This is a genomic window from Carboxylicivirga sp. (assembly GCF_982718395.1).
Genome location: NZ_CEXQWX010000025.1, coordinates 1 through 51,303, shown reverse-complemented (window position 1 = coordinate 51,303; position 51,303 = coordinate 1). Strand labels below are relative to the sequence as shown.

33 protein-coding genes are annotated in these 51,303 nt (G+C 38.1%); 25 read left to right on the top strand and 8 right to left on the bottom strand.

The window, feature by feature from the left end:
* The first annotated feature begins 329 nt into the window (after window positions 1-329).
* From lacZ to AC4MRQ_RS07100, 3 genes are all read left to right on the top strand, one after another.
* Window positions 330-3,449, top strand: coding sequence for a beta-galactosidase, LacZ type (gene lacZ, locus AC4MRQ_RS07110; protein WP_491196967.1), 3,120 nt, complete (start codon window positions 330-332; stop codon window positions 3,447-3,449).
* A gap of 327 nt (window positions 3,450-3,776) precedes the next feature.
* Complete coding sequence (locus AC4MRQ_RS07105) at window positions 3,777-4,289, top strand: hypothetical protein (protein WP_491196966.1); 513 nt, start codon at window positions 3,777-3,779, stop codon at window positions 4,287-4,289.
* Between the two features lie 162 nt (window positions 4,290-4,451).
* Window positions 4,452-5,747 carry a glycoside hydrolase 5 family protein gene (locus tag AC4MRQ_RS07100; RefSeq protein ID WP_491196965.1) on the top strand — a complete coding sequence of 432 codons (1,296 nt, stop codon included), beginning with the start codon at window positions 4,452-4,454 and terminating at the stop codon, window positions 5,745-5,747.
* 368 nt (window positions 5,748-6,115) lie between these two features.
* Here the strand turns inward: AC4MRQ_RS07100 and AC4MRQ_RS07095 are convergent, their stop codons facing one another.
* Window positions 6,116-6,976 carry an AraC family transcriptional regulator gene (locus AC4MRQ_RS07095; RefSeq protein WP_491196964.1) on the bottom strand — a complete coding sequence of 287 codons (861 nt, stop codon included), beginning with the start codon at window positions 6,974-6,976 and terminating at the stop codon, window positions 6,116-6,118.
* A 320-nt stretch (window positions 6,977-7,296) separates the two neighbouring features.
* On the opposite strand from AC4MRQ_RS07095, the gene AC4MRQ_RS07090 reads away from it, so the two are divergent.
* From AC4MRQ_RS07090 to AC4MRQ_RS07040, 11 genes are all read left to right on the top strand, one after another.
* Window positions 7,297-10,389 (top strand): SusC/RagA family TonB-linked outer membrane protein, encoded by a 3,093-nt coding sequence (locus AC4MRQ_RS07090; RefSeq protein ID WP_491196963.1) that lies wholly within the window; start codon window positions 7,297-7,299, stop codon window positions 10,387-10,389.
* A 14-nt stretch (window positions 10,390-10,403) separates the two neighbouring features.
* Window positions 10,404-11,906, top strand: a complete 1,503-nt coding sequence (locus AC4MRQ_RS07085; RefSeq protein ID WP_491196962.1) for a RagB/SusD family nutrient uptake outer membrane protein — start codon at window positions 10,404-10,406, stop codon at window positions 11,904-11,906.
* 9 nt (window positions 11,907-11,915) lie between these two features.
* On the top strand, window positions 11,916-13,619 hold the full coding sequence (locus tag AC4MRQ_RS07080; protein WP_491196961.1) for a hypothetical protein: 1,704 nt from the start codon (window positions 11,916-11,918) through the stop codon (window positions 13,617-13,619).
* A gap of 56 nt (window positions 13,620-13,675) precedes the next feature.
* Window positions 13,676-15,199 carry a hypothetical protein gene (locus tag AC4MRQ_RS07075; RefSeq protein ID WP_491196960.1) on the top strand — a complete coding sequence of 508 codons (1,524 nt, stop codon included), beginning with the start codon at window positions 13,676-13,678 and terminating at the stop codon, window positions 15,197-15,199.
* A gap of 117 nt (window positions 15,200-15,316) precedes the next feature.
* A complete protein-coding gene (locus AC4MRQ_RS07070; protein ID WP_491196959.1) occupies window positions 15,317-16,330 on the top strand; it encodes a glycoside hydrolase family 130 protein in 1,014 nt (337 codons plus the stop codon).
* 47 nt (window positions 16,331-16,377) lie between these two features.
* Window positions 16,378-17,220, top strand: coding sequence for a sialate O-acetylesterase (locus AC4MRQ_RS07065; RefSeq protein ID WP_491196958.1), 843 nt, complete (start codon window positions 16,378-16,380; stop codon window positions 17,218-17,220).
* 51 nt (window positions 17,221-17,271) lie between these two features.
* Window positions 17,272-18,762, top strand: coding sequence for a cellulase family glycosylhydrolase (locus AC4MRQ_RS07060; RefSeq protein ID WP_491196957.1), 1,491 nt, complete (start codon window positions 17,272-17,274; stop codon window positions 18,760-18,762).
* Between the two features lie 126 nt (window positions 18,763-18,888).
* A complete protein-coding gene (locus tag AC4MRQ_RS07055; protein WP_491196956.1) occupies window positions 18,889-20,523 on the top strand; it encodes a sodium:solute symporter in 1,635 nt (544 codons plus the stop codon).
* Between the two features lie 8 nt (window positions 20,524-20,531).
* Window positions 20,532-21,374 carry a sialate O-acetylesterase gene (locus AC4MRQ_RS07050; protein ID WP_491196955.1) on the top strand — a complete coding sequence of 281 codons (843 nt, stop codon included), beginning with the start codon at window positions 20,532-20,534 and terminating at the stop codon, window positions 21,372-21,374.
* A gap of 276 nt (window positions 21,375-21,650) precedes the next feature.
* Window positions 21,651-22,826, top strand: coding sequence for a T9SS type A sorting domain-containing protein (locus AC4MRQ_RS07045; protein ID WP_491196954.1), 1,176 nt, complete (start codon window positions 21,651-21,653; stop codon window positions 22,824-22,826).
* A gap of 144 nt (window positions 22,827-22,970) precedes the next feature.
* Complete coding sequence (locus AC4MRQ_RS07040; RefSeq protein WP_491196953.1) at window positions 22,971-24,782, top strand: glycosyl hydrolase; 1,812 nt, start codon at window positions 22,971-22,973, stop codon at window positions 24,780-24,782.
* Window positions 24,783-24,939: 157 nt separating this feature from the next.
* Here AC4MRQ_RS07040 and AC4MRQ_RS07035 read toward each other — a convergent pair whose 3' ends face one another.
* On the bottom strand, window positions 24,940-26,214 hold the full coding sequence (locus AC4MRQ_RS07035; protein ID WP_491196952.1) for a cyclic nucleotide-gated ion channel: 1,275 nt from the start codon (window positions 26,212-26,214) through the stop codon (window positions 24,940-24,942).
* Between the two features lie 121 nt (window positions 26,215-26,335).
* The gene (asnA, locus tag AC4MRQ_RS07030) at window positions 26,336-27,373 is read right to left on the bottom strand and encodes an aspartate--ammonia ligase (RefSeq protein ID WP_491196951.1); all 1,038 of its coding nucleotides are present in this window, start codon (window positions 27,371-27,373) and stop codon (window positions 26,336-26,338) included.
* A 299-nt stretch (window positions 27,374-27,672) separates the two neighbouring features.
* Between asnA and AC4MRQ_RS07025 the strand changes: the two genes are divergently transcribed.
* Entirely contained in the window at window positions 27,673-28,260 is a 588-nt protein-coding gene (locus AC4MRQ_RS07025) for a Crp/Fnr family transcriptional regulator (RefSeq protein ID WP_491196950.1), read from the top strand.
* Between the two features lie 4 nt (window positions 28,261-28,264).
* On the opposite strand, the gene AC4MRQ_RS07020 is transcribed toward AC4MRQ_RS07025, so the two are convergent.
* Window positions 28,265-29,236 carry an NAD(P)-dependent alcohol dehydrogenase gene (locus AC4MRQ_RS07020; RefSeq protein ID WP_491196949.1) on the bottom strand — a complete coding sequence of 324 codons (972 nt, stop codon included), beginning with the start codon at window positions 29,234-29,236 and terminating at the stop codon, window positions 28,265-28,267.
* 317 nt (window positions 29,237-29,553) lie between these two features.
* On the opposite strand from AC4MRQ_RS07020, the gene AC4MRQ_RS07015 reads away from it, so the two are divergent.
* Window positions 29,554-31,710, top strand: a complete 2,157-nt coding sequence (locus AC4MRQ_RS07015; protein WP_491196948.1) for a tetratricopeptide repeat-containing sensor histidine kinase — start codon at window positions 29,554-29,556, stop codon at window positions 31,708-31,710.
* On the opposite strand, the gene AC4MRQ_RS07010 is transcribed toward AC4MRQ_RS07015, so the two are convergent.
* Window positions 31,707-32,615, bottom strand: a complete 909-nt coding sequence (locus AC4MRQ_RS07010) for a helix-turn-helix domain-containing protein (RefSeq protein ID WP_491196947.1) — start codon at window positions 32,613-32,615, stop codon at window positions 31,707-31,709. The genes AC4MRQ_RS07015 and AC4MRQ_RS07010 overlap by 4 nt on opposite strands.
* A 65-nt stretch (window positions 32,616-32,680) precedes the next feature.
* Window positions 32,681-33,346 carry an NAD-dependent epimerase/dehydratase family protein gene (locus tag AC4MRQ_RS07005; protein ID WP_491196946.1) on the bottom strand — a complete coding sequence of 222 codons (666 nt, stop codon included), beginning with the start codon at window positions 33,344-33,346 and terminating at the stop codon, window positions 32,681-32,683.
* 306 nt (window positions 33,347-33,652) lie between these two features.
* Here AC4MRQ_RS07005 and AC4MRQ_RS07000 point away from each other — a divergent pair, with 306 nt between their 5' ends.
* From AC4MRQ_RS07000 to AC4MRQ_RS06960, 9 genes are all read left to right on the top strand, one after another.
* On the top strand, window positions 33,653-34,198 hold the full coding sequence (locus AC4MRQ_RS07000) for an RNA polymerase sigma factor (protein WP_491196945.1): 546 nt from the start codon (window positions 33,653-33,655) through the stop codon (window positions 34,196-34,198).
* Window positions 34,199-34,451: 253 nt separating this feature from the next.
* Window positions 34,452-35,636, top strand: coding sequence for a FecR family protein (locus AC4MRQ_RS06995; RefSeq protein WP_491196944.1), 1,185 nt, complete (start codon window positions 34,452-34,454; stop codon window positions 35,634-35,636).
* A 21-nt stretch (window positions 35,637-35,657) separates the two neighbouring features.
* Window positions 35,658-39,188, top strand: coding sequence for a SusC/RagA family TonB-linked outer membrane protein (locus tag AC4MRQ_RS06990; RefSeq protein ID WP_491196943.1), 3,531 nt, complete (start codon window positions 35,658-35,660; stop codon window positions 39,186-39,188).
* An 11-nt stretch (window positions 39,189-39,199) separates the two neighbouring features.
* Window positions 39,200-40,720 (top strand): RagB/SusD family nutrient uptake outer membrane protein, encoded by a 1,521-nt coding sequence (locus AC4MRQ_RS06985; protein WP_491196942.1) that lies wholly within the window; start codon window positions 39,200-39,202, stop codon window positions 40,718-40,720.
* A gap of 10 nt (window positions 40,721-40,730) precedes the next feature.
* Entirely contained in the window at window positions 40,731-42,008 is a 1,278-nt protein-coding gene (locus AC4MRQ_RS06980; RefSeq protein ID WP_491196941.1) for a zinc metalloprotease, read from the top strand.
* A gap of 119 nt (window positions 42,009-42,127) precedes the next feature.
* Window positions 42,128-44,248 carry a T9SS type A sorting domain-containing protein gene (locus AC4MRQ_RS06975; protein WP_491196940.1) on the top strand — a complete coding sequence of 707 codons (2,121 nt, stop codon included), beginning with the start codon at window positions 42,128-42,130 and terminating at the stop codon, window positions 44,246-44,248.
* 178 nt (window positions 44,249-44,426) lie between these two features.
* On the top strand, window positions 44,427-45,542 hold the full coding sequence (locus AC4MRQ_RS06970) for a thioredoxin family protein (protein ID WP_491196939.1): 1,116 nt from the start codon (window positions 44,427-44,429) through the stop codon (window positions 45,540-45,542).
* Window positions 45,543-45,549: 7 nt separating this feature from the next.
* A complete protein-coding gene (locus tag AC4MRQ_RS06965) occupies window positions 45,550-46,446 on the top strand; it encodes a S1 family peptidase (RefSeq protein ID WP_491196938.1) in 897 nt (298 codons plus the stop codon).
* A 512-nt stretch (window positions 46,447-46,958) separates the two neighbouring features.
* Window positions 46,959-48,572: a sulfatase family protein gene (locus AC4MRQ_RS06960; protein ID WP_491196937.1), complete on the top strand. Its 1,614-nt coding sequence runs from the start codon at window positions 46,959-46,961 to the stop codon at window positions 48,570-48,572.
* A 180-nt stretch (window positions 48,573-48,752) separates the two neighbouring features.
* On the opposite strand, the gene AC4MRQ_RS06955 is transcribed toward AC4MRQ_RS06960, so the two are convergent.
* Window positions 48,753-50,540: a methyl-accepting chemotaxis protein gene (locus AC4MRQ_RS06955; protein ID WP_491196936.1), complete on the bottom strand. Its 1,788-nt coding sequence runs from the start codon at window positions 50,538-50,540 to the stop codon at window positions 48,753-48,755.
* Window positions 50,541-50,703: 163 nt separating this feature from the next.
* Window positions 50,704-51,303 (bottom strand): M64 family metallopeptidase (locus AC4MRQ_RS06950; RefSeq protein ID WP_491196935.1); only part of this gene is annotated, 600 nt, incomplete at its 5' end.

Sequence of the window (51,303 nt, the reverse complement as noted above, 5' to 3'; positions counted from 1 at the left end):
GGCACAGAAGATGGTGGAAAGCGCTAATGGACTGGCTTACACACAAGAACCCATTCGTGAAAATTACCATCCATTAACCAAAGAAGGATTGAATGCCAAACACTTTAGCTGGAGTGCAGCACATATACTAATGCTGTTTTAACGCATCACTCGTCGTCAGACTAATTACATGATATTTAAATATTAGACAATTTATGAGTTGTTAGTTTGTTGAATATTAGAGTCTTGCTTGAAGCATGTTTTCGCATCTTGTGAATCATCTTATGTCTTACGTCTTGCATCTTGATACTACATTTAAACTGACACTAAATACAATAAAGCTCATCAAAATGATACGATTTCTATCAATAATAACCTTGCTTGGCATAACCCAAATTAATTTGGGACAAAAGCTCGAAGATTGGGAAGATTCCAATGTATTTGCCATCAATATGCTGGAACCGCATGCCATCTTTTATGTATTTGATCAGCCAGAGGAGGCAATGAAGAATGACTGGCGACAGTCCGACTGTTATCAGTCACTCAACGGAGCCTGGAAGTTTAACTGGTCAGTGGCCCCACCCAAACGTCCAAAGAATTTCTATCAACCCGATTATGATGTGAGTGGATGGGATGAGATTAAGGTACCATCCAACATTGAACTTCAAGGCTATTCGGCACCGATCTATACCGATGTACCGTACCCTTTCGATCCCAATCCGCCTTTTGTACCCATTGATCACAACCCGATAGGCTCTTATAAAAGGAAGTTTACTGTTCCTGCCAATTGGAAAGGTAAGCAGGTGAACATTCACTTTGGGGCAGTTAATTCGGCCATGTATCTGTGGGTTAATGGGCAGAAAGTAGGTTATGGCGAAGGATCAAAAACACCAATGGAATTTGACATTACCAAATATCTGCAGGAAGGCGAGAATGATCTGGCAGTTGAGTTGTATCGTTTCTGCAGCGGTTCTTACCTCGAAGATCAGGATATGTGGAAGATGAGTGGAATAGAGCGTGATGTCTACCTGGTGGCACGTACGCCCGACCATATACGTGATTTCTTTGTACACGCCTCATTAACTAATAACTACACCGATGGAGTATTAAATGTGGATGTGGAACTCAATCGTAATACAAAAGAAAAGCTAAATGTTGGCATCGAACTGTTTGATGGCAGTGAGGTAATTGCCCGTACCAAACAAATGGCAAATGGAACGCAAAAAGAGCTGAACCTCGCTTTGGAACAGCCTATTACTGATGTAAAGAAATGGACTGCTGAAACTCCCAACCTTTACAATTTACGCATCACCCTTTACGATGCGCAGATGAATGTGTTAGAATCTACTATTCGAAGTATCGGATTCAGAACATCAGAGATTAAAAACCGTCAGTTGCTCATCAATGGACAACCAGTGACCATTCGCGGTGTTAATCGTCACGAACATTCGGCTATTAATGGTAATATCCTGAGCGAGGAAGATATGATCAGGGATATCCGCTTGATGCAGGAGCATAATATCAATGCTGTACGTGCTTCGCATTATCCGAATATGGCACGTTGGTACGAGTTATGCGATCAATACGGGATGTATGTGGTGGATGAAGCCAATATCGAATCGCATGGTATGGGCTATGGCGAAGCGTCGTTGGCTAAAGATACAGCCTGGCTGGCAACACATCTCAATCGCACACAACGCATGTTGGAGCGCACAAAAAATCATCCGAGTATCATCACATGGTCGCTGGGCAATGAAGCGGGTGATGGCATTAACTTCGAAAAGACCTATGAGTGGATTAAGTCAAGGGATACATCGCGTCCGGTGCAATATGAGCAAGCCCGTTCGCGCGATCATACTGATGTTACGGCTCCCATGTATGCCACCATCGATTGGATGCGTGAATATATAGAGAGTGATTATACCAAACCTTATATCTTATGTGAGTATGCCCACGCCATGGGTAATTCGGTTGGTAACCTGCAGGGGTATTGGGACCTGATTGATAGTGAACCAAGTCTTCAGGGTGGTTTTATCTGGGACTGGGCCGATCAGACTTTTACCCGTGAAGATCATGAAGGAAAACCATACTATGCTTACGGTGGTGATCTGGGTTATGTTGGAATCAGCAATGATTCATCATTTTGTGCCAACGGTTTGGTAACCAGCGATCGTAAACACAATCCTCATATTTACGAGGTGAAAAAGGTTTATCAGCCGCTTAAAATATTAGAGGTTGATGCAGCTAAGGGACAGTTTAAATTGTGGAACCGTTTCAACTTTATAGGTACTGACGATTATGATTTAAGTTATTCAATTTCATATTACGATGAAGTGTTACAGGTGAAATCCATTGATATGCCTGATGTGGCGCCGCAGGATACGGTTGCTTTTACGGTTGATTATGGTGAACTGCAACAGCAGGTTGGGGGTGAGTACTTGGTGACATTTGCTATTCGACAAAAGCAAGCAAGCGCCTTGGTAGATAAAGGCCATGAAATGGGGTGGGATCAGTTTGTGATCAGATCATTCGATAAAGCATATGCACCCAACTCCAAATCTGTTTTAAAGGTTAAAGAGACAAGTAATCAGGTGGCTGTGTACAATAAGCAGTTTAAGGCTGTATTCAGCAAACAATCGGGCGAAATGATCAGTTGGATTCTGAATGGTAAAGAGTTACTGGAAATGCCTTTGCAGCCCAACTTCTGGCGGGCACCCACCGAAAATGATCTGGCATGGGGTATGAATATAAAATGCGGATCATGGAAATCAGTTAACTGGAAAGCACTTGATACAAAAATCAATAAACTGACCGACAGAGTTGAGGTGATAATAAAGCAAGCTTTGAGTCAGGATAGTTCATACGTCACAAGCACTTATCAGCTATTCAATAATGGCGACATTAATGTAAAGACAGATTATGATATTGATGAAGCATTGCCGGAATTGCCGCGTGTTGGTTTGACTTTCAGAATATCGGCTGAATACGATAAACTGCAATGGTATGGTCGTGGTCCGCTGGAAAGTTACGTCGATCGTAAATCAGGTATGAAAAAGGGTGTTTACAGTGGTAAAGTGTGGGAGCAGTATTACCCTTATGTGCGTCCGCAGGAAACAGGTCTGAAACAGGATGTCCAATGGTTTGCTTTAACCAATCAAGGGGGAGAAGGCGTATTAATCGTTGCCGATCAGCCTTTGGCGTTTAATGCGCAGCAGTTTGATTTTGCAGATCTGGAGCATCAAGGACAACGGCAGATGGCGCATGGTACCGATATTCAACCCGGCGGGTTTATTACCGTTTGTGTCGACCACAAACATTTAGGTGTTGGTGGTGATACCACTTGGGGATGGCGTGCACAGGCTCATCCGCAATACCGTGTACAGGCTGGTCAGTATTCCTTTAGTTTTCGCCTAAGCCCCTTAAATTCTGAAGATGTGAAGAACAAAATTAATTACACTTATAGCCAATAATGTAAAGCTAGTAGCGTACTAAACAGCTTTTGAGCAAATCAGCTGAAGCTTAGACCTTTTTTACTTCCTTTTTTGTGTCATGACAAAAAAGGAAGTCGGGTTTGGGCGAAGCGCCAAATATGATATAAATACTTGGGACAGGATTTATACAGAGTAATTAATGCCTTAATGGAAGCATAACTTTGTGCCATGTGAATCATCTTGAGTCTTATATCTTAAATCTTGAGTCTTGTTGATGCTTCATTAATTGTGTTGATGAAAACTTAAGCTTTGCTTAATAATATCTTAATAGTCTGATTTTAACTTGATAAAACAAGTTTGTTAGCTATGAAACTGCTTGTACACATATGGTTAGCAAAAGCTGTTGTGTTGGTTTTATTCGTTGCCTGCACAACTGTTCACGATGATTTTGATTCTAAAGATGCCCTGCTTGAACTTTTAACCCGGAACGAATGGCGTCTTGATTTATATAATGAGGCAGACGAAAAGGTATTAGGACCATCAGGATATAATCTATTATTTAAAAAACTATCTGGAGAACTACATATTTCTGATATAAAAACTATTGGAAGATGGTCTCTTTTTTATGCCGATGAGGTGGTTTGGTACGATGATATTGATGGGCCAGCCCCTGATATGTCTGATGAATTGTATTTTGAAGATCTGGAAGAAGAGGAGCTGTTTTTATCGATTTACATTAATCATCCGGCAATTGGCAGGATTAATAATACCTGGGAGGTAGTTGTATTTTCATCATCAAGTATTAAGATGCAATATCGGAATGGAGAATTAATATTGATCCTGAAAGAGGTGTCTAATGATCAGGGAAATAGCCAATAAAAAATGCCAATTGTCTTGATACTTTATTAACGACTAAATTCTAATGACCTATTAATCTTTTAATATTCATGATATGACAAGGATTTAGTAGGAAATGTTAATTCTGATAGTTTGTTTATACCCAATTTTGCAATGTTATTGTGAATACAAACTATTGATATTATGATTGGATATAGACTTCTATTTGTGCTTCTGATTGTTGCAAGTTTTTATTCTTGTAAAACTAATCAAGAAGCGTCAGTAAAATATGTGACTGTTAAGGATGGTCAGTTCTACATTAACAATGAACGCTATACATTTGCCGGAGCCAATTACTGGCAAGGTATGCACCTGGGATCTACCCAATACGGAAACCGTGAGCAACTAAGGCGAGAGCTTGATCAACTTAAAAAGTACGGCATCACAAATCTGCGTATTATGGCCTCTTGCGAAGCTGATTCGACTTCTGAGTATTGTATGCAGCCACCATTGATGAAGGCGCCGGGTATTTATGATGATAACCTTTGGGAAGGACTTGATTTTCTTTTGGATGAAATGGGCAAGCGAGATATGAAAGCTGTTATGGTGTTGAGTAACTTCTGGACCTGGAGTGGAGGATTTTCGCAATACCTTAAATGGGATGGTGCCGGTGATATTCCTTATCCACAAGAGCCGGAATACAGTTGGTGGGATTACGGACAATACACAAAAGCCTTCTTTACCAATGAAACAACAAAAGAGTGGTATCGCAATCATGTTGTTAAAACAGTGAAGCGGGTTAATTCGATCAATGGAAAAGCATATGCAGATGATCCGACCATTATGACTTGGCAGTTAGCCAACGAACCAAGAGGTCTGGACCATAAGCAAGAGTTTGCACATTGGATAAAAGGCACCGCCGAGTTAATTAAAAGTATGGATGCAAATCATTTGGTATCATTGGGCTCTGAGGGTGATACACCTAATCCAGACGAAGGTTTGAAAGCAATTGTTGATAATGCATATGAGGCTATTGATTATATTACTATGCACATCTGGGTTCAGAACTGGAACTGGTATACACCGGGTGGTGGACAAGAAAAATATGATCAGATGATGCAAAGATTCAATAACTATTGGGATACCCATGTTGAGGTTGCTAAAACCCTTAATAAGCCAATTGTGCTGGAAGAATATGGCTTGGCACGTGATGCCTTTAACTATCAACCCGAAGCCTCCATCGAAGAGCGTAATCGTTATTACCAGTATGTCTACAATAAATTTGTGACGAATGTAGAGAAAAAAGGCGCAGTTCAGGGCGTTAATTTCTGGAGTTACTCAGGAGAAGCACGTCCACCACGTCCGGGAGAATATTGGCAAAGTGGAGATGTGTTTGTAGGCGATCCGCCGCACGAAATGCAGGGCTGGTACGGTGTTTATGAAGCTGATACTACTACTTTGAAAATAATTAGTGATGAGATATTAAAGTTGAGACGGTAAGAAGCAGGCTGAATTATAAGGGGTATTTCAACTTTAATTAATACGAGGTTTAGTAGTTACAGTGGAATAGCCCTTAATTAATTTGCTTAGTCTGTTCTTGTAATTATTATACGTTCGGTTGTTATGAGTTAAAATGGATTAAGCCAATCACTTTTGGCTAATCAAAACATAATGTTACGAATGACTCATCGGCCAATTTTGATTGGCATTTGAAGTAATAATTACATAGAACAACTTGCAAATGAATTTCAGGCTGGGGTTTTTCGTTAGTTTTTGACCTCGTGCAAAAAGTAACTCGGGTTTGGACGAAGTGCCAAGAAGTTGTTTTTCTATTTTTTTAAATTATAAGCGGATTGACAATCTTGGTATCAATGTATCGTTACCAATTTCTGTTGTGCCCTGAATTCACTTGGGGTACATCCCTTTTGAGCTTTAAATGCGCGATTAAAATTAGATACATTGCTAAAACCACAATCGTAGCATATTTCTGATATATTCTTTTCCGAGTCAATTAAAAAGCGGGCCGCAATTCCTATGCGCATTTCCGTTAGATATTCAGTAAACGAACGCTGCGTACGTTTTTTAAAGAAATGGCTAAAAGCAGAAGGTGACATATTTACCAGGTTAGCCACATCACCTATTTTAATGGGGTTGTGAATATTCTCTGTCAGGTATTGGTTGACTTGTTTGATGCGGCGGCTTTTAGATGTGTTAAACTGCTTTACATACGAAGCTGATGATAAGGTACTTTTATTTCGGGAAGTCGCCAGGTCGTATAATAAAGACAGCATTTCCAAAACAGAATCGAAACCTTGTTGATGCGACAGATTCATAATGCGTTCTGTTACTTCCTTTGTGGTTTGTTCCGAAAACTTAACACCCATTTTCGATTGCTCCAATAACTCGCGAACCGGTAATGATAGTTTGCGAGAAAGGAACTGTTCACTTGGAAAGGTTGGGTGAAATTGTAACGTAATTACCTGTGCTTCTGTTGATCCGCTTGTCCATGCATGAGGTGTATTAGGCCCGATAAGCACTAAGTCCGGAGAATTAAATTCCATTATGGAGTCGCCAATAATGCGCTTGCCACTGGCATTTAATACCAGGTTTAATTCATACTCCGGATGAAAGTGAACCGGGAAATCAAATTTGGCATTGGGATGATTCATTATAACAAAAAAATCATCTGTTGATAAAGGTGCTATTTCACGTATTATTCGCTGATGCATCAGTATTTGTTATTAGGTTATGCTGCAAATGTAATAAAAGAATTCATAATAGTATTGTTGGTGTGATGGAATGGATTTGATTGTAAGTTACAGTGTTAGAGTGTTGAAAGGGGTATTTGATGTTGTTTTATTGGATTTTGTAATTTAATGAATTCATAAAATCATCATATATTAGCAGCAAATGTAAATTTTGTGCTAAACAGGTCGCATACATTTGTAATGTGAAAAATTATTAAGAAGACTTAGAAACTGTTTAAGTTTTGTTTTTGGATTAAACTTGTACAGTTTCAGGAAAAGTCAGTTAACGCAAAGTTGTTTTTATGAAAACTTTCTATGAAAAAATCAAAGTAGTGACCTTGTCATTGATGCTTTGTATTTTCACTTTGGAGGCCAGTGCCCAACAAGTAAAAATCCAAGGTATTGTAAAAGATCAGTCTGGGATTGCACTACCTGGTATTAATGTCTACGAAAAAGGCACAACCAATGGTACAATAACTGATATGGATGGCCAATATGTCCTGGAAGTTGCATCAAACCAGTCGGTAATTGTGTTTTCATTGATCGGAATGACAACACAGGAACTTGTTGTTGATGGAAGAACAACCATCAATGTGGTAATGGAAGAGGAGATGCAAAATTTAGATGATGTAGTTGTTGTTGGGTACGGTTCTGTGCAGAAAAGTGATTTAACAGGAGCTGTTGGTTCGGTTAAGATAGAAAATCTGCCGATGAAACCAGCCAACTCAGTGGATGGATTATTGCAAGGGCAAAGTGCCGGTGTACAAGTAGTATCGTCATCTGATTCTCCTGGAGCAGGGGCTACCATTCGTATTCGTGGTGGTAGTTCGTATAGATCTGGTAATGAGCCATTGGTAGTAGTTGATGGCTTCCCCATTGGTGATGCCGGAAATATAAGCCAGATTTCACCCAATGATATTGAGTCGATGGAGATTTTGAAGGATGCTTCATCTACAGCTATTTATGGTTCGCGTGGAGCCAACGGCGTTATCATGATTACCACTAAAAAAGGTAAAAAGGGAACAACCGAGATAACTGTTTCGCAACAAAATACTTTTTCAGAATTTACTTCGGAACTAAACCTTTGGCGCGATCCGGTACTAATGGCTGAATTAAGCAACGAAGCTCGCACCAATGGAGGATTTGTTCCTTTATTTATCGGTGCCGAAGATCCGAATGGAGTTTACTATCCATCTGTAAGTGAGTTGAAAGATGGTAGCTGGCCTTACTTCACCAAATGGGATGATGTGGTTTTCCGTAATCCGGTTTCAAACAACACCAATATTGCGGTTCGCAGTCAGAACGAAAAGACACAGTTTAGCTTAAGCTCAACCTATTTCACTGATGAAGGTGTTTATATCGATGATGATTACGAGAAGCTAAATGTGAATTTAAATGTCAACCATAAAGTCTATGACAAGATTTTGGTTGGAACAAATGTAATATTCACTAAAGCAGAGCGAAACAATAATGGTGGTTTAGCTTACTGGCGTAACCCAATTTTCCCGGTTTATAATAACAATGATCCAAGCCAGGGATATTACATGATTGGTACACAGGATTACTCACATCCGATAGCATTAACCGAAAACAGGCTAAGCACATCAGATTTCCTTGATTTTATCGGAACAGGTTTTGTGGAAGCTCAGATTCTGCCTTCTTTAAAATTAAAGTCGCAGGTTAATTACCGTTTTGCCCGTTCAATAGGCGAATATTATAATCCAAAAGTATATACCGAAGATGGAACCTTTAACAATGGTTCGGCAGGCGTTGATAATTCAGAGGTAGGTGATCTGATTACAGAAACATTTTTGACATTTGACAAGAAGCTCAGTGATTTGCACAAGATAAATGCTGTCGGTGGTTTCTCCTATCAATATACGCAGGGTAAATCCTCAAACTTACGAGCCTATGATTTCTTAAATGAGTCGTTGGGAAGTGGCTACTTGGCAGGAGGTAATCCAGAGCAGCAACGCGTTTCCAACGGCATGAGTGAAGAGGTAATGTATTCATGGCTGGGAAGGTTGAACTATGTGTTTAACAACAAGTATATGGCAACATTTACCATGCGTGCCGATGCTTCATCACGATTTGGTGAAGATAATCAGTGGGCGATATTCCCTTCAGGAGCCTTGGGCTGGAAAATGCATCACGAAAACTTTATTAAAAACCTGAATGTATTTGATGAATTAAAACTACGCGGTAGTTATGGTATCTCAGGTAATAAAGAACCAATCGGTTTATACGATATTCACAGTCAATACGGACTGGATCAGTACTTTGTAAATGGTGCGTGGCAAACGGCTATCGGCCCTGGTTACATTAAACGATGGGATAGCCACACAGGTAAGAAACAATGGGGTGGAATTCCGAATCCGGCTTTAAAGTGGGAAACAACAAGCCAGTTGAACATTGGTGTTGACATGGCCTTTCTAAACCGACGCCTGCGTGTCATTGTCGATTATTACAACAAGTATACAAATGACTTATTACGTGAGCGCTGGTTATCACCATCATCGTCATATGACTTAATGTTCGTAAACAGTGGTGAAATCAAGAATGAAGGTGTTGAATTAACAATCGAAAGTGATATTGTACATCGGGGAGACTGGAATATTACCGGAGCTTTAATGTTCTCACGTAACAGAAATGAAGTGGTAAGCCTGGGTGATGAAATCGCATTTGGATTAAGTACCGATCCTAATACAGGTATGCTATACGAATTTAACGGAAGTAATGTGGAAGCATTCCGAGCGGTACCTAATATTTTGGGTATTGGTCAGGCGGTAAATGCCTTCTATGGTCATAAGGTAGATGGTATTATTCAGAGCGAAGAAGAAGGCTTAGCAGCTGGACTGACAGGTAAGTTAGCACAACCGGGCGAGTTTAAATACGTCGATATTAATGAAGACGGTGTTATTGATGACAAAGACCGCACCATCATTGGAGATCCAAATCCTGATTTTATTGCCAGTTTAAATCTTCAGGTGAGTTGGAAAAACATTGATTTAGCAATGTTCTTCAACGGCAGTTTTGGTCAGGATGTTTTGAATACAAAAGCTTTTGATGAACCCAGCAACCTACCCTTAAGATGGACACAAGATAACCTAACAAACGATTATCCAAGCCTGAGAGGTGGACGCAATCTTTATTTCTCCGACTGGTACATTCAGGAAACAAATTACCTGCGTTTGCAAAACGTTTCGTTGAGCTACAACTTTAAAAATATTGGTATCGAGTGGTTCAAAAGAGGACGTGTATTTATGAACGCAACAAACTTATTTACCATTACTGATTTTGAAGGATACGATCCGGAAATTGGCAGCGATGGCATCTATTGGGGTGGATATCCGAAGTTAAGAAAATGGACTTTAGGTGTTGAATTAACGTTCTAATAATCAGATTTAAGATGAAGACATTATATAAATTAGTTTTAGGATTAGCTTTCGCACTTGGTTTGTTTTCTTGCGAGAGTCTGGATGTAAAACCAACCGGTTTTTACTCCGAAGATAATTTCTACAAAACGGTAGAAGATGCTGAAGCTTCATTGCTATATGCTTACGATGCATTAACACTAGTAAGTTATGCACCCGTTACTTATTACCTGTGTGAGTTGGCAACTGACAATTGTGTTGTAAAACCCGATGAAGGTGCTGATGCACAGGAGTTCGTTAATTGGGAAGTAACGTCGCAGAATGAACTGCTAACGCAATACTACCGCTGTGCTTATATTGCTATCAACCGAGCCAATGCAGTGATTGAAAACGTGGAAGGAAGAGGGTTTAATGAAGCTGATGAAAAGCGTTTATTGGGAGAAGCCTACTTCTTACGTGCCTGGAATCACTTTAACATTGTAAGAGCCTTTGGTATTGCACCGCTTCAAAAGTCATTGGTTGATAAAATCGACGAAACAACAGCTAGTTTGCCTGAAAGTCTTCAGGAGTCGTATACTTTTATGATTGATGATGCCCAAAAGGCGATTGATTTTCTTGAAGTGAATCGTGTGACCGGTCGTGCCGATAAGGTGGCTGCACAGGCTTTACTGGCAAAGATTTATTTGTTTGCTGCATCATCCAAAGAGAGTGGCGTACCGAAATACGGCGCCATCACTGAAGATGTTGATGCCTTGTATACCAAAGCTGCTGAATATGCCGAATATGTATTGACGGAGCAAGGGGAATATGCACATGATGCTAATCTTCAGAATATCTATGATGTCAACAGTCCTAATGGACCGGAGCATATCTTTATTATGTCAATGGATCGTTCTGGAACGCAGGAAGGCGATTATTCTAAATTATCAAAGTACTTTATTCCCTGGATTGCAGGAGGTGAAATATTCCTGAAAAACACCGATGACACTTTGATTCCAACCCATGATGGCTGGAGCGTATTTCAAACAACCGGTACTTTAATCAATAATTACGAGGCAACAGATAAACGTCGCACTGAATTATTGGTAAGTGAAATATTCGATGAGGAAGGTAACTCAACCGGAACGGTAGCCAATGGTACCATTCCTTACGAATTCACCCGCAAATATGTCGACCCTGAATATACAGGAGATAAGAGTAGCACGCGCCCATATTTGATTCGTTATTCAGATGTACAGTTAATCTACGCTGAAGCAACAGCTGATGCAAATGGATTAGCTGAATACAACGAAATTCGCCGTCGTGCTGGTGTAAGTGAATTGGCTGACATAGCCGGATTGTCAAAAGAGGAGTTCCGCACCTTGATTATTGAAGAGCGTCAGCGAGAGTTAGCTTTTGAAGGTGATCGTCTTTGGGATTTACGCCGCAAAAATATAGTGCAGGATAAAGTCACAGAAGCAGCCGGTTTAACACCTGAACAACTGGCTTTCTATCCAATTCCTCAGCGCGAAATTGATTTGAATCCAAACATTAATTAATCTATTGCAATGAAGAAGTTATTATATATATCCGTAATTGTACTGACAGCTTTAGTGTCTGCTTGTACAGCCGATCCGTTTAAGGATTTGGAAGGAACCGACTGGCAAAAAGAACGTAACATTACATCGCTCTTAATTGAAGGACAGATGGGAACAGCTGTTATTGAGCGCGAGTTGGATGATGCTACCGTTAAGATCTTTGCACGCATCGAGAATATTGAGGATTTATCAAAGGTTGAGGTAAAAGCTATTGAATTGGCCTATGGTGCTTCATCATCAGTAACCCCTGGTTCTGCACTTGATTTTAGCAATGAGATAGCAAGTATTCCTGTAACATCGGGAGCCGGAGAAACATTAAACTGGCAAGTGTCGCTTCATCCATTTGTATCTGATCTGGAAGGAGCATGGTACATTGGCGAAATGGGTATGTATTGCGATATGTTTACCTGGGAAAGCTGGGGATGGGAAGAATACCTTCAGATTCCGGAATATTTACCAGAGTCATCGCCAGAATTAGATAATGTGATCACTTTTGAAGTGGAAGGCGCTGATGAAAGTGGAAATCCATACGGTCGCTATGTGCATGATGCAGGAAATGATGGCGTATTTGGTGAATTCTCAGACAGCAGTAAGGATTGGGATTACAACCATCGTTATCGTAAAATTCCGATGGGTGAAGGAAGCTGGTTGCGTGACTACGAGCGTAACAAAGTCATCATCACGGATGCCAGCAGCCAGGTGTTTGAGTTAGACCTTGACATATTGACTGAGACGAATGAAGTAGCACTAAACTCCGAAGTTCCTTATCATCCTGAATTATTTGACTGGAACAACACTGACTGGAGCTATGAAAAAGTAGCTCATATGTCGAAAAAAATGTGGTATCGTTTAGCTAAGGAGCGTATTATTCAAACCGGAAATGACATTACGGCAATGACTGTTGCAGGTCAGGTTGGAGACGCAGCAATTAATAATGATGCGAAGGAAGTCACTGTGATCATTGAAAACAATGGCGCTGATATTTCAGCTATTCAATTAACCGGACTGTCAGTTTCATATGCTGCAACGGCTGATAAGTCAGTTGGTGAAATGTTGGATTTCTCAAACAGTAATTCAACACAGATAACCGTCACATCAGAAGCCGGAGAAGCAGTTACATGGACCATTAAGTTACAAATTGACTTAAATGCAGATGATGTATCCATTGCCGGTACATGGACAATTGGTGAGGTTAGCATCTATTGTGACCTCTTTACCTGGGAAAGCTGGGGATGGGATAAGTCTGAAAAGTTGAATAACTACATGCCACAAGTTGAGCCTGAACTGGATAATACCATCACATTTACTTTAGAAGGGGTGAATGAGCACGGCCAGCCATATGGTTATTATGAACACAACGCCGGCACCGACGGTGAATATGGAAACTTCGTTTCTGATGATGCCAGCTGGCCTGAATCTGATTTTAATGCCCGATACAGAAAAGTGCCTACAGGAGCTGGAACATGGCTGTTAGATGGCGAATCAGTTATTATTACCGATAGTAGTTCAACCGACTTTACATTAACGCTTGAAGTTAAGTCAGAAACTGAAATTGCATTAACGACTGAGTTAGAGTACAAGTCTGAACTTTTTGATTGGGATGTGCAAAACTACAGTTATGAAGAAGTAGCACACATGTCTAAAAAGATGTGGTATAACCTTAATAAGCAGTAAAGAAAAAATAACACTTACGTTGGCATAGCGCGAGTGTTATTAAAAAATATTTCACAATGAGAAAAGGACTTTTATTAACAGCAATATTCGCCTTAATACTAACGGTTATAGCCTGTGAGGATGATGATAGTGGTATTCCGGAAAATGTATTAAAGAACCGCGAAATAACAATTACATCAGAGCTGGTTTCGAGCAATTTTGTGGGCAATGGCGCGCAGTGGGGAGGCTATGATATGGTGCCAACCTGGTTGGGTACTCAAACATTAAGTGATGCAGACTGGGCAACGCTTTTTGAGCGTATCGATTATATGCGTCCACCATTCTTACGTATTATGACAACTGCAGAGTGGTCATATGATGATGGTGGTGATTACAATGAAACAAAAAAGACGGTTTCACTTTTTAAGATGTTGGATTATGCTCAGAGCCGCAATATTGAAATTACCTACGGGGAATGGGGGCATCATTACACTGATGGAAATATCAGCAATATCAATATGGAATGGATTGCTAACTCGGTGAAGTTTCTGAATCACCTGGTGAATGAGAAAGGCTATACATGCATAAAAACCATCAATATTATTAACGAACCCAATGGGGACTGGTCTTCGGCGCAGGGAAGTTATGATGTTTATAAAAATGTACAAGAGCTATACATTGCTGAAATGGCCAAGTACGAGTTGTCATCAGTTAAGCTGATGGGACCGGATGTAGCAATCTTTGATAATACAAATGAAACAACCTGGATTACAAAGACAGCTGAAGATTTAGGAGAGCATGTTGGCTTATATGACATACATGTGTACCCAAAACAGCAGATTGTGCGCAATGGCGATTATACATCTATGCTGCAGGCATATCGTGATGCTACCCCGTCCGATAAACGTATTGTACTGGGTGAAGTTGGTTTTAAATACACCGAGGTGGATGCCGATCTGAAAGAACGTAACGAAGCAGCTATTGAAGCTGATCCGTATGCTGGATATGATTCTAATATGATGATTTACGAAGCGTTTTATGGCGTTGATATGGCCGATGCCATTATTCAGTCCATGCGTGCAGGTTTTTCCGGAGCATTGGTATGGGATATGGACGATGCCATGTACAACAGCCCTGATAATGGCGACTATCAGACAGATAAACTAAAGCGTTGGGGCTTTTGGAATATACTGGGGGAAGAACACTGTGGCACACCAGAAGGTGAAGAAATTCGTCCGTTCTTCTATACAGTGTCTCTTTTGTGCCGTTATTTCCCGGCCGGATGTAATATTTACAATATTGAGCTACCTGAAAAGAAAGGCGTTCGTGCCATTATGGCTGAGAAAGATGGCAAATACACCATTGCAGTTGTCAACTCACATTATGTCAGCTATCCAATTGTGCTAAAGGCTGATAATATGGCCAATGCCACACTTGATAAATACAGTTATCAATCAAATGCTGACGGTTCATTTATTGGAACAGTTGATGAAAAAGGATTTGCTACACCTTTAGAAAAAAGTGTGAATCTGGATTTTGCTTCAGGTGTTGAGCTGACGCTTGAAGGAGAGTCATTCATTCTTTACACCAATATGGACTAAGACAAAAGAAGAATTAAACTAAACGATATTTCAGGTATGAGATTAGCAAGTGTATAATGACTTTGAACAAAAAGTCTTATGTCTTGCATCTCACATCTTGATACTAATAAAATAAGTATGAAACTAACAAAGCATCCGAATAACCCTATCTTAAAACCACATCCAACTAATTACTGGGAAAACCTTGTTGTTTGTAATCCTGGTGTTTGGTACGAAAATGGAAAGTTTACCATGCTGTATCGTGCTGCAGGCGATGACGAACAGCATTATATTCGTATGGGTACTGCTGTCAGTAATGATGGAATTAATTTCGACCGTGTGTCAGATGAACCCACTTTTGGACCAAGTGTTGACGGACCCGATCAGGGAGGTGTTGAAGATCCGCGTATCGTTAAATTTGGTGATGAATTCTACGTGACCTATGCCTATCGTCCTCATTTTCCCGGACAATACTGGAAGTTTGCACACGATGTGATTCTTTTACCAGAAACAGGTGCTGACTCGCCGGCTGTCATGAAAGATAATATTGCCAACTCAGGTTTGGCTGTGACCAAAGATTTTAAAAACTGGCGTCGTTTGGGTCGTGTAACAGACACCAACCTGGATGACCGGGATGTGATTCTTTTCCCAGAGAAAATTAATGGTAAATATGCCATGTTACACCGGCCTAAGCAATGGATTGGGGAAGAATATGGTTGTGATAAACCTGCTATCTGGATTCGTTTCTCTGACGATTTAATGGTGTGGAACGAACCAAGCAGCTTGTTAATTGCTGGTATAGATGGTACATGGGAAGAGAAAGTGGGCGGCTCGACACCTCCGCTTAAAACCGATGAAGGATGGTTAATTATTTACCATGGTGTGGAAAATGGTGGAGAAGGTTATTACCGTGTTGGTGTGGCTTTGCTTGATTTAGATGATCCAACAAAAGTTATTGCACGTGCCGAAGACTGGATCATGGAACCGGAGCACGATTATGAGATAGAAGGTTTTTATAAGGGTTGTGTTTTCCCCACTGGAAACGTCATTGTAGACGACACATTATATGTATATTACGGTGGAGCTGACAAATATGTGGGCCTGGCAACCTGTAAAGTGTCAGAAATCCTTGATTTTGTATTAAAAAGATAAGTGCTGTTTATAAGCATATTAAATACTAAATTATTGGCATCAGATCAATGAAAGAACATTTATTTTTAAGATTACCGGTTGTAATTCTTTTGATGTTGTTAACTGTGAATATTCATGGTCAGGATTCAAATTTCCATATCTACCTTTGCTTTGGGCAATCTAATATGGAAGGATCAGCTGCCATTGAAGAGCAGGATAAACAGGAAGTTGATGGATTTGTCATGATGCCGGCAATGGATTGTCCGGATGAAAACAGATTTATGGGCAATTGGTATCCTGCAGTTCCGCCGTTAAGTAGCTGTTGGCATGGTTTGTCCCCGGCTGACTATTTTGGCAGAACGATGGTAGCGATTTTACCTGATTCCATTAAAGTTGGAGTAATCAATGTTGCTGTTGGTGGCTGCGATATTCGATTATTCAATAAAGATCAATATCAGAACTTTGCTAATGCTTTACCAGATAAATGGTTCGTTGATAAGATAAACGCATACAGCGGTAATCCTTATAAGCGCTTTATTGGATTGGCAAAAGAAGCTCAAAAATCAGGTGTAATCAAAGGAATTTTATTGCATCAGGGCGAGGCGAATGAAAGAGATGAAAACTGGCCAAAGTATGTCAAAGATGTGTATGAGAATATGTTGCAGGATCTCGGTTTACATGCCAATGAGGTGCCATTGCTGGCAGGTGAGGTAGTACATGCCGATCAAGGCGGTATGTGTTCGAGTATGAATCATATTATCAATCGGTTACCTTATTTTGTACCTGCTGCACATGTAATTTCTTCAGCAGGATGCGCTGTGCGGGAAGATAATTTGCATTTTAACTCTGAAGGAGTAAGGAAGCTGGGCAGAAGGTATGCCATTGAAATGCTGTCGATTTTAGGATATTAATTTCTATTGACGAAATAAAGAAGAATTATGAGATATTTTATTTTAATAATAATGACACTGATCTTTTCATCATGTCAAAAAGATGATAGCATACGAATCACAATTAATCCGGATGAAGTCATCAGCACCAATTTTATAGGAAATGGAGTGCAGTGGTCTGCTTACCCACATGCTGATACAGAGAATGCCGATTGGGGAAAACTGATGACGGATGAAAAGTGGGAGATGAACTATCAGCGACTGGATTATATGCAACCCAGGTTATTTAGAGTGCTGGATCAGGCTAACTGGCGATATTTGGTAGGTTTCGATAATGATGATATGCCCATTTTAGATTTTACCACACCAGAGGTTAAGGCTTTGGAGAAAATACTGGATTATGCCCAGGCCAACAACATTACTGTTTTATTTGGTGAATGGGGAACGCCTTACAAAGTGCATGATACTCACTTAGGTCATGGTGATAGATTTACCGGAGCTAACGATCCGAAGTGGATTAACAGCATTGTGTCTTACCTCAAATATTTGATTATTGATCGTGGTTATACATGCCTGAAGTACTACAACCTTGTAAATGAACCCAATGGTGATTGGGCTACAACAAATGGCGACTTTGTAGAATGGAGCGAAGGCGTGAAAATGCTTAATGAGGCATTAAAGCAAAATGGTTTGGATAAGTACATCTCTGTAGCAGGTCCCGATGCAGTAACTCGCTATGACAATCCTAACTCACAATACACAGGAGCAGGATGGGTTGAGCAAACAGCAAAACAGTTGGATGATTACGTTGGAATATACGAGGTTCACGATTATACTGCGTATGACTTGGTGCGGAGCGGAGGTTTCAGAACCTGGCACGAAAAAGTAGCAGAATACGCGAGGGAAACAGGTAAGCAAATCATTTTTGGCGAGCTTGGATTTAGCAGGAACGGTCAAGAAAATCAGGAGAAAGCCAAAGCTGATCCTTATGCTTGTGAAGACAGCCAGATGGATGTGTACAATTTTAGCTATGGAATTGATATGGCTGATGCCCTAATTCAAAGCATGAATGCCGGTTATTCCGGTTCAGCAGCCTGGGCCCTTGACGATGCCATGCACACCTGTGGCGATTGGGGCAATAAAAATGAACTGAAACGCTGGGGCATGTGGAACAGTTTGGGAACCGAGTTATGCAACAATCCGGATGATGAGAACATTCGTCCCTGGTATTATTCATGGTCCATCTTATGTCGTTACTTTCCAACCGGGAGTACTATAATTAAAACCACTGAAACTGGTATTGAAGGGTTGCGATTAACAGCTGGCATGTATGAGGATGATGTGACTGTAGCGGTAGTTAATAACTCAAAGGTCGGGCATACTATATCACTTAATGTGCCGGATGACCTTACCTGCAAGAAGTTTGAGTATGTTGATGGTGATAGGAAAGTGGACGAGAAAGGATTTCCGGTTGCTGCAGAAAAAGGAATTAAAGCTAATAACCGATTGGAACTTCATGTTCCTGCGAATAGTTTTATCTTGTTAACATCATTGGATTATTAATTTATAAGACAAAAGTATCAAGACATAAGACAATCTTTATGAGTAACGTTTTAATACGTGATGCTAAGAATAAAGACAGTTTTTAATCAATCTTGTGTCTCAAATCTTACGTCTAATATCTAAATCATGAATATAAGTACGATTGATATCACCATACTAGCCATTTTCATTGTCGGAATAATCTGGTGGGCTTTAAAACACGGTAAAAGCTCTGATTCTACATCCTATTTTCTGGCAGGCAGAAACATGACCTGGCCGGTGGTTGGTTTATCCTTGTTTGCTGCAAGCGTATCCAGCTCCACATTAATGGGGCATTCGGGAGAAGGCTTTATATCCGGGATAGCTGTTTTTAACTACAATTGGATTTCGGTGTTGGTAATGGTGTTTTTTGCATTGTTCTTCCTGCCGTTTTACATCAAGTCCGGCATATTTACTATGCCCGAGTTTTTGGAGAAACGCTTTGACAAACGTTCACGTTATTACTTTTCATTTATCACGATATTTGGTAACGTATTTTTGGATGCAGCAGCTACACTATACACGGGTGCTTTAATTATCAAATTGATTTTCCCGGAAATTGATTTGTTCTGGATAATCGTTATCATGGCTGTGGTAGCTGGTAGTTATACCATCATTGGAGGTTTGTCTTCTGCCATTAATGCCGATATGATTCAGGCTACCATTCTTATCATTGGTTCTGGTGTATTATACTTCTATGCCCTGCACGAAATTGGCGGATGGGAAGAGTTGTATAACCGATTTGGAGAAGGTGTTTGGTTAAAGCTAACGCGTCCGTTGGATGATCCTACTGTACCGTGGTTAGGCATGTGGATTGGGATTCCGATATTAGGTTTTTATTTCTGGGCTAACAACCAGGTAATGGTGCAGCGTGTGCTTTCTGCCAAATCTATCGATCATGGTCGAAAAGGAGTGCTTTTTGTTGGGTTTCTGTACCTTTTTACATTGTTTATCTTTATTCTTCCCGGATTAATTGGAAGAGGTATTAATTTATTTGGTGTTGATAACTTACCAACAGAGCTTATTTCCGGAACAACATTAAAAGCTACTTTTGGGATTAATACAGACCAGGTTTATCCAAGGCTGATTGTGAAGTTGTTACCTGTAGGATTGATCGGATTGATTCTGGCAGCCATGATATCAGCACTGACATCCACCTTAAGTGCAACCTTAAGCTCAGTATCGACTTTGTTTACAATGGATTTTTATCAGCGTTGGGATAAAAATGCTGATAGTAAAAAGCTGGTAAAAGTAGGACGGATTACCTCATTGGTCGTGTTGGTCATTGCCATTTTTTGGGCTCCTTTTATACAAAAGTTTGATTCATTAGTGTCATACTATCAGGAAGTTGTGTCTTACCTTGCTCCACCTATTGTTGGTACCTTCTTTTTAGGTCTTTTCTGGAAACGCTCAAATGAAAAAGGAGCATTGTGGGGATTAATATCTGGTATTTTGGTAGCTGCCATCATTATGGTTTTTAAGTATGCTGTTGGCATCGCTTTGCCTTACCATTTCTTATTGATTGCACCATTTGTAATGTTGTTCAGTATGTTGGTGAATGTGGTGATCAGTTTAATGAGTGCCTTGCCCGATGCTGATAAAGTTGGTCAGAATACCTGGACCGTGAGTTTATGGAGAGAAGAAACGGAAGCACTAAAAGGTGTTGCCTGGTATAAGAATTTCAGAGTATTATCCTTGCTTCTGGTGCTGGCATGCTTTGTTATGTATTTCATTTTTATTTAATTGCCGATATGATTTCAAGAGGACTATCATTCGTTGTTTTATTGATTTTAAGTGTCAACATGGTTGCGCAAGATCCTGATTTTCATATTTACTTGTGTTTTGGTCAGTCCAATATGGAAGGATCGGCCAGGATTGAAGCGCAGGATACGATCGTTGAACCACGCTTCAGGATGATGGCTTCTGTGGATTGTGCAAAATCAAAAAGGGAAGTGGGTGAATGGTATGCTGCAATACCACCTTTGAGTCAATGTTGGGTGGGATTATCACCAGCCGATTACTTTGGTCGTAATATGGTAGCAAACCAGTCAGAAGATATTACTGTTGGTGTTATCTCAGTAGCCATTGGAGGCTGTGATATTCGCTTATTCGATAAAGATATCTACCAGGAATATACCAATACCTATCCGGGAAAATGGTTTCAGGATAAGATCACTGCTTATGGCGGAAATCCTTATCAACGCCTGATTGAATTGGCAAAAAAGGCTCAAGAACAAGGTGTGATTAAGGGCATTTTACTTCATCAGGGCGAAACCAATGAAGGCGATGAGAATTGGCCGCTATATGTCAAAAAGGTTTACAATAACATACTGACTGATTTGGCATTGGAAGCTGAGGAAGTGCTTTTGTTGGCAGGAGAATTGGTGCACCAAGATGTTGGAGGAAAGTGTGCTGCCATGAATCCAATAATCAATCAGTTACCAGCCATAATACCAACGGCTCATGTTATCTCATCAAGTAGTTGCAGCGTAAGTGATGATATGGTTCATTTTGATTCGGAAGGTGTACGCGAACTGGGGCGTCGATATGCCATTAAGATGCTGTCCTTATTAGGTCATGATTTGGATGAGTGATTTATTCATCCGACAAACCATAATCAGAGAGTAACCACTAAGTAATTAACACTAAGAATATAGTCTGCAGGGTATCGTTATATGGCGATGCCCTTTTTCGTTATTAACCCAGATATGTCATTTGAATATGTAATAGATTTTCTAATGGTATTTAAGGGTTTAACTCTTCCAACTTTCAAAAAATCATCAGTAATCAGCATTAAAGGTCAATGGTTAGTGGATTGATTTTTAGATTTTTGAAATACAAAATCAGGAATAATAACTAAATGTCAGATCATGAAGAAAATTACTACTTCTATTTTATTTTTATTCGTTGCGTTAATTGGATTTTCGCAAATAAATGAAACGCAAAACGCATATCAGGTTAGCGAAAGTTCCATTAATGGTACCTGGTACATAACAGAATTAGGTATGTATTGTGATTTGTTTACGTGGGAGACCTGGGGCTGGGATAAATATGAGAAAATAACCAACTATTTACCGGTAGCTACAAAAGAGCTTGATAATGTGATCACTTTTACCGAAGAAGGTGTGAATGGTGATGGAAAAATATACGGTATTTATGAAAACAATGCAGGTGACGATGGTGAATATGCTGGTTTTGAAAATACCGAAAAAGGTTGGGATTTTAATTCCCGTTATCGAAAGATACCAATTGGTACGGGAACCTGGGTGTTAGACGGTGATGTTGTTACAATTACAGTTGGAGGAGTGGACTATCAGCTTACGGTTGAAACAATTGATGATTCAGAAGATTTAGCATTATCCTCTCCGGTTGATTATAAAGCCGAGAATTTTAATTGGGATGAACAGGACTACTTTTATGAAGAAATAGCTCACATGTCAAAGAAGATGTGGTATAATATCACTAAAACCGTAAGTACACCAGAGCCGGCAGCTCCAACAAACCTGCAAATTATCAATGTTAGCAGTGATAGTTTTACACTTACATGGGATAACGATCCAAATGCGACAGATGGTACTAATATTTACATTGTGGATGAGAATGCTGGAAGTGGCGATGTTTGGATAACAACAGTTGGTGTAGGTGAGAACTCTTATACCTATCAGGGAACATATGGCTCTGTAACAATTGAACCAAACAAGACATACATTGCAAAGCTTCAGGCTTTACCTGATAATGATGGCAATGCTTATAGCCAGATAGAAGCCAACACGACCGCAACAGCTTTGACAGATAAGATTGATGAAGAAAGAATTCGCATATATCCAAGTCCGGTTATGAATGAACTGACAATAGATGCCGATAACGCCACAATTGAAAGTGTGACGGTTTATAATAGTATTGGTAACAAAGTTAAGTCAGTTGATATTCCTACACATGGGAACGAATATGTATTACCTGTAGCTGACTTGTCAACAGGTATTTATATTGTTAAAATAAGGTTAGTTGGTGCAGACTCTTTAACTAAGAAGTTTATCAAGCAATAATGACAATGGATGCTATCATTATAATCATGGATGAGCAACTTTTTTAAATAACTCACCAACATACGACCCGATATGGATATGATAACTCTATATCATCATATCGGGTTTTTCTGTACTACAACACAATTATATAATTCATTAACCATGACTTACTTCAAAAGAATCCTGGCGATATCTTATTGCCTGTTTTCAATCTTCATTACCTTAAATGCCCAGAGTTCTTTTAAAACACTGGATTTCCTCAACAGTATCCGCGGCGAGAAACTTCTTGCCGGACAGCATAATGATCAAAAGCCATTTCATAGTACACCTACGGGTGCCAATTACTGGACAGAGGAGGTTTATACTATTACAGGTAAATATCCTGCACTCTATGGCTGCGACTTGCTTTTTCATGGTGATAGAGATATGCGTTGGGCTATTACTTATGAATGTGAAAGCCAATGGAGCAAAGGAGCGGTTATTAACATGATGTGGCATGCCTGCCCACCAACTCAATCAGAGCCCTGCAACTGGGATGGCGGTATAAAAAGCTCTTTAACAACTGCGCAATGGAATGATCTGCTAATGGATGGCAGTTCTTTGAACCAAATATGGAGAAACAGAATAGACAACATTGCTGCACCATACCTTAAATATCTGAAGGATAAAGAAGTTGAGGTGTTATGGCGACCGTTTCACGAACAAAATCAGACAGTATTCTGGTGGAATTCCGGTGGTGCAGATAAAACTGTTGCTCTGTGGCAATTAACCCACGACTATATGACAAAGGAGTTAGGATTGACAAATCTTATATGGAGCTGGGATGTGCAGGACATTGATGCCAATTATGCACAGTATAATCCCGGAGCAGAATATTTTGACTTGGCAGCCCTGGATGTATATGGCAATGGCTTTTATGACTTAAGCTTTTACAATGCATTAGTAACGCAGGCCAATGGGAAACCAGTTGCTTTTGGCGAGTGTTTTTATTTACCATCTGAAAATGTAATCAATAATCAGCCTGAAATGACTTTTTTTATGAATTGGGCTTATGGATTGTATGAGGATTACAATGGAAATCCAACTAATACATTGCAGCAAATTATTGATGTGTATGAGAATCCTAAAGTCATTACATTGGATGAAATGCCAGGATGGGATAATGTCAGCCAGAGTGATGCAAAAGTTATTGTTGATTTTGATGGAACACCATACACGCAGGGTGATTGGAATGGAACAGCCGAAGTGGTTGATAATCCAAATAAAACTGGTATTAACACATCAGCTAATGTTTGTAGGTACACATTGCCTTCCAATAAGCCCTGGCAGAACTGTGCCTGGGTAATTTTTGAAGAAGCCATTACTTATAGCGAATTGGATAAGTTAGAGTTGATGTTGATCGCACCTTCTTCGGGTGAGATGATGGTCAAACTTGAAAATGAAGACCTGAGTAATGAAGTGCAACCATCTGTTAAGTTGACGCCTGTAGCAAGCAGTGATTGGCAAAAAGTAACCCTCGAATTCCCGACGCCTGTTGAAGGTGTGGACGAGAATGCGACTTTCGATAAGCTGGCCTTTTTCTTTAATGTTAATAGCAGCATAGGTGGTGAAGTGTGGTATTACGATAACGTTACAGCATATATTAAATCGCCTGATGCACCTATAGCGACTAGTATTAAGGGAACTGATATTTTATCTCAAGAGAATAATAATGCTGATGAAGCTGAAAGTAATATCCAGCTTTACCCTAATCCAGTCATTGATGAATTAACTATAGATGTCAAAAAGGGTTCGATCGAATATTGGCAACTATATGATAGCACTGGCCGATTAATGAAAACCAATACAATGAACGGTTTTAGTAATCAGGAAAAGATTTCGATGAAAGATTTGTCTCACGGTTTATTTTTCATTCACATTAAACTTGCAGAACAAGAGGTTTTCGTGCGAAAGAAAGTTATTAGCTTTAATTAGATTTTAGCCTATATAGTGATAAATAAACCCAAAAATAAGATATAATTCCCTGTTGGTTAATTCTAATAGGGAATTTAGATTTATGAACATTGATAATATGTCTGTGAGCTATTGTGCTTTTCTAAGCTAATTAGAATATCATCACATTTTCATTAGATCATTTACCGGAGTAATTTCTTTCGCGTTCTTCAACTGTGGCCTTAATCTGGCCGGCAATTTGTGGATATTTAGTGAAAAATTGTTCAAAGGCAGATTTATCCAACGCATACAGATCGCAATAGCTCAATGCCTTTATTGTGGCGCTGCGGCGCTTGTTTTTAAGCAAAGCAATTTCTCCAAAATAATCACCAACACCAAGTTGTGTCAACTCCCGATCTTCATTCTCAGAAAGTGTGATTAATTCACCATTGACAACAAAATACATAGCATTGGCTTGATCACCAGCTTTACAAATGTAGTCGTCAGGAGTTAGAAATACGGGTTTTAGCAAAAGTGCTATTTCTCGCTTAAAAGACGTTTCTGTATCTTTAAAAATAGATACCTTATCAATAATATCACGTTTGAGGTGCAGGGCAACTTCAGTTTGAAGGTTATCAGGCAGAGATTCTAAAAATGCTGTTTCATCATAGCCCAGACGGTTACGCCACATATACTTGTAGTAATTCATCACCCGGTTGCGCAAATGAGTCGGTAAAGATTTAAAATGCATCAGCGAAACCAGACCATCTACATTTTCTTCAAAACGCAGGCGTGCCGGATCTTTTCGCATCAACCGACTGGCAACTGTACCAATCACAAAGGTGAAAACACCAAAACCAAGTATTTGAACAAAAATAGCATAAAGCTTTTGAGCATTGGTTACAGGTGTTACATCACCATACCCAACAGTTGTAACTGTCGTAATAGTCCAGTATAATGAATTAATATAGTCAGTGTGAATATCTTCATGAAGGTGTTCCAATTGCAGAATATGCCAGCCACAGGCAAGAGCATTAAGGATTAATGCAAACCAAAAGGCAAAACTGATTAAAGTAAAGGTGCCGGCAAACTGAATCATACTATGCTGGAGGCTGATCTGGATATGATGCAGCCGGACCAACTTCAATAACCTTAGTAATTTAAATATGGGTAAAGGAAAAATCAGATCAAGGGGAAGGGCAGCCACAATGTCGGCAAAAATAACTGTATTCTGATACCATCCCTGGCTTTCAATTTCCTGGCATTCAGTATAACGCTTTTGCTTTTTGATACGTTTGATATTAAAGAACAGGTCAAGCAGGAAAACAATACTGATGAACCATTTGGAATATACCGGAGCCTGGTAGTTGTGTTGAAAACTAAGTTCGATTGGTATGCTTATGGCTACATAAACAATAGTTGCAAATACAATTGTTTTCCAAACGAGTATAAACCAGTGTGTTTTTAATTTCATAGAAGCAGGACTGAATAATAGACGCACAAAATTAGTTGATTTTTTATCAATATTGTTTCAATAGTGCTGATGGTTATTCCCTGCATAAAAAAAGGGAAGCAAAAAACTTCCCCCCTCTTAACTATACTAATACAATGTTGTTTTCTTTACATTCTCTACGCATGTCTTCAGGCCAAATACTGGATTGGATTTCGCCAATGTGAGCCTTTCGTAAGAAGAACATACAAAGGCGCGACTGTCCAATTCCACCTCCAATTGAAAGTGGTAATTCGCCATTTAACAGGCGTTTGTGAAACAACAATTCTTTACGCTCGGTACAACTTTCTATTTCCAGTTGTTTTTCCAAAACTTCTGGAGCCACACGGATGCCCATTGATGATATTTCAAATGATCGTTCCAATATAGGGTTCCATACCAGGATGTCACCATTTAAGCCTCTGAATCCACCTTTTGTTTCAGAGCTCCAATCGTCGTAATCCGGTGCCCTTCCGTCATGCTTTTCTCCATTACTTAGTTTATGACCAATACCAATTAAAAATACAGCACCATATTCTTTGGCTACTGCATCTTCTCGCTCTTTTGGTGTAAGATCAGGATACTTTTCTAGCAGCGTTTCTGCCTGGATAAATGTGATTTCTTCTGGTAGAATAGGTTTTATTTGTGGATAGCGCTCAAAAACAATGAACTCTGTCCGTTTCATCACTTCGTAAATCTTTTTCACTACATGCTGAAGAAAATCCAAATTGTAGTTTTCTTTACCAATGTGTCGTTCCCAATCCCATTGATCGACATATAAGGAATGGATATTGCTCAGCTCTTCATCCGGACGAATAGCATTCATATCAGTATATAAGCCATAACCTTTCTCAATTTCGTAATCAGCCAGCATCATGCGCTTCCATTTTGCTAAAGAATGTACAACTTCTGCTTTCTGATCATTAAATTCTTTAATAGGGAAGGCAACAGGACGTTCTGTACCATTAAGATCATCATTAATGCCAGTTCCCTTCATGACGAAAAGTGGTGCCGTGACTCTGCGCAATCTTAGCTCTGCGGAAAGTGCTGTTTGAAAATGATCTTTTACTGTCTTAATAGCATGCTCAGTCTGTTTGAGATTGAGATGCGACTTGTAATTTTTTGGAATAAATAGTTTAGCCATTGCATTGTGTTGTTTTAATTTATAAGACAAATCTATTTAAAAATATCAAATAATCACAATAAGCGCCCTTTGGAATGAAAAATATCATCATGTAACAAATTGTAGTTTTAAATTGTAAGGAGTGATGGTATTTGGCTCAAAAATGATGTAGCATTATTACATAGAGGATAGTTTTAAATTTTTGAGATCTGATTGATCTTGAGGTTTACTTGAAATTAATATTTTGATTTGTCATATTGTGAACTAAACTATTGTTGTAAATCAGATGTTTGTAAGTTATGGATATTAGTTATCATGATATGGAAAAAGAGTTACGAAAACTGCTTATTGGTTTTCCGTTGCTGACTGCCGATGATATACAACTGATTATTGAGCATTCAAATATTCAGAGGTATAAAAAGGGAACCATTTTGTTGCAGGAAGGACAGATATCTAAAGAATGTTATTCAGTATTGAAAGGTATAGTCAGGGAGTATTATGTGATTGATGGAGAAGAGAAGACAACAGCTTTCTATTCAGAGGGTATGCCTGTTAATGCCTTTAGTAGTTATATGAAAGGGGAACCAGCGAAGCATTATCTTGTTTGTGCGGAGGACTGTATACTGGTTGTTGGAAACCAAAGTCTTGAAGAAGAGATGTGCCAGCGAATACCTAAGCTGGAGTCAATTATTCGTAAAGAAGTTGAACGATTAACCGGAGAAGCACAAGATGAGTTTGCATCCTTTATAACGTCATCACCAGAACAGCGTTATCTGAATTTACTGGAGACACGACCGGATTTATGTAATCGTGTTCCCCAACATCAGATTGCTAGTTTATTAGGTATTACACCCGAATCACTTAGTCGTATAAGGAAAAGAATATTCAGTAAAAAAATGATTAACTGAGCATTTAATGGATGAGTACAATATTACCCTTTTTACGGCTGGTATCAACATGACGATGAGCATCTGATATCTTATCCATTGGATACGTTTTTTCAATCACAGATTTGAATAAACCAGACTCGTACCACTTCACGATCTTTTGTAAAAGTGGTTTCAAAGCTTTTACCGGACGCAAGCCTGTAGCGCAAAATCGGGCACGTTTTGTACCTGCACATGATGAAATCAATGATTGTGCAAGAAGTGATAAAGACAAAACGGGTGATAAATAAGTCCCTTTATCAGATAATATACTTTTACATTTTCCAAACGAGCTTTTTCCAATAGTGTCAAAAATGACGTCATATTTTTCTGATGATTTGGTGAAATCCGAGTGGTTATAGTTAATTACTTCATCAGCACCTAATGACTTAACCAGTTCTGTATTATAACTGCTACAGACTCCTGTGACATGCAAGTCCATTAGTTTAGCAATCTGAATTGCTGCTGATCCAATGCTACCTGATGCACCATTTATCAATACCTTTTGTCCTTTTGATAACTTCACCTGTTCTGATAAAAAGTTCATAGCAGTTAATGCGCCATCGCATAGGGTAGCTGCCTCTGTAAAATTGATAGATTGCGGTTTAATCAGTACTAATCCATCTTCTGAAATTTTAACGTAATCGGCGTTAGTGCCAAATCCAAGAGTGGTTTCTCCAAACACTTGGTTTCCAACTGAAAAGTTTAAAACTTTCTCTCCGGTGGCTTCAACTATTCCGGCGAAGCCTGTACCGGTAATTGGCGCTTTTGGCTTTTTTAGCCCCAGAAAAAGACGCGCAAACTTTGGTGTTCCCTGTCGCATCATACTTTCGGCGGTTGTAACGCTGGATGATGTCACTCTGATCAATAGTTGATGAGAATTTATTTTTGGCATTTCTATGTCCTGAACCGTTAGTACTTCAGGTCCTCCATATGTATTACAGATTACAGCTTTCATATTAAATTCATTTAAATTCAAAAGCGAAGATATACTGTATGTTGAGTGTGAATCATTGACTTAAGTTAAGAAATTACCAAATGATGAATTTTAGTTACTTTTCAATATAATTGACTTTTAAGTGATTGAATAGCAGGTTTCAATCAGGTTTAAAGGTAGACCACTGCTTGAATAATTGCCATTGAAGAAGTCGACTGCTTATACATGTAGGGGTTATATTGTTTATCTTCTTAATTTACAGTGGGTTTAAATAAGTGTTCAATTGCTGTAATGGCAACTAATTCTATTATATTTGTGTCGGGATAAACAATAAGGGGATGAGAGTCAGAATATTAACGCCATTATTATTGATGCTGGCTTTAACATCAATAGAGGCTATTAATGTCGACAGTTTAAGGAATCGACTAAAGAGTTCCAGCATGGAAGAGCATTCGGTTATTTATGAAAAGCTCTTGGAACATTATTTTTATAATAATGCGGATACTGCAATTCATTATGCGTATCTATTGCAGGGAAATGCGGAAGTTTTAAAACAGGACTCTTTACAGGTTAAAGCCATCATGAGTCTGGCTTTAATTCATTTTGTAAAAGGAGAAGGCGATAAGTGTAGGAGCTTTTTTAATCAATGCGATACACTTATAAGAAAAGAAGTTAGTCAGGCAGCCAAGTTAAATTACAATTACTATAAAGCTGCATACCATTTATATCAGTCAGAATTAGATTCATCATTATTATATTATGAGCGTGCCTTAATGCTCGCAAAGGAGCTAAATGAAGTAAAATTAACCGGGCGTTCATTGTTAAATATTGGAAATGTGTATTGGTATAATGGTCACTTTACCATGGCACTCAAATATTATGAGCAGAGTATAGAATTTTTGGAATTAGCAGGAGATGACCGAGGGCTTGTATATGTACTGTTTAATATTGCTAATATATACCGGAATAAGGAGGAAATTAATCAGGCCATTCAATATTATAATGAAGCATTTGAGTTAGCTCAGCAAGTGCAGGATAGAAATATGCTTGGTAATATTATGAATAATAAAGCCATGTTATATGCCTTTCTGAATAAGAATGATTCAGCTTTAGTTTTTATAAATAGAGCAATTGATCATTTTAAGAAAACGAATGTATCAAAGAATTTAATACAAGCTAAATGCAATAAGGCTAAATATCTACTAAGATTAGATATCACTGATTCAGTGGACTACTATTTGGATGTAGTGGATAAAAAATACAATATCAGGATGTTTCCTCACGAAAATGCCAATTGGCTTATTGTTCACTCGATGTATAGTAGTAAGAAAGGAAATCATCAAGCTTCAATTGAATATCTTAAAGATGCACTAAGAATTACAAGCGAGCACAAGATGCATGACTTAAAACTTGATGTACTTAACTTACTGGCTGAAAAAAAGGTACTCATAAAAGAGTGGGAAACTGCATATGATTATACATTGCAGGTTAATAATTTAACTGATAGTCTTTATAGTACGAAAAAATCAGATGAAATGGCTTTTTTGCAAAAAGCTTTTGAATTAATGAAGCATGAAAGAGAAACAGAACTGTTAAAAGCGAAAAGTCAACTGCTTGAATTGGAATTGGAGAACAAAAAGCAATCATCATTTATTATTGTTTTGATTGCAACGATGATGGCAGTAGTTGCTTTTGTAATCTTTATCATTTTTCTAAATAACCGGCAGAAAAAGAATGAACTGGCTGCAGCTAACTCACAACTCCAGCAGAGCAATCAGGACTTGATTGACGCCAATAATGTTAAAAACAAACTTATCTCAGTTTTAAGTCACGATCTGAAATCACCATTAAGTAGTATTGTAAGCATGTCATCGTTGATGGAGATGTCACCAACAATTAAAAGTAAATCTGATTTACAAATGGTAAATGCTATTGCTGAATCATCAAATATGATGTTATCGTTTATTGATAACACGCTCATGTGGTTTAAAAAGATACATGGTAATCTAACACCAGATAATCAAACATTATCACTAAAGCACATCATGGAAGAAACAGCATATTGGTTTCATTCATTTACCAAGCTGAAGAATATAATATTGACCTTTGAAGGTGATGATGTGATACTTGAAAGTGACAAGAATATTCTTTTGGTTTTAATGAGGAACTTGCTAAGTAATGCAATCAAATTTAGTGATAACGGACAGGTTGTAATAGTTAATTGGTTTCATGCTAATAACCAATTGACTATTAGGGTAAAAGATGCCGGTACTGGCATGTCTTCGGCACAGGTAAAAGCTATAAACGAAAAAGGTATCAATCAATTTGCTTATGGAACCAATGGTGAAATAAGTTCGGGACTTGGATTGTTCTTATGCAAGGAATTACTTCTCATCATTGGTGGACAGCTATTTGTATGTAGCGAGGAAGGAGTTGGAACAGAAGTCTCCTGCATCTTGGGAATCGAGAGTAAACAAGATAATCTTCTCACTTAATTCACATGACGATATTCAGCCGGACTTACTCCTGTTTTCTTTTTAAAAACCTTACTAAAGTGCTGCGGATACTCGAATCCCAGAGAGAAGGCTATTTGACTTACAGAATCAGAGGAATTAAGTAAGTATGTTTTAGCTTTTTCTACTATAAAGTGATGAATGTGTTCCTGCGCATTTCTACCAGTTTCCTTTTTCAATAAATCACTCAAATAATTTGGTGATAGGCTAAGTTCAGTTCCACAGTATTTAACAGTTGGAAGACCAGTTTCCAATGGTTTTTCCGAGTTGTAATAGTTCTTGAGGACATTATCAAATTTAGAAATAAGATCTTTGTTCAGGTTTTCACGGGTATAAAACTGACGGTCATAGAAGCGTGTGCAATAGTCCAGTAATAATTCAATGTTTGAAACAATCAGTTTCTGGCTGTGTTTGTCAATATTCAGACTGTATTCATGTTTAATCTTATCTCTGATATCGGCAATGGTTTGTTTCTCAAGGTCAGACAAGTGTAAAGCTTCATTAACCTCATATGAAAAGAAACTATAATTATCAATATGCTGGCCGAGGTGTGATCTGCGAATTAAATCGGGATGAAAATTAAGAGACCATCCACCATGCATATCCATCTCATCCATTTTATCGTAAGTTACAACCTGGCCCGGTGCCATAAAAATGAGTGTACCTTCCTGGTAGTCATAGCTATTTCTTCCATAAGTGATAGCACCTGGTGCACACATCTTAAACATCACCAGGTAGAGTTCTATCGCAATAGGAATACCAGCCAAATCCATATTTGGCTTAATGTCATCGTGACGGTAGATCGACACGAGAGGATGTTTTGGCTTTGGGAGTCCAAGTTGCTCGTGCATTTCAGAAATAGTATTAATGCGGAATATATCTTTCATGAGGATAGTCAATATTTTTGTTACAATGTCTGGTGACAGATAACACTATTACATTAGAATATTAGTTAAGAGTAATCAGCTATTTGGTTAATGTCAATATTTTCAAGTACCTTTTTGCTGTTGGTGTGATGTGCAATATTAATCATTGCTTTACCAAGTTTGGTTGTTGTAGTTACAGATTTCATTCTTCTTAATAAGGGAAACAATGGGCGGGTAATTGTATAAAAGGTATTGTACCAGTTTGTGCGTGATTTAATACCTTTTTCTGGTAAGATTGCGCCGGGTCTGAAAGCATAAGCATCTTTAAATCCCATATTTAAGATCATGTTTTCGGTTTTTCCTTTTACACGAGCCCACATAATTCTTCCTCTTTCAGAGCTGTCTGTGCCGGCACCTGAAATGTAAATAAAAACCAGTTGTGGATTTAATTCAAAAAGATTAAAAGCCAGCTCTTTAGTCATCGAGTATGTAATATCTGTATATTCTTCTTCGCTTAATCCAAGGGCAGATATGCCCATACAGTGGAAACAAGCATCATAGCCCACCAGTTGCTCTTTTATAGATGATAAATCTCTAAAATCACTAAGAATGATTTCTTTCAGTTTAGGATGTTTTATGCCCACTGTATTACGATTAATTACCAGTACACCCTTCACAGAAGTGTTTTCAAGGCACTCTAATAAAGCTCCTTTACCAACCATACCTGTTGAACCTGTTATTATTACATTCATTTTATATATTTAAGATACATGACTCTAAATTAAACACAGAACTCCTAAACGGAAACACAAACCACTCACTTTTTTGTTTCTAATTAACTATACAAAGGTATAATCACATTAATATCCTGTTGTATATCAATTACAGGTTCATGTATACATTTTACAGATATGATTATTCAATTTGGGAGTATGAGCTATTAATATCATTAGATATTTTTGTTTTATAATGACGGATAATTTAGAGTATACTACATTTGTGGTTTAGAGATAACTTTAAAAGCTATACATTTGTAGGAGATATTTAGAAGCGAGTTAATGAGCAAAGCTACTGATCAACCATTAAAAATCACCACAAGGTCATCGTATCAAAAAGTATTTAAACTTTACTATAAAGGTATGGTAATGTTTGCATCTAAATATATTGCAGACACCGACGATGTTGAAGATTTGGTTCAGGAAACGTTTGTTGCGCTCTGGAATAATCGGAACCAATTAAGATCAGCAACAGCTATCAAGTCTTACTTATATACTACTCTGCGTAACAAAAGTCTTAATTTTTTACGCAATAGCAAATCGAATAAATCTAACAGTGATGAGTTATTACGCCTCGAAGCTGATGATGATTTTGCAGATGAAATAATAAAAGAGGAGACCTTTCGTTTATTTTATCAAGCGATTGACGATTTAAACGAAAATGCAAAAAAGGTCGTTTTATTGACGTTAGAAGGGTATTCACGTCAGGATATAGCTGAAGAGATGGGTATCACCATTGATACAGTTAAATACCATAAAAAGTCAGCGCTAAATAAGTTAAAAGAAAAGCTTGAAGGGCATTTCTACTTATTAATACTACTAACATAGAACCCAAATCCGGTACAGGAAGTTTGTTTTCTTTACATTTTGGCAAATTGGCAGTAAATTACTGTTAGTGAGCAATAAGGTGTGAGTTATTATTGGTAATTAGATACTATTATCAATATGATTTATGGAAAAACAAAATATTCACTACCCATCTTATTTTATGGTGTGTCTTAGTAATAGTGACACAATAAAAGATTATTAATTAATTGAAGATATAAGTAATCGACAATTAAGAAATTACAAAATAAACAGTATGAATAAGGTTCATGAGCATATTCACATTGCCGAGTTGATAAACAAGGATTTATTAGGTGTAATAAAGGTATCTGAAAGTGATGAACTTGAAAAATGGATGGGTTTAGGCGATAATGAACGGCTTTATGATGAAATAAGATCAGAATTAATTAATGGTCAGCATCGCTTACAAAGTGAAAAGATTGATATTGAAAAGGCATGGGTAAGACAAGAGCGCACATTAAATTCTCAATTTAGAAAAGTTGTTTTACAGCGCATTATTTATCGGGCTGCCATCGTCATATTATTGTTATCAGTGGGGTCTGTTGCTTATTGGTATAGTGATTTTAATGAGGAATCCAATAATGTACTTACAGCAGACGAGAACATTAGACCTCAGGAAACAGAAGCTAAACTAATATTGGCCGACGGAACAGTTCAGGTATTATCATCTGATATAGAAGAAATTAATGATCAAGGGATTGAGATTCAAAACCAAAACCGTGAATTGAAATATGAAAGTGGTAATATTGTTGTTGAAGAGTTATTAAATACACTTCAGATACCGGAAGGGATGGATTATCATGTCATATTAGCTGATGGCACAAAAGTGTGGTTAAATGCAAAGTCCCAATTGGAATACCCAGTTGCTTTTAATGCTGATATGCGAAAAGTAAAACTAAGTGGGGAAGCTTACTTTGAAGTAGTAACAAACCCGCATAAGCCTTTTATTGTAGAAACTTCTCAACAACAAATTACAGTGTTAGGTACGGCTTTCAATGTAACAGCATATGAAGACGATAATAATGTAGTAACAACACTTGTTGAAGGTAAAGTGCAGGCGAGTTTTAATAATAAAACTGGCGAGCAGATAAATAAAGTGTTGCGCCCTTCTGAGCAATTAATATTGAATAATGAATCTGGAACGTTTGTGCATAAAAAGGTGGATACTTATCCATATGTTGCATGGAAAGAAGGGTATTTTGTATTCGAAAATAAGCCCTTGGATGAGATCATGAAAGTGATGGCCAGATGGTATGATGTGGATATCGCTTTTGATGATAAGGATGCAGCATCACACACCTTTGTTCTTAATGTTCAGAAATATGAAAGTTTTGATAAGGTGATGGAAATAATAGAGTTAACAGAGCAGGTGAAGTTTATTAAAACGCAAGATAAAATTCAAATTCGTACAATCAACTAAAGGAAAACAATTACATAATCTATGAACGAAAATAATCCAATAGTCAGAAGAAAATCTCATTTTCTGTGGACTGTCATATTAATTCTCTTATCATGGAGTAGTGTTAATACAACAGTTTACGCAGGCACTCAAAATGGTAAGAAAATAACATTGAACGTTGAATATGAGTCTTTGTCCGAAGTGTTCAAACAGATATGGCAACAAACACAATATACTTTTGTTTATAGCACTAAAGAGTTAGATGATTCTGAAAAAGTTTCTATTCAAGCGAGTGACTTAAGTGTTGATGAAATCCTCGACGTTTTATTAACAGAGAGAGACCTGAAGTATAAGGTGGTTGACCAAACAGTTGTAATAACAAAAAATAAACAACAAGCAAGTCAGCAACAACCGAATAGAATAATCAAAGGACAGGTTTTGGATTCTAAAACCAAAGAACCATTACCTGGGGCAAATATCCTGGATAAATATGGCAGGAAAGGAACCGTAACTGATATTGATGGCAACTTTTCCATTGAAGTGCCCGCCAGTGGTGTAGTATTAGTAGTGACCTTTATTGGTTATGAACCACAGGAGATACCCATTCGCCAAGATGATGAATATACGGTTTATCTGGATGAGGATATGAACGAAATTGGGCAGGTCGTTGTAACCGGATATCAGGAAATTAAAAAGGAACGAATGACCGGATCTGTTTCTGGCATGAGTGCTCACGAAATTGCCCAAACCGGTGCTGTGACTATTGATCAGGCTATCCGTGGACAAATGGCTGGTGTTTCGTCAATCAGCACAACAGGCCGCCCGGGAGCATCCACCCAGATTAGGATCAGAGGACTGAATTCCATAACGGGAGATATGAATCCTGTGTGGATTGTCGATGGTGTTGAAATGCAGGGGGCTGTCCCTTCGGTTGGTATTGGTGGTGTTGATCTCCAAAACAATTTATTTACTGATGGGATCGGTAATATTCCTCCCGAAGACATTGCATCAATAACAGTATTGAAGGATGCTGCTGCCACTGCTATTTATGGTGCCAGAGCAGCAAATGGAGTTATTGTTATTGAAACAAAAAAAGGTGTTGCAGGGCAAAAAACGATGAGTCTTTCAGCTCAATGGGGTGTTGATATGGCTCCCAGAAGTAGCCTGCAAATGATGAATAGTGCGCAAAAAGTTCAATTGGAATTGAATTTGTACAATGATAATCAGAATCTTTCTATGGCAGGACGGGCTTACCTCATTGCTAAAAACATGGATAATGGTGTTATAACGCCAAGTGAGGGAGAAGAAATGCTTAATAAGTTGAGAAATACAAACACCGATTGGTTAGATGTGATTTTTCGACCTGCATTTTATCAACAATATTCCATGACATTTCGTGGGGGCGATGAAAAAATGAATTACTATGTATCCGGAAACATCAGAGATACACAGGGTACCCTCCAAGGCAATGAAAACACGAATTTCTCTGCGACATTTAAAATTAATTATAAAGTTTATGACAAGTTGCAGATAGAGACAGGATTTAGGGGTAATCTAAGGAAGGATGATTATCCGACGACAGCTACTGGTATGGACCCTTTTCAGTATGCGATCTTTGCGAACCCATATGAGAAACCATACAATGAAGATGGTTCGTACGCATACGATCGCTCCTATCAAAATGGCTGGTACCTGGGAGATGGTAATTATGAATATGATTACAATATTCTTCAGGATCTTGCAGACGGAAACAAGCACACGCAGGCAAATTCTGCTACTTTTAATATTAAGGCCACATGGGATATATTTAATTTTCTAAGTGCTGAATCACTATATTCTTATAGCTTCAGCAACAACAATGTTGAAGACTGGGCTTCTCCCGGGTCTATTCGTTCTATTCGTAATGGCTGGCTTTCTACATCAAATACCATCTCGTACGCTCACGAGAATAACAATGGTTTTTTAAAGGAATCATCTGGCCGTAATAATGAATGGCAGTTAAGAAACCTGCTAACATTCAACCGGACGATTGCAGAGAAACATTTTATAAATGCAATGGTTGGTATGGAAATGGCTCAAAGTTTAGTAAATAGCTTTTATAATATGATGCCCGAATATTATCCTAATTACCGTTTAGGGGGATATCCAAACCTGGATTTACCACTTACAAGTTTTGATCTGGATAAATTAGGAGGCTCGTATTTCAACGAGAACAAGCGATTAAGTTATTTTACTACAGGTTCCTATAGCTTTGATGACCGTTATGTTGCCAGTGCTAGCATCAGGTACGATGGTGTTAACACAGTTGCAAATACAAACAATTTTACTCCCCTTTGGAACACAAGTTTTAAATGGAATGCCCATAATGAAAGTTTTTTAGATAATTCATCAATTGTTGATGTTCTTTCATTTCGCTTTGGTTATGGATATACCGGTAGTATTGACCGAACAGCTCTTCCTTTTTCCGTATTAAATTATAGTACGCTTTATTCATATGATAATGTCTATGTACCAAACAATATTAACTGGAGCAATCCGGATATTAAGTGGCAAAAAAAGCTGGACAGAAACCTCGGGCTGGATTTTGGTTTATTAAGAAATAAAATCAATGGTTCATTAAACTATTACAACAATAAGGTCGAAGATTTATTAGGAGTTACCTACTTACCCAATTCAAGTGGTTTAACATCAGTTAGAGCTAATGTTGCATCGTTGGTAAACAAAGGGTATGAGATAAGCCTTAATGCGCGGGTATATGAACGAAACGATCTTAGTTTTACCGCAAATTTTAATATTGCACATAATTTCAACGAAATTCTTGAATCCGAAAATAAAAAACCCGCGGATTTAGGTATGGTTAGTAAACAGCAAACAGTTCATTATGTGCAGGGGTATGAGGTAGGAACAATCTTTGGATATAATTTTGCTGGTGTTGATCCACTTACAGGTAACACATTAGTTTATGTGAATGATGATTCTTTTATCCAACCATGGCAAATTCATTCGGAAATTAATGGGAGAAAAGTGGTTGACTTCGATAAATATTCACATTTGTCTGAAATTCATCAGGGAACCTTATCGAAAATCGGTTCAGGTTACCCCCCTGTTAATGGAGGATTTGGATTAAATGCCAGATACAAAGGATGGAGCCTGGCGAGTCAGTTTACTTATTCGATGGGGCATTATATCCGATCGATTAACAATAACAAGATTGATCTGGAAAGATTTAATCAGAACACCATAGTGACTGATTTAAATCACTGGCGTGAACCTGGGGATATCGCACCACTGCCTCAATTACGTGATGGTGCTTATAGAAATACCTACGCGTTTTATCTATTTGATACTGATTATGAAAAAGGTGATTTCTTAAAAATGGCTTCAATATCGTTAAGTTATAATGTTCCGCAAAACATAATCAAGGATTTGAATATTAATCGTTTGAAAGTTGGTATTACAGGAATGAATTTAGCGACATGGACAAAATATAAGGGATTGGACCCTGAAGGATTGGGAACAGTGACGTACCCTAATCCCGTGCGTATTATTGGGAATTTAAGTGTTGAATTTTAATAGAGATATCCATGCATAAAAAAATATATATCGCCCTCCTTATTCTTTTATCATCTGTTTCTTGCACTGATTTTTTAGAAGTAGATCCGGCAAATGAAATTGTGATAAAAGATGTTGCAGATGTTAAAGGCACCATGGCCTTATACTTAAGTGGAGCTGTTGATCCATTTACAAGTACTGATGTTCGACAAACAAAAGTGAATTTTTTACCGAGTTGGATCACTACTCAACAATTGGGCTTATTTCAATCTGATGAATTAGACAGTGAACTGTTTCCATCTATGGGTTATGCCCTTTACACCCAAATGCAAGCACAATACGTTCAGGGTGTCAGATGGCAACAGATCGACAGACATACAACATTATGGAATGAAGGATATGCAGCTATAGGCTTTTGTAATCAGATACTTAAAGAACTGGGCAATGCAAGTGGTAAGGAAGCTGATAAGCAAATCATTGAAGGTGAAGCACGTACCATCAGGGTATGGAACGCATTTAAGCTACTTCAGTTTTTCTGCGTATATGATAATAATGACTACGGTATACCTTTGAATCTTGATGCAGACAATGTGACTGGCTATAAGGGATTGCGGTGGACACAATCTGATCTGTATGATTTCTTTATTGAGGAACTGAATGAAGTTTTGCAATTTGATGTAAAACCTGAAGAAGATTATAATATCTTCTTTAACAAGTATGTTATTCATAGCTTATTAGCTAATATTTATCAGTTTAAGGCACTGAGTGCGGCACAAGAGAGTTCTGATTGGGAAAATGCGAGGCTTAATGCAGTAGAGGTATTGGAAAAGATTAGTATTGTTAGTGAGCAGGACGATTATCTTAACTTATTTAAACAGGATAATACTGCAAGTGTTCTGCATAAAAATAATCCCCATGCCCTTCTTGTATTTTATTGGGGACGTAAATCCAATATCTCACATAGTAATATTTGGGGTAAGCCATTGGCTGGCAGACTGGATAATGCGATGCCTGCCACCGAAGAGCTGGTGTCATTATTTGAAGAGGGCGATATCAGATACTGGAAAGATTCACCTCCTTCCAGGGACTATAATTATAATGGAGCTTTTATATTCCATAATATTGAAAATGAACGAAAGTTTATCTGTAAGTACCCTTATGACAGGTACCGTGTTAATAATGAAACCTATGCAATGTTCAGGGCGGAAGAAATGCACTTGATTATTGCAGAAGCATATGCAAGAACTAATCAAACGACCGAGGCCACTCAATGGCTCGATGAATTCAAGCAAGCCAAAAATACAGATGCTTATTCCTCAACAGATGTGTTGGAAGAAATTATGAATGAGCGGCGTAAGGAATTTTTGGCAGAACATGAAATGCGCTGGCTTGATATGAAACGTACCAATCATACGGTTACTCGAAAATTTAATGATTCTGAACTTGGTGAAGTAAGCCTCACACTGGAACCTGATGATTACAGGTATGCCTTTATGATCCCTAATCGTGAGCTGACCTATAATTTAGACTTAAAACAAAATCCTAATTGGTAAAGACTTTATTATGAATAAAATATTGATATACCTATCTGTATTGACATTATTTTCATGCACACCGGATGATTATGAAATTGTAGAGTTTGATTATCAACCGGAGAAAGTCAAATATGTCGAAACAAAAATCAATAGCGATATATATTATAAGAATGGCGTTAATACACTCGATGCATCATTTCTGTATTATGATATTGTTACCTATATAGAAAAAGATTTTGAAGTAAATGAGGATGGTGATACAATTACGATCACAGAAGAAGTAACAGATACATTGCGCCTCAAAAATGATCGTGTGCCATTGAGCGAGATCTCATTTTATGATGAAAATAACGAGCCATTGGAGTTCCCCTTGGTAATCAATGATGATAGAAGTGAAATAGAAATATTTGCAGAAGTAAGCGGAATAAGAGCTGAAAAAGGCTTGAAAGTAAGCATATTGCCGCTTGATGAAAATCATGATAAAGTTACCATTCCTGTTGTATTTCATATGATTGAAAGTAAGGATTACGACTTCTTTAGCTATGAAGCAAGTGATTTTCAAAGAATTATTGACCAGTTAAATGCTGTATACGATAATCCGGAATACAGGGCAGCCAATAGTGGTAATCCAAATATTGAATTTACACTGGCAAAGTATGATCCAAATGGCATATTATTGGGTATGTCTGGAGTAAATGCACTTAATAGTGCATATGACGGAGCGGATTTGAGCGAAGAAATATTAGATCTGACAGAAGATTGGTCACCTGAGCATTATCTGAATATTTATGTCAGTTCGGCACCTGCTATGGATAATTATTTACCAACTGATGTATTTGATACCACTGATGAACTGGAGTACTTAGAAGGTCTTGATTTAACAGCATTCGTTTCAGTTGAGGATGTGGAAGCATATGCTCGTCAAATTAAACAGGCAGAGCTTATTGGCATCTTAATTGGAGCTCATTTTGAGGACAATATCAGCAGGTATACTTATCATTTTCTTTCTACTAACTGGCCACAGGTAGTTGGGCAGCACCTTGGTTTAATTCCAACAGTCGTTCAAAGTGGTAATAGCGGTACCGATTACTGTTTTGATACATTTGAGTATTCGGAGCTTTTTAAAAATAGTAAGGAAAAGAAAAATTTAGAGGGTAATTATTTTGACTCAGAAAATATTCTGGATCAGGTAAGTACTAATAAAGTTATTTCAGCTGAACAGGTAAAAAGGGTAAGATGGGTATTGGAAAATTGCCCCTCACGTCAGCCATGGAAATCGAGTTTTGCTTTAACGGGAAATCAATAATAAAACATTCTTAATCATTATTAACCAATTGAAATGAAACCTACCGGAGTAATAATGTTACAAGCTTCCAACTTCCAGACATTAAAATCCGGTGGTTTCACAATCTAAAATGTGAACATATGAAAAAAAACGACTTTTTTGGAATTTTGGCATTAATATGTCTTTTGTTTGTGTCATCATTTGTTAGTGCACAGACATCCCCTGTTGAACCAGCTGATCGAATTGAAGGTCTTGGCGGAACAATTACCAATCTGGCCGAATTTCGCTGGGTAAGCGAAAATGATGAAGCATGGAGTGAAGAATGGGTATTAGATACTGATATTGATGCTACCGAAACAAAAGACTGGAACAGTGGTGCTGGTTTTTCGCCTATTGGAAACAGTACAACTGCTTTTACAGGTATATTCGATGGAGGTGATCATGTAATATTGAATTTGTATATCGCTGCAGACATCAGTGAAGGCGGTTTATTTGGAAATGTTAGAGGAACTTCTGATACGGAAGTGGCAATTATTCAGAATGTAGGTGTTGTTGGTGCAAACATTAGTATAGCTACTAATGCAGGTGCTTTGGCAGGTAAAGTTGAAAATGTAGAAATTACAAAGTGTTTTGCTTTTGATGTTGAAGTCACTAATTCGAAAGATAACACGTCCGCTTCTGCTGGAGCATTGATAGGATATTCAAGAGGAAAGGTGACAATTCAAGATTGTTATTCAACGGGTTCTGTTGATGGTAGAAAAGCCGGCGGTGTCATTGGTACAGCAGCAACAACATCTGGTTTATCACTATCCTTAACTAATGTTTATGGCGCTTGTACAGTATCAGGTGCTACTGTTGGTCCATTTTTAGCTGAAGGTGGTTTAATTGCTCATAATTTAGGATCAGGAGGATCTGGTTGTTTCTTTGATAATACCTTGACATCATCTGCAATTGGCGTTGCACAATCTCCTTCAGCACCGGCTAATACAGGACTTTCAACAGCTGATTTCGCTGTGGAAGCAAACTTCACAGGTTGGGATTTTGTTGATACTTGGGAAATCAAATTAATTAATGGTGAAACACGCCCATATTTAACATGGCACCAGCAATATACAACAGCCGCTCTTGAACCAGCTGATCGAATTGAAGGTCTTGGCGGAACAATTACCAATCTGGCTGAACTTCGCTGGGTAAGCGAAAATGATGAAGCATGGAGTGAAGAATGGGTATTAGATACTGATATTGATGCTACCGAAACAAAAGACTGGAACAGTGGTGCTGGTTTTTCGCCTATTGGAAACAGTACAACTGCTTTTACAGGTATATTCGATGGAGGTGATCATGTAATATTGAATTTGTATATCGCTGCAGACATCAGTGAAGGCGGTTTATTTGGAAATGTTAGAGGAACTTCTGATACGGAAGTGGCAATTATTCAGAATGTAGGTGTTGTTGGTGCAAACATTAGTATAGCTACTAATGCAGGTGCTTTGGCAGGTAAAGTTGAAAATGTAGAAATTACAAAGTGTTTTGCTTTTGATGTTGAAGTCACTAATTCGAAAGATAACACGTCCGCTTCTGCTGGAGCATTGATAGGATATTCAAGAGGAAAGGTGACAATTCAAGATTGTTATTCAACGGGTTCTGTTGATGGTAGAAAAGCCGGCGGTGTCATTGGTACAGCAGCAACAACATCTGGTTTATCACTATCCTTAACTAATGTTTATGGCGCTTGTACAGTATCAGGTGCTACTGTTGGTCCATTTTTAGCTGAAGGTGGTTTAATTGCTCATAATTTAGGATCAGGAGGATCTGGTTGTTTCTTTGATAATACCTTGACATCATCTGCAATTGGCGTTGCACAATCTCCTTCAGCACCTACGAATACAGGACTTTCAACAGCTGATTTCGCTGTGGAAGCAAACTTCGCAGGTTGGGATTTTGTTGATACTTGGGAAATTAAAATAATTGATGGTGAAACACGCCCGTTCTTTACATGGCAAGATGGAGACATTCCAACTTCTTTGGAAAATGCTCCTTTTAATGAAGCTAGCGTAAGTATTTCACCTAACCCTGCTACAAGTTACATTTATGTAAAAGCAGATGAAGAGCAAGTAAATGTTCAGATTTTTAGCTTATCAGGACATAAAGTAATGGAAAGAAATGTTCGAGGCGATAGCACTCTTGATATTTCATCATTGGTAAATGGTGTATACATCATTAAGGTCAATGATTATACTCAAAAACTGATTGTAAGATAATTATTTGAGTCTTAATATTTATCAAAAGAGACTATCCGGAAAGTATTGAAGTAAGACGTATTGCAAAAAAATAATCAGTACCAGAGGGTACTGTAATTAGCCGGTAACACATTAAGCACTACGTAATATTTCATCCTGAGGATAGTCTCTTTTTTATGCAAAAGTAAAAATAAAAGTGATGAGAAGAATTCTAAGCATTGTATTCCTTTCCTGCATAATTGGTTCAACCATGAATGCACAAGAAGGTATTCAATTCTTTCACGGTAAATGGGCTGAAACCATTGCCGAGGCTGAGAAAGAGAAGAAAATTATTTTCCTTGATTGTTACACTTCATGGTGTGGACCGTGCAAAAAGTTAGCTAAAGAGGTGTTTCCGCAAAAAGAAGTGGGAGAATATTTTAACGCCAATTTCATATCAGTTAAAATTGATATGGAAAAGGGCGAAGGGAAGGAATTAAAGGATAAGTTTGGTGTTGAGGCATTTCCAACCATGTTATTTATTAATGCGGATGGGAGTGTGGCACATCGTGTGGTAGGATTTAGAAAAGCTGATAAGCTGATAGAAGAAGCTAAAATAGCAATTGATGGGACGGGTTATGGTGCCATGAAAAAGGAATATGATGCTGGTAATCGCGATTTTGATTTTGTAAATAAATATATGAAAGCCCTTTTATCGGCAGGTGAGAAAGCAGAACTGGAAAAAGTAGCGCTTGAGATATTGAAGGATATAAAGCAACAAAACTGGCTCACTCCAAATAATTACTCTCTGATTAAAACATGTGTTTATAATGCAGATACAGAGCCTATTCTTTACGTCAATGAGAATAAAAATCTTTTTAAAGCTGTTCACGGTTCCCGTAACGTTGAAATTAAGCTGAGAGGTGCATTTAGTGAAAAAGCCAGATCATTCCTTATTGAAAAAGATGGTAAGAAAGTAATTGATCAGGATGCTTACGCTGCATATATACAGTGGATGAAAGACAATGATGTAGAGGATGTGGAAAGTATTGTCAACTCTACCAATTTGCGCTATGCTTTGTTAACTGAAAACTGGACACGCTTTGTTGAACTTGTGGAAGCTGATATTATAGCTAAGGGTGATAAAATGCATGCACAGATCTTATGGAACCACGCCGAAAAAATCAATAACGGATGCGATGACAAGCAGTATCGTGAGCTGGCTCAAAAATGGTGTGAGATGGCCGTTAACAAGACGCAATCAGAGAAAGCAAAAGAATCATACCAACGGACCTTTAAGGAACTGGGTGAGGAAAGACAAGAAAAGAAACATTAATATATACATGATGAAAGGAATTTGGATTGTATTTTTATTGGCACTAGCTCAAATATCATTTGCGCAAGCCAGGTTTGATACATTAGGATTTGTAAAAGATCAGGCCATATTAGATCATTTTACAGAGAAAGCAACGGAACTATTCAACGCCGGAGAATACGAAGGCAGTTATGATTTAAGCCAAAGTATGCGCTTTTATAAGTCTGCAAAAGTAGAATTTCAAAAAGCAGCGAAGAAAAGCGAATTTAACTTCTCAGAGCTTAAAGAAGGTGTACTGATTGTGGCCAAACTCTACCTTTGTGAAAATTGTCCGAACTACCACCTGAACACAGCGTCAGGGTTTGTGATTAACGAGCAGGGTTATTGTGTAACCAACCATCATATGTTGCACCGCGATAAGAAAAGTCAATCGATGATTCTGGCCTACTATGCGATGGATCATAAAGGCAATGTGTATCCAATTAAAAAAGTTGTTGCTGCCAATCAGGACAATGACTTAGCAGTCTTTAAAGTGGAAACGAATGTACCCTTAACAGCTTTATCTCTGGGTGATAATAATGAGGTTGGGGAAAATGTACACCTCATCAGTAATCCTGACAAAATGTTCTATACCTACTCCAATGGTGTGATAACCCGTTCATATTACCATTCATATTTTAATGCATTGCGTCAGTCGATGAGTGCTGAATTTGCTAAAGGTTCCAGCGGAGCGCCTGTTTTTAATGATAAAGGACATGTTGTGGGGATTGTATCAGCTACCAGAACAGTTACATACACAAAGGATAAAGGCGTTCAGATGGTAGTGCGTGATATTATCCCTGTTAGTGAGTTAAAGCAAATGTGCAACAGAGAAATTAAATCTCAAAATGCCGGTAAGAGATTTGTGCCCGGAATGCGCATGTAAATTGTTATAAAAATATTAGTTCCCAATTTTGAAAGCATTAGTTCCTGAGATTAGCTTGGGAGTTAGTGCTTTTGACGTATAATAGTGTTACCGTGAATTTAGTTCGTCATCTTCTAATAGAATGCACACAGTAAACTTTGATATCATAAATACTCGAATTTACGCATATTACTCCATAATAAGTTGAGTATGGTTCACATGGAGTTTTTCCATTTATGTTTATTTTTCTAAGCCGTATGTTTAATTTAATCCAGCACTTTTCCAATCTAATAAATAGACAAGAATAAATTACTTGCGTGCTGTGATGTGTTGATAATCAGTATTTAATCCTAATGGATTAATCTGCTATATTTCAAATTTACTTCTGAATAAATTGGTGTTACCGTTCGTAACGGCTTTCATTGTAATGTAAATACCTAAAAACAATTAGTAACTTTATCAGGACAGCTGACTTATAACTTGCTTGTCAATCGTCACTATTAATTAGGTATCTAAAAAGTAATCTTAAATCGATGAAGCAAATTTTAATTCCTTTAGCATTGCTTGTTCTGTTGTTCACAGGATGCAGCCAGAAGCATAAATCATCAAAAAAACAGGAGCGGCCCAATATTATTTTTATGATGTCAGATGATCATGCATATCAGGCCATTAGTGCCTATTCAGATAGGTTGATGCAGACACCGAACATTGATAGATTAGCTAATGAAGGTATGTTGTTTACCAATGCATGTGTCACCAATTCTATTTGCGCACCTTCAAGAGCTGTGATTCTTACAGGTAAGCACAGTCATATCAATGGAAAGATTGACAATTATTCTCCCTTTGACACCACACAAGTAACTTTTCCTCAATTACTGCAAAAAGCAGGTTATCAGACAGCAATGTTCGGTAAGTTGCATTTTGGAAATAATCCAAAAGGTTTTGATGAATTTAAAATTTTGCCCGGTCAGGGAGTTTATTATAATCCAGATTTTATAACAAAGAAGGAAGGGAATGTGCGGTTAGAAGGTTATGTAACCGATATAATAACCGATATGGCTTTAAATTGGCTGGATAATGAAAGAGACAAGGAAGAGCCATTTTTATTAATGTATTTGCATAAAGCACCTCACAGGGAATGGTTGCCTTCCGAAAGACATTATAAAACTTTTACTCAGAAAACATTCCCCGAACCTGAAACGCTATTTGATAATTACGAAGGAAGAGGTTCTGCTGCTAAAACTGCTGAAATGAATTTGTTGGCGCATATGAACTGGGCAGGAGATTCAAAGATATATCCGGAGTTAATGGATGAACTCGGAATACCGGAAACATGTAATTGGGATAAATCAGCTTTTGAGCATCAGGTTGGTCGTCAAACGCCAGAGCAGCTAGCCGCATGGGATAAAGTCTACGGGCCTATTAACGAAGACTTTAAAAAGAACTATAAAAACATGTCTGAAAAGGAACTGATGAAATGGCGTTATCAGCGATATATGCAGGATTACTTGGGAACCATAGCCTCGGTTGATGAAGGTGTTGGAAAAGTATTAAAGTATCTTGATGATAATGGATTGGCAGAAAATACCATCGTTGTGTATACTTCTGATCAGGGCTTTTATTTGGGTGAGCATGGATGGTTCGATAAACGCTTTATTTATGATGAGTCTTTTAAAACGCCACTTTTAGTTCGCTGGCCGGATGTTATAAAGCCGAAAAGTGTTAATACACAAATGGTACAGAATCTTGATTTTGCTCAAACATTTCTGGAAGCTGCTGGAATATCAGCACCTGTCGATATGCAAGGCGAAAGTTTGGTGCCTTTGTTTAAAGGTGATAACAGTGGATTTAGAGATGCAGCATATTATCACTATTATGAATATCCATCAATTCATATGGTCAAGAGGCATTATGGCGTGGTGACAGAAGATTACAAACTGGTTCATTTTTATTATGATGTGGATGAATGGGAGTTATACGATCGTAAAAAAGATATTCATGAAATGAAGAATGTCTACAATGATCCGGCTTATGCTGATGTTGTAGCCAAACTAAAAAAGAAACTTAACGAGCTAAGAGTTAAATACAATGACTCGGCAGAGCTTGATAGCACATACCTTCATAAATTCCTTAATAGAAGTAAATAATAAATCTAATTGCTTTTAGCAGTCAATAAGACAGAAAAAATAAGCACGGCCCGGTTGATCTGAATAAAACAGGATCGACCGGGCCGACTTTTAAAATTTTGTCAGTAACCAAGCTAATTATATTTTACTAAGTCTGTTATCAAACCCATATAGTATAACATACATAACTAACCGATCCGATTAGTTACTCTTTTCAAGGGTAAAGTAATTCATCATGGCTTTTAATTGCTCAGCATGCAAGTTAAGCTCTTCTGCACTGTTGGCTATTTCCTCACTACTTGCAGCATTCTGCTGTGTTGTATTGTTCATTTGCTGGATGGCAGAGTTAATTTGATTTACACCGTCACGTTGTTCTTTAGTTGATGCCGTAATTTCTTTAATCAACTGATTAGATTGCTGTATAGTAGGAATCGAACTGGTTAGTTTATCATTGGAACTCACAGAAAGTTGTGCGCTGGTCTCTGCTATTTTTATAATATCAGTAGCAGCAGCTTGACTCCTTTCGGCAAGTTTTCGCACCTCAGCGGCCACAACTGCAAAACCTTTTCCTTGTTCTCCGGCACGAGCCGCCTCAACAGCAGCATTAAGTGCGAGAATATTTGTTTGTGTAGCTATTTCACTAATGATTGCGATCTTGTTACTGATAAGTTTGTTTGATTCTGTTGCATTATTGGAGTCCACACTTGTATCCTGAATACTCTCAAATACATCCATTGACTTTTGTTCGCTTTCATTAGCATTTTGATAGTTTTGCTCAATATTAGCTACCATCTCTTCCATTGTAGTGGACACTTCCTCTAATGAAGCTGCCTGACTGCTTGCTCCTTGGGTTAGTACCTTTGTGCTTTTATTGAGTGTTTGACTGGCCAGACTAAGCTGGTTGGCTCCACTCTTTATTTCATCAACCACCTCTCTTATTTTTTCGTTCATCAGCATCAGAGCATCTATGAGTTCACTCACTTCATCTTTTCCTTCATTCTCGATGTCATGGTACAATTCTCCTTTTGCTAATGCCTGCGATAGGTTGAGTCCTGATTTAAGTGGTCGTATAATATTGAGTATGGTCGATCGGCTGATGATAAAACCTAGTATGATAGCAATAATCAGCAAGGACGTTATGGTGAAGTTAGATGATGTTATGGTTGCTGTCTCTTTTTTTTCTGCATTCTCCGCTAACCTTGCGCCATATACACCAACAAGTAAGGCAGCTTCCTGCATCTTCTTTTGTTCTCCTCCTTGCTCAATATTTTTCTGGACATAATTTTCGAATAGTTCTTCATACTCTTTATAAGCACTTTGTATTTTGGTTAAACACTCTTCCAAAGTTTTATCTTCAGCGCAATATTTATCAAACAGACCATTTATTTTCTTAATCTTGCTAACCGTTTTTTTGTAATCCGATTGGTTAATATCACCATTCGATTCAAGCGGATAGGCAATGAATTCCAATGAGGCTAATCTTACCTGGTTGTGAGCTTGCTCAATAAGTCTGGATACTTTTCTGTTATTATTGAGTGTTCTGTCAAAATTGATATTAGCACTTACAGTGTTACCTTTTCGTCCCCAGTTTTTAATAATCTTCTGTTTATCCAATTCAATGGCACAATAGGTCTCAAACGATTGCTTGTAAACATTTGTGTTAATCAGCAATGAATCAATATTGGGATCAATAAAAGCTTTATTGCTCTTTGCATGTTCAAGTTTGTTTATTGTTGAATCTAATACTTCGAATATGCCTTTAATCTGAGATGTGTCTTTATAATGAACAAAATACAATGCTTGTAAACGAGCACTCAGTAAATCCTTTTCAGCACTCACCAATTCATTTTTAGCATCAACGATACTTTTTGACTTTAATATGCCTCTTCTTCCGGAAAGTCCAACAATTATTATAAGAATAGCAGCAATTGAGAAGCTTATAGTTAAGCGTTGTTTAATGGTTGTGTTACGTGGTGAAAAGCGTTTCATTATAGAATTTTAATTAATAGGGTATTACATCCAAAACTTCTACTGAAAAAGTTTGAAAAAGATTCGATTTAAGTAAAGTTTTTGACGGATTATGTAGCAGGTTGTATTTCTATCTAATAAATAACGCCATTAAAAAGGTTCACTTCTTAATGGCGCTCTATAATTACTTTGTGTACTGTTCAATAATTAGTTTAATGGCTCTTTGACAGGCCGGGCAAAAATGATCGTGTCTTGTAAACATGATGCAGTTGGCAGCACTACGGTATAAACCTTTTGCTTTGTATTGGGCACCCTCAAAGGCACCAACATGACCGCTATATTTCATATTCGCCAATAAATGATCGTCCCAGGCTTTTTTATCCAGGAAGAAATCCTCCATTACCTTCTCATCGACTTTAGCTTTTCGCATTTCCACTCTTTTCTTTTGAACTTCAATGCTATGCTTGTCGTATTTCTTTTTATCCCATGGCGTAGGAAGAGGAGTGTCAGGTGTGAGAATGTCTTTCCATTTAATAGTTTCCGGATCGGTGTTAGCTGTCACATTTAACTCCCATGGCTCCAAATGCTCTGCATCCATTTCATAAGCTGTTGCTGAGGTGTAATATTCATCGGCCAAATCGGCAAAGTGATGGCCAAACTCATGCACAAATAAGTACTCCTGAAAAGCATTATTAACGGCTGCCGTGATATATAAGTTGTAAATTCCGCCGCCACCATAGATAGAATCGTTCATTAAGATTGCTGTAAACTCATAGGGAACAGC

Coding starts and splice junctions, on each gene's coding strand:
- AC4MRQ_RS06990 (WP_491196943.1), top strand. CDS start 35,658: ATGAACGAAAATAATCCAATAGTCAGAAGAAAATCTCATTTTCTGTGG.
- AC4MRQ_RS07090 (WP_491196963.1), top strand. CDS start 7,297: ATGAAAACTTTCTATGAAAAAATCAAAGTAGTGACCTTGTCATTGATG.
- AC4MRQ_RS07025 (WP_491196950.1), top strand. CDS start 27,673: ATGGAAAAAGAGTTACGAAAACTGCTTATTGGTTTTCCGTTGCTGACT.
- AC4MRQ_RS07010 (WP_491196947.1), bottom strand. CDS start 32,615: ATGAAAGATATATTCCGCATTAATACTATTTCTGAAATGCACGAGCAA.
- AC4MRQ_RS07050 (WP_491196955.1), top strand. CDS start 20,532: ATGATTTCAAGAGGACTATCATTCGTTGTTTTATTGATTTTAAGTGTC.
- AC4MRQ_RS07000 (WP_491196945.1), top strand. CDS start 33,653: ATGAGCAAAGCTACTGATCAACCATTAAAAATCACCACAAGGTCATCG.
- AC4MRQ_RS07075 (WP_491196960.1), top strand. CDS start 13,676: ATGAGAAAAGGACTTTTATTAACAGCAATATTCGCCTTAATACTAACG.
- AC4MRQ_RS06980 (WP_491196941.1), top strand. CDS start 40,731: ATGAATAAAATATTGATATACCTATCTGTATTGACATTATTTTCATGC.
- AC4MRQ_RS06955 (WP_491196936.1), bottom strand. CDS start 50,540: ATGAAACGCTTTTCACCACGTAACACAACCATTAAACAACGCTTAACT.
- AC4MRQ_RS06965 (WP_491196938.1), top strand. CDS start 45,550: ATGATGAAAGGAATTTGGATTGTATTTTTATTGGCACTAGCTCAAATA.
- AC4MRQ_RS07035 (WP_491196952.1), bottom strand. CDS start 26,214: ATGAAATTAAAAACACACTGGTTTATACTCGTTTGGAAAACAATTGTA.
- AC4MRQ_RS07095 (WP_491196964.1), bottom strand. CDS start 6,976: ATGCATCAGCGAATAATACGTGAAATAGCACCTTTATCAACAGATGAT.
- AC4MRQ_RS07065 (WP_491196958.1), top strand. CDS start 16,378: ATGAAAGAACATTTATTTTTAAGATTACCGGTTGTAATTCTTTTGATG.
- AC4MRQ_RS07060 (WP_491196957.1), top strand. CDS start 17,272: ATGACACTGATCTTTTCATCATGTCAAAAAGATGATAGCATACGAATC.
- AC4MRQ_RS07015 (WP_491196948.1), top strand. CDS start 29,554: ATGAGAGTCAGAATATTAACGCCATTATTATTGATGCTGGCTTTAACA.
- AC4MRQ_RS07040 (WP_491196953.1), top strand. CDS start 22,971: ATGACTTACTTCAAAAGAATCCTGGCGATATCTTATTGCCTGTTTTCA.
- AC4MRQ_RS07055 (WP_491196956.1), top strand. CDS start 18,889: ATGAATATAAGTACGATTGATATCACCATACTAGCCATTTTCATTGTC.
- lacZ (WP_491196967.1), top strand. CDS start 330: ATGATACGATTTCTATCAATAATAACCTTGCTTGGCATAACCCAAATT.
- AC4MRQ_RS06960 (WP_491196937.1), top strand. CDS start 46,959: ATGAAGCAAATTTTAATTCCTTTAGCATTGCTTGTTCTGTTGTTCACA.
- AC4MRQ_RS07020 (WP_491196949.1), bottom strand. CDS start 29,236: ATGAAAGCTGTAATCTGTAATACATATGGAGGACCTGAAGTACTAACG.
- AC4MRQ_RS07085 (WP_491196962.1), top strand. CDS start 10,404: ATGAAGACATTATATAAATTAGTTTTAGGATTAGCTTTCGCACTTGGT.
- AC4MRQ_RS06985 (WP_491196942.1), top strand. CDS start 39,200: ATGCATAAAAAAATATATATCGCCCTCCTTATTCTTTTATCATCTGTT.
- AC4MRQ_RS06970 (WP_491196939.1), top strand. CDS start 44,427: ATGAGAAGAATTCTAAGCATTGTATTCCTTTCCTGCATAATTGGTTCA.
- AC4MRQ_RS07045 (WP_491196954.1), top strand. CDS start 21,651: ATGAAGAAAATTACTACTTCTATTTTATTTTTATTCGTTGCGTTAATT.
- asnA (WP_491196951.1), bottom strand. CDS start 27,373: ATGGCTAAACTATTTATTCCAAAAAATTACAAGTCGCATCTCAATCTC.
- AC4MRQ_RS06975 (WP_491196940.1), top strand. CDS start 42,128: ATGAAAAAAAACGACTTTTTTGGAATTTTGGCATTAATATGTCTTTTG.
- AC4MRQ_RS06995 (WP_491196944.1), top strand. CDS start 34,452: ATGAATAAGGTTCATGAGCATATTCACATTGCCGAGTTGATAAACAAG.
- AC4MRQ_RS07070 (WP_491196959.1), top strand. CDS start 15,317: ATGAAACTAACAAAGCATCCGAATAACCCTATCTTAAAACCACATCCA.
- AC4MRQ_RS07080 (WP_491196961.1), top strand. CDS start 11,916: ATGAAGAAGTTATTATATATATCCGTAATTGTACTGACAGCTTTAGTG.
- AC4MRQ_RS07005 (WP_491196946.1), bottom strand. CDS start 33,346: ATGAATGTAATAATAACAGGTTCAACAGGTATGGTTGGTAAAGGAGCT.
- AC4MRQ_RS07105 (WP_491196966.1), top strand. CDS start 3,777: ATGAAACTGCTTGTACACATATGGTTAGCAAAAGCTGTTGTGTTGGTT.
- AC4MRQ_RS07100 (WP_491196965.1), top strand. CDS start 4,452: ATGATTGGATATAGACTTCTATTTGTGCTTCTGATTGTTGCAAGTTTT.